58 protein-coding genes (1 of these 58 only partly in view) are annotated in these 55,845 nt (G+C 58.1%); 36 read left to right on the top strand and 22 right to left on the bottom strand.

Translation table 11 applies throughout. The features are described from left to right. The 3 genes from H2040_RS04410 to H2040_RS04400 form a co-directional block, all read left to right on the top strand. Positions 1 to 74, top strand: partial view of a hypothetical protein gene (locus H2040_RS04410; RefSeq protein ID WP_287154814.1) — the 3' portion only. The gene continues 169 nt to the left of window position 1, outside the view; the window shows 74 of its 243 coding nt (coding positions 170–243); its start codon lies beyond the left edge, outside the window; the stop codon is at positions 72 to 74. Between the two features lie 515 nt (positions 75 to 589). Further along, positions 590 to 1,000, top strand: a complete 411-nt coding sequence (locus tag H2040_RS04405; RefSeq protein ID WP_287154812.1) for a hypothetical protein — start codon at positions 590 to 592, stop codon at positions 998 to 1,000. Then, entirely contained in the window at positions 987 to 1,322 is a 336-nt protein-coding gene (locus tag H2040_RS04400) for a hypothetical protein (RefSeq protein ID WP_287154810.1), read from the top strand. Before H2040_RS04405 ends, H2040_RS04400 begins: the two co-directional genes overlap by 14 nt. A gap of 4 nt (positions 1,323 to 1,326) precedes the next feature. Here the strand turns inward: H2040_RS04400 and H2040_RS04395 are convergent, their stop codons facing one another. Beyond that, positions 1,327 to 1,776, bottom strand: a complete 450-nt coding sequence (locus tag H2040_RS04395; protein WP_287154808.1) for a recombinase family protein — start codon at positions 1,774 to 1,776, stop codon at positions 1,327 to 1,329. Positions 1,777 to 2,136: 360 nt separating this feature from the next. Between H2040_RS04395 and H2040_RS04390 the strand changes: the two genes are divergently transcribed. Both H2040_RS04390 and H2040_RS04385 read left to right on the top strand, forming a co-directional pair. Further along, positions 2,137 to 2,307, top strand: a complete 171-nt coding sequence (locus H2040_RS04390) for a hypothetical protein (RefSeq protein ID WP_287154806.1) — start codon at positions 2,137 to 2,139, stop codon at positions 2,305 to 2,307. Positions 2,308 to 2,347: 40 nt separating this feature from the next. Further along, entirely contained in the window at positions 2,348 to 3,652 is a 1,305-nt protein-coding gene (locus tag H2040_RS04385; RefSeq protein ID WP_287154804.1) for a hypothetical protein, read from the top strand. A 125-nt stretch (positions 3,653 to 3,777) separates the two neighbouring features. On the opposite strand, the gene H2040_RS04380 is transcribed toward H2040_RS04385, so the two are convergent. Continuing rightward, a complete protein-coding gene (locus H2040_RS04380; RefSeq protein WP_287154802.1) occupies positions 3,778 to 4,191 on the bottom strand; it encodes a Ros/MucR family transcriptional regulator in 414 nt (137 codons plus the stop codon). A gap of 212 nt (positions 4,192 to 4,403) precedes the next feature. Here H2040_RS04380 and H2040_RS04375 point away from each other — a divergent pair, with 212 nt between their 5' ends. From H2040_RS04375 to H2040_RS04305, 15 genes are all read left to right on the top strand, one after another. Next, a complete protein-coding gene (locus H2040_RS04375; RefSeq protein WP_287154800.1) occupies positions 4,404 to 5,531 on the top strand; it encodes an acyltransferase family protein in 1,128 nt (375 codons plus the stop codon). A 125-nt stretch (positions 5,532 to 5,656) separates the two neighbouring features. Next, positions 5,657 to 6,181 carry a DUF305 domain-containing protein gene (locus tag H2040_RS04370; RefSeq protein WP_287154798.1) on the top strand — a complete coding sequence of 175 codons (525 nt, stop codon included), beginning with the start codon at positions 5,657 to 5,659 and terminating at the stop codon, positions 6,179 to 6,181. A 102-nt stretch (positions 6,182 to 6,283) separates the two neighbouring features. Then, positions 6,284 to 6,556, top strand: a complete 273-nt coding sequence (locus tag H2040_RS04365; RefSeq protein WP_287154795.1) for a metal-sensitive transcriptional regulator — start codon at positions 6,284 to 6,286, stop codon at positions 6,554 to 6,556. A gap of 77 nt (positions 6,557 to 6,633) precedes the next feature. Continuing rightward, entirely contained in the window at positions 6,634 to 6,993 is a 360-nt protein-coding gene (locus tag H2040_RS04360; RefSeq protein ID WP_287154793.1) for an ion channel, read from the top strand. Positions 6,994 to 7,079: 86 nt separating this feature from the next. Beyond that, the gene (locus tag H2040_RS04355) at positions 7,080 to 7,457 is read left to right on the top strand and encodes a hypothetical protein (RefSeq protein WP_287154791.1); all 378 of its coding nucleotides are present in this window, start codon (positions 7,080 to 7,082) and stop codon (positions 7,455 to 7,457) included. Between the two features lie 93 nt (positions 7,458 to 7,550). Further along, positions 7,551 to 9,380 (top strand): copper resistance system multicopper oxidase, encoded by a 1,830-nt coding sequence (locus H2040_RS04350; protein WP_287154789.1) that lies wholly within the window; start codon positions 7,551 to 7,553, stop codon positions 9,378 to 9,380. Then, complete coding sequence (locus tag H2040_RS04345; RefSeq protein WP_287154787.1) at positions 9,377 to 10,123, top strand: copper resistance protein B; 747 nt, start codon at positions 9,377 to 9,379, stop codon at positions 10,121 to 10,123. The genes H2040_RS04350 and H2040_RS04345 overlap by 4 nt, the downstream gene beginning before the upstream one ends. A gap of 12 nt (positions 10,124 to 10,135) precedes the next feature. Further along, complete coding sequence (locus H2040_RS04340) at positions 10,136 to 10,564, top strand: DUF411 domain-containing protein (protein WP_287154785.1); 429 nt, start codon at positions 10,136 to 10,138, stop codon at positions 10,562 to 10,564. Between the two features lie 31 nt (positions 10,565 to 10,595). Next, positions 10,596 to 11,645: a nuclear transport factor 2 family protein gene (locus tag H2040_RS04335; RefSeq protein ID WP_287154783.1), complete on the top strand. Its 1,050-nt coding sequence runs from the start codon at positions 10,596 to 10,598 to the stop codon at positions 11,643 to 11,645. Positions 11,646 to 11,654: 9 nt separating this feature from the next. Continuing rightward, positions 11,655 to 12,380, top strand: coding sequence for a PepSY domain-containing protein (locus H2040_RS04330; protein WP_287154781.1), 726 nt, complete (start codon positions 11,655 to 11,657; stop codon positions 12,378 to 12,380). Positions 12,381 to 12,475: 95 nt separating this feature from the next. Beyond that, positions 12,476 to 12,739 carry a DUF5676 family membrane protein gene (locus H2040_RS04325; RefSeq protein ID WP_287154778.1) on the top strand — a complete coding sequence of 88 codons (264 nt, stop codon included), beginning with the start codon at positions 12,476 to 12,478 and terminating at the stop codon, positions 12,737 to 12,739. A gap of 3 nt (positions 12,740 to 12,742) precedes the next feature. Continuing rightward, positions 12,743 to 14,950 (top strand): copper-transporting P-type ATPase, encoded by a 2,208-nt coding sequence (locus H2040_RS04320; protein WP_287154773.1) that lies wholly within the window; start codon positions 12,743 to 12,745, stop codon positions 14,948 to 14,950. Between the two features lie 156 nt (positions 14,951 to 15,106). Next, positions 15,107 to 15,496: a DUF302 domain-containing protein gene (locus H2040_RS04315; RefSeq protein ID WP_287154771.1), complete on the top strand. Its 390-nt coding sequence runs from the start codon at positions 15,107 to 15,109 to the stop codon at positions 15,494 to 15,496. Positions 15,497 to 15,536: 40 nt separating this feature from the next. Further along, complete coding sequence (locus tag H2040_RS04310; protein WP_287154769.1) at positions 15,537 to 15,944, top strand: hypothetical protein; 408 nt, start codon at positions 15,537 to 15,539, stop codon at positions 15,942 to 15,944. Positions 15,945 to 16,043: 99 nt separating this feature from the next. Continuing rightward, positions 16,044 to 17,372, top strand: a complete 1,329-nt coding sequence (locus H2040_RS04305; protein WP_353844788.1) for an APC family permease — start codon at positions 16,044 to 16,046, stop codon at positions 17,370 to 17,372. A 39-nt stretch (positions 17,373 to 17,411) separates the two neighbouring features. On the opposite strand, the gene H2040_RS04300 is transcribed toward H2040_RS04305, so the two are convergent. After that, positions 17,412 to 19,304, bottom strand: a complete 1,893-nt coding sequence (locus H2040_RS04300; protein ID WP_287154765.1) for a type IV secretory system conjugative DNA transfer family protein — start codon at positions 19,302 to 19,304, stop codon at positions 17,412 to 17,414. 160 nt (positions 19,305 to 19,464) lie between these two features. Beyond that, positions 19,465 to 19,788 (bottom strand): hypothetical protein, encoded by a 324-nt coding sequence (locus tag H2040_RS04295; RefSeq protein ID WP_287154763.1) that lies wholly within the window; start codon positions 19,786 to 19,788, stop codon positions 19,465 to 19,467. A 176-nt stretch (positions 19,789 to 19,964) separates the two neighbouring features. Between H2040_RS04295 and mobQ the strand changes: the two genes are divergently transcribed. The 3 genes from mobQ to H2040_RS04280 all read left to right on the top strand — a co-directional run bounded on the left by mobQ (position 19,965) and on the right by H2040_RS04280 (position 25,756). Beyond that, a complete protein-coding gene (gene mobQ, locus H2040_RS04290; RefSeq protein WP_287154760.1) occupies positions 19,965 to 21,479 on the top strand; it encodes a MobQ family relaxase in 1,515 nt (504 codons plus the stop codon). A gap of 572 nt (positions 21,480 to 22,051) precedes the next feature. Next, complete coding sequence (locus H2040_RS04285) at positions 22,052 to 23,923, top strand: ATP-dependent nuclease (RefSeq protein ID WP_287154758.1); 1,872 nt, start codon at positions 22,052 to 22,054, stop codon at positions 23,921 to 23,923. Positions 23,924 to 23,935: 12 nt separating this feature from the next. Next, positions 23,936 to 25,756: a UvrD-helicase domain-containing protein gene (locus tag H2040_RS04280; protein ID WP_287154756.1), complete on the top strand. Its 1,821-nt coding sequence runs from the start codon at positions 23,936 to 23,938 to the stop codon at positions 25,754 to 25,756. A gap of 207 nt (positions 25,757 to 25,963) precedes the next feature. Here the strand turns inward: H2040_RS04280 and H2040_RS04275 are convergent, their stop codons facing one another. Then, positions 25,964 to 29,737 carry an anti-phage protein Upx-like protein gene (locus H2040_RS04275; RefSeq protein WP_287154754.1) on the bottom strand — a complete coding sequence of 1,258 codons (3,774 nt, stop codon included), beginning with the start codon at positions 29,735 to 29,737 and terminating at the stop codon, positions 25,964 to 25,966. Positions 29,738 to 30,124: 387 nt separating this feature from the next. Here H2040_RS04275 and H2040_RS04270 point away from each other — a divergent pair, with 387 nt between their 5' ends. The 4 genes from H2040_RS04270 to H2040_RS04255 all read left to right on the top strand — a co-directional run bounded on the left by H2040_RS04270 (position 30,125) and on the right by H2040_RS04255 (position 34,190). After that, positions 30,125 to 31,426 (top strand): ATP-binding protein, encoded by a 1,302-nt coding sequence (locus H2040_RS04270; protein WP_287154752.1) that lies wholly within the window; start codon positions 30,125 to 30,127, stop codon positions 31,424 to 31,426. Position 31,427: 1 nt separating this feature from the next. After that, on the top strand, positions 31,428 to 32,258 hold the full coding sequence (locus H2040_RS04265; protein ID WP_287154750.1) for a hypothetical protein: 831 nt from the start codon (positions 31,428 to 31,430) through the stop codon (positions 32,256 to 32,258). 277 nt (positions 32,259 to 32,535) lie between these two features. After that, positions 32,536 to 33,954, top strand: coding sequence for an MFS transporter (locus tag H2040_RS04260; protein ID WP_287154748.1), 1,419 nt, complete (start codon positions 32,536 to 32,538; stop codon positions 33,952 to 33,954). A gap of 68 nt (positions 33,955 to 34,022) precedes the next feature. Further along, on the top strand, positions 34,023 to 34,190 hold the full coding sequence (locus tag H2040_RS04255; protein WP_022698746.1) for a DUF1328 family protein: 168 nt from the start codon (positions 34,023 to 34,025) through the stop codon (positions 34,188 to 34,190). Positions 34,191 to 34,269: 79 nt separating this feature from the next. Here H2040_RS04255 and H2040_RS04250 read toward each other — a convergent pair whose 3' ends face one another. Then, the gene (locus H2040_RS04250; RefSeq protein ID WP_022698747.1) at positions 34,270 to 34,467 is read right to left on the bottom strand and encodes a CsbD family protein; all 198 of its coding nucleotides are present in this window, start codon (positions 34,465 to 34,467) and stop codon (positions 34,270 to 34,272) included. A gap of 73 nt (positions 34,468 to 34,540) precedes the next feature. Then, entirely contained in the window at positions 34,541 to 35,443 is a 903-nt protein-coding gene (locus tag H2040_RS04245; protein WP_287154744.1) for a LysR family transcriptional regulator, read from the bottom strand. A gap of 92 nt (positions 35,444 to 35,535) precedes the next feature. Here H2040_RS04245 and H2040_RS04240 point away from each other — a divergent pair, with 92 nt between their 5' ends. Then, entirely contained in the window at positions 35,536 to 36,003 is a 468-nt protein-coding gene (locus tag H2040_RS04240; protein ID WP_022698749.1) for a tetratricopeptide repeat protein, read from the top strand. A 5-nt stretch (positions 36,004 to 36,008) separates the two neighbouring features. Here the strand turns inward: H2040_RS04240 and H2040_RS04235 are convergent, their stop codons facing one another. Next, positions 36,009 to 37,733, bottom strand: coding sequence for a cation:proton antiporter domain-containing protein (locus H2040_RS04235; RefSeq protein WP_022698750.1), 1,725 nt, complete (start codon positions 37,731 to 37,733; stop codon positions 36,009 to 36,011). A gap of 102 nt (positions 37,734 to 37,835) precedes the next feature. Here H2040_RS04235 and queF point away from each other — a divergent pair, with 102 nt between their 5' ends. The 6 genes from queF (at position 37,836) to H2040_RS04205 (ending at position 41,560) form a co-directional block, all read left to right on the top strand. Beyond that, the gene (queF, locus tag H2040_RS04230) at positions 37,836 to 38,300 is read left to right on the top strand and encodes a preQ(1) synthase (RefSeq protein ID WP_022698751.1); all 465 of its coding nucleotides are present in this window, start codon (positions 37,836 to 37,838) and stop codon (positions 38,298 to 38,300) included. Positions 38,301 to 38,305: 5 nt separating this feature from the next. Continuing rightward, positions 38,306 to 38,914 (top strand): NUDIX domain-containing protein, encoded by a 609-nt coding sequence (locus H2040_RS04225; protein WP_287154740.1) that lies wholly within the window; start codon positions 38,306 to 38,308, stop codon positions 38,912 to 38,914. Further along, positions 38,911 to 39,711, top strand: a complete 801-nt coding sequence (gene cysE / locus H2040_RS04220) for a serine O-acetyltransferase (protein WP_022698753.1) — start codon at positions 38,911 to 38,913, stop codon at positions 39,709 to 39,711. Before H2040_RS04225 ends, cysE begins: the two co-directional genes overlap by 4 nt. Before the next feature lie 87 nt (positions 39,712 to 39,798). Continuing rightward, a complete protein-coding gene (locus H2040_RS04215) occupies positions 39,799 to 40,032 on the top strand; it encodes a DUF3126 family protein (RefSeq protein ID WP_022698754.1) in 234 nt (77 codons plus the stop codon). Positions 40,033 to 40,206: 174 nt separating this feature from the next. Further along, a complete protein-coding gene (rpsD, locus tag H2040_RS04210; protein ID WP_022698755.1) occupies positions 40,207 to 40,824 on the top strand; it encodes a 30S ribosomal protein S4 in 618 nt (205 codons plus the stop codon). A gap of 85 nt (positions 40,825 to 40,909) precedes the next feature. Next, positions 40,910 to 41,560, top strand: a complete 651-nt coding sequence (locus H2040_RS04205; protein WP_287154734.1) for a CatB-related O-acetyltransferase — start codon at positions 40,910 to 40,912, stop codon at positions 41,558 to 41,560. Here the strand turns inward: H2040_RS04205 and H2040_RS04200 are convergent. The 4 genes from H2040_RS04200 to H2040_RS04185 are packed head-to-tail and all read right to left on the bottom strand — an operon-like array spanning position 41,557 to position 43,369. Then, the gene (locus H2040_RS04200; RefSeq protein ID WP_287154732.1) at positions 41,557 to 41,913 is read right to left on the bottom strand and encodes a DUF427 domain-containing protein; all 357 of its coding nucleotides are present in this window, start codon (positions 41,911 to 41,913) and stop codon (positions 41,557 to 41,559) included. The genes H2040_RS04205 and H2040_RS04200 overlap by 4 nt on opposite strands. Positions 41,914 to 41,918: 5 nt before the next feature. Beyond that, the gene (grxD, locus tag H2040_RS04195) at positions 41,919 to 42,257 is read right to left on the bottom strand and encodes a Grx4 family monothiol glutaredoxin (RefSeq protein ID WP_022698758.1); all 339 of its coding nucleotides are present in this window, start codon (positions 42,255 to 42,257) and stop codon (positions 41,919 to 41,921) included. A 39-nt stretch (positions 42,258 to 42,296) separates the two neighbouring features. After that, entirely contained in the window at positions 42,297 to 43,142 is an 846-nt protein-coding gene (locus H2040_RS04190; RefSeq protein ID WP_287154728.1) for an aldo/keto reductase, read from the bottom strand. Beyond that, positions 43,139 to 43,369 (bottom strand): BolA family protein, encoded by a 231-nt coding sequence (locus H2040_RS04185; RefSeq protein WP_022698760.1) that lies wholly within the window; start codon positions 43,367 to 43,369, stop codon positions 43,139 to 43,141. The genes H2040_RS04190 and H2040_RS04185 overlap by 4 nt, the downstream gene beginning before the upstream one ends. A gap of 94 nt (positions 43,370 to 43,463) precedes the next feature. Here H2040_RS04185 and H2040_RS04180 point away from each other — a divergent pair, with 94 nt between their 5' ends. After that, positions 43,464 to 44,780, top strand: a complete 1,317-nt coding sequence (locus H2040_RS04180) for a PQQ-dependent sugar dehydrogenase (protein WP_287154726.1) — start codon at positions 43,464 to 43,466, stop codon at positions 44,778 to 44,780. Between the two features lie 194 nt (positions 44,781 to 44,974). On the opposite strand, the gene purL is transcribed toward H2040_RS04180, so the two are convergent. From purL to purC, 6 genes are all read right to left on the bottom strand, one after another. Continuing rightward, positions 44,975 to 47,212, bottom strand: a complete 2,238-nt coding sequence (gene purL / locus H2040_RS04175) for a phosphoribosylformylglycinamidine synthase subunit PurL (RefSeq protein ID WP_502709325.1) — start codon at positions 47,210 to 47,212, stop codon at positions 44,975 to 44,977. Beyond that, entirely contained in the window at positions 47,209 to 47,871 is a 663-nt protein-coding gene (purQ, locus tag H2040_RS04170; RefSeq protein WP_287154723.1) for a phosphoribosylformylglycinamidine synthase subunit PurQ, read from the bottom strand. Before purQ ends, purL begins: the two co-directional genes overlap by 4 nt. Before the next feature lie 134 nt (positions 47,872 to 48,005). Further along, on the bottom strand, positions 48,006 to 49,280 hold the full coding sequence (locus tag H2040_RS04165; protein ID WP_502709324.1) for a glutamate-5-semialdehyde dehydrogenase: 1,275 nt from the start codon (positions 49,278 to 49,280) through the stop codon (positions 48,006 to 48,008). Continuing rightward, positions 49,267 to 50,403: a glutamate 5-kinase gene (proB, locus tag H2040_RS04160; RefSeq protein ID WP_022699416.1), complete on the bottom strand. Its 1,137-nt coding sequence runs from the start codon at positions 50,401 to 50,403 to the stop codon at positions 49,267 to 49,269. Before proB ends, H2040_RS04165 begins: the two co-directional genes overlap by 14 nt. Before the next feature lie 221 nt (positions 50,404 to 50,624). Continuing rightward, entirely contained in the window at positions 50,625 to 50,867 is a 243-nt protein-coding gene (gene purS / locus H2040_RS04155; protein WP_022699415.1) for a phosphoribosylformylglycinamidine synthase subunit PurS, read from the bottom strand. Beyond that, the gene (gene purC / locus H2040_RS04150; RefSeq protein ID WP_022699414.1) at positions 50,864 to 51,631 is read right to left on the bottom strand and encodes a phosphoribosylaminoimidazolesuccinocarboxamide synthase; all 768 of its coding nucleotides are present in this window, start codon (positions 51,629 to 51,631) and stop codon (positions 50,864 to 50,866) included. The genes purS and purC overlap by 4 nt, the downstream gene beginning before the upstream one ends. A gap of 279 nt (positions 51,632 to 51,910) precedes the next feature. Between purC and H2040_RS04145 the strand changes: the two genes are divergently transcribed. Next, complete coding sequence (locus H2040_RS04145) at positions 51,911 to 52,231, top strand: DUF1476 domain-containing protein (protein WP_022699412.1); 321 nt, start codon at positions 51,911 to 51,913, stop codon at positions 52,229 to 52,231. Here the strand turns inward: H2040_RS04145 and H2040_RS04140 are convergent, their stop codons facing one another. The 4 genes from H2040_RS04140 to H2040_RS04125 all read right to left on the bottom strand — a co-directional run bounded on the left by H2040_RS04140 (position 52,232) and on the right by H2040_RS04125 (position 55,781). Further along, on the bottom strand, positions 52,232 to 52,714 hold the full coding sequence (locus tag H2040_RS04140; RefSeq protein WP_287154715.1) for an MgtC/SapB family protein: 483 nt from the start codon (positions 52,712 to 52,714) through the stop codon (positions 52,232 to 52,234). Positions 52,715 to 52,798: 84 nt separating this feature from the next. Next, on the bottom strand, positions 52,799 to 53,239 hold the full coding sequence (locus H2040_RS04135; protein ID WP_287154713.1) for a Cif family virulence factor: 441 nt from the start codon (positions 53,237 to 53,239) through the stop codon (positions 52,799 to 52,801). Next, positions 53,236 to 54,540 carry an adenylosuccinate lyase gene (gene purB, locus H2040_RS04130; protein WP_287154711.1) on the bottom strand — a complete coding sequence of 435 codons (1,305 nt, stop codon included), beginning with the start codon at positions 54,538 to 54,540 and terminating at the stop codon, positions 53,236 to 53,238. Before purB ends, H2040_RS04135 begins: the two co-directional genes overlap by 4 nt. Further along, complete coding sequence (locus H2040_RS04125; RefSeq protein WP_287154709.1) at positions 54,540 to 55,781, bottom strand: threonine synthase; 1,242 nt, start codon at positions 55,779 to 55,781, stop codon at positions 54,540 to 54,542. The genes purB and H2040_RS04125 overlap by 1 nt, the downstream gene beginning before the upstream one ends. Positions 55,782 to 55,845: the final 64 nt, after the last annotated feature.

The raw sequence follows: 55,845 nt of genomic DNA, 5'->3' as shown, positions 1-55,845 counted from the left end.
AACTGCACGCTCTGCCCTTCGATCCGGCCATGCCGCTGCTGATCGTTCCGCAAGAACTCGAGCAGGGCGATTAATCGTAGTGGCTATCAATGCTCGACTTCGGTCGAGCATTGATTCTTTTAGTTATTTGAGTGATAGGGGTAATAAAAAAATTATCCAAATATCAAATATAGGAAGTTAATTTTATGAATATAGTAAAATAATTAATTGACTCCAAAAAGTTAAGGGTTTAAAAATGCTCTATGCTTTCACGAATATTTAAAAAAGTAAGTTTACACGCGTTGCCTCCCGCCCTCGGCGCGGGAAGCTTTACAATGATGCTCGGGTTTGGTGCTGCTTTCAATTCGATAGCGTCCCCAGCAGGCGCACTCCTTGTTGGTCTGGGGGGAGGTGCCGCAGCAGCAATTCCCATATCATTGGGAGTGTACTTCGCGACTGACCGGGCAATCCAAAGGTTTGCTCAAGAGAGCCTTACAGATAAAGGCGTTGCTGAATCAAGCTCAAATTCAAATACATTTACTCTTTAACCTTGTCATTTTTCAAAAAATAATATTGACTGAACTCAGCTCCTTTAGAGTCGGGATAAATTATGCGTGATGAAGTTGAGGCGATTTACGAAGAGGCCCTTATTGAGCGCTCTTTAAACGGTCAGTTTGAGAGTCTGGTGGGAATAATTCGTGATGTGGCAGAAACCAACCGAGTGCGAATTCGTGCTGATGCGGTGCTGTTTTTGGCCCGGAATTTTGAAGAATTGATCATCACGCCTGCTAACATTGCTTCACAACGAAATATAATTCCCAGTGAAAATTTAAGCCGTTGGGTTATGCGTGACATAAGATTTATCATTCATAATATATCTGAAGAAAGCCGAGAGGGTTCCGATAAAGAAATATCCTCGACTCTAGTGCTAAAGTTTATTGGTCGAAATATAGAAAATTTGTGGATTATGCAAATGGCATTGTGGGGTGACGAAGAGGGGCCAAAATATGAGTCGCGATGAAAGAGCGGCCAGACAAGGCGAAATCACTCTTTCAGTAACGCTTATGACACTGGCGGGCGCCCTTTTGGGTGCAACTTTTCTTTCATTTGTAAATGTCATTAAGGATGTAACAGGAGCCCTTGTTTGGGTGGTCTTTATAGCTGTGGGTGCATCCTTATTACTTCTATTGACCAGCATCATTGTTGGCGGAAGAGGAATAGCCAGAGGGCCAAAATTTAAAGGCTGGCGTGGTAGGTTTAATATTCAGGCAGTATGTGGATTGGCGGGCTTCATTTTATTGGTTCTAGGTTACGCTTTAGCGCTGTTGTCAGCGCGTTTTTAGAAATTTAGATATCACTCGAATCTTTCCGCGGGCGCCCTAGTCGAACGCCCTTAGCTCTCGCTGACCGCATCCCTGCCTTCGTGCGTTCAGAAATCAGCTCCCACTCATATTCGGCGAAGGCCGCGATCATGGCGAATTGAAGCCGCCCCAGCGGCGTATCAGTATCAATCCCATCGGTGAGGGATCGAAAGCGGATTTGCTTTTCATAGATATCGTTCAGCACCTGAACGAGATGGAGGAAGCGCCGGCCGAGCCGGTCTAGCTTCCAGACGACAAGATGATCCCCACGCTGGAGTGATTGGAGCGCTTGGTCTAGCGCCGGTCGCTTTTTCAGGGAACCTGAGACGCCGATATCCGCGAAAATCTCATCGCAGCCAGCCTGTATCAGAGCGTCTCGTTGTAATTGTTCGCTTTGATCGTCAGTCGATATTCTTAAATAACCTACTTTTTTCAAAATTCACGCATTTCTCTATACAGTATAATCCCAAAAAGGAACCTTTTTTGTCAATGTAATATTATGAAATATTTGCGATTTCAGGGTAGAAACTGGCAGTGATTCCATAGGCTTGCGGGGCGGCTCAAAATCGGGGCGGCCCAACCCAAAAAGGTTCCTTTTTCTACGTTTTTCCCTGCGAAGGACGTCGTGACAGGTCAAGGAATCTCTCTCGTGTATCAACGGTCCATAGCCTTTTGCGCTGCCGCTCTACTCACTGCATGTGGCGATCAATTTCCGGCAGGCGCTTGGGTTCTGGACGCCGGCGCCGAGCAAGGCCCTGCCTGCTTCCAACAACAACTCATGATCAACGAACAAAGCATGACGCTCCCCGGCATGGGCGACATGCCTGTTCGCTATGAGCGGTCAGGAGAGGGATGGCGCATCATCGAGACCAGTCTCATGGGCGATGCCGTCGGCTCGTTTGAGCGCGATGGATCGCGCCTTTCCCTCACCTTTGCCGTAAGCCGCTGCGTCTATCGCCGTGCCTGATTCCTGAAAAATAGCCTTTGTCCCTATTGGAGATGTTTTGATGAAACCCCTTCTTCTCGCTGGAACCGCCTGTCTTCTGCTGGCCGCGTGTGACACCGCGCCCGTTGACTCGGGCGGCGGCGCAAACTCAGGCACGACCACACAGGAAACGAGGGCCGGCAGTGGCGGCCCACGCGCATCACGCGCGGACAGATTTGAAAACCGTGCGGCGCTGCATGCCGCTATCGCGGCGGCCTTTCCTTACAACACCCAGACGCTACAGGGCTGCGCCAGCTCGAATACGCTGCAAGTCTATGGTGAGTGCCAGACCCGTGCGGGCACGATCTATGTTCGCGGCGAGGGCGACCGGTTCTCCCATGTCGCGCTTCACACGGGCGACGTGATCGGCGAGGACACGGAGCTTGAGCGCTTCCTTGGCCTGTTCGGCATCACCGATCCAGCGGCAAGGGACTGGGCCATTGAAATCTGGCGCACCGGTTCAACCGGCAACCGCGATGCGGGTTCGTATCGCCTCAGCGCCGGAACCAACATGTATGAACAGCTTCAAATCACCGTCAGTGACAAAAGCGCGGAAGCGGCCAAAGAACGAGAAGAAGCGGCCATCGCCACCAGTACCGCTTTGATGAGCCCGGCCGAGGCCAATGCCGACCCACAGACCCGCGCGGCGCTCTTGATGTTCAAGCACCACCCAGCGCTTTTGAACTATGACGGCCCGCTCAGCTATTTTGCGGCGATCAATAATTTGGAGCGCTTTGAGCGTGTCAGAGACAGCGAATTTGATTGGCCCGCTATGGCCGACGAATTGAGAGATGGCGCGCCCGCGCTTTTGGACCAGATCAATCCGACGCTTGAGCTCCAATATCAAATCGGCCTTGGCCCCTATGATAGAAGCAGCGGGGCCTTCCCGGTCTATCTGACCGCCTCACAGGCCCGCGCCCGTGCCCGCTTTAATCGGGAGGGCGATCCCTTGGTGATCCGGGAAACAACTGTCCCGCTGGCGCGCCCTGACACACAGCTCATGAAATCCGGCCCCGCCATCGAACAGGAATTTCCGGACCTATCCATGTTCTTCGGGCGGCTCGAACAATCCCCGCTCGAACTGGATCAGGCCGTGCGGCTTGAACGGATCCCGCTAAGCGAGTCTCGGGCGCGCGCCTTCGCCGAACAGAATCCCGGACGCGACAGCTTTCGTGATGTAACCTTGAGCCTCACGGTCGAAATCACCAATGTCGCAATCGAGCAGCATGGGAATTCCATGGGCCGGGTGCCTGTCTATGATGGCACGCCGCAATCGCTGCGCGTGAACGCGTCCTCGGGCGAATTGCTCTATGAGGAAACCTTGTAGGGGCTCAGGCCAGCCCGCCGACAAAAGCTTCGGTGTCACCGGGATCAGCGCGGAATAGGCGCACTGGCGCGCCGCAGCGTTTGCGATGGCATCGCAAACGCTTCTCCACTGTAGTTGTGGTTAGCTTAGCTCTTTGATTTTGGTCGTTGCCCGGGTTTGCGGCCCAATCCCAGTTTCTTGGCTGTTGCGGAACGACGTTCGGAATATTCCGGCGCGACCATGGGAAAGTCTGACCCCAGATTCCATTTTTGCCGATACTCTTCCGGCGACAGGTCATGCACGGTGTTCAGATGGCGTTTGAGTGATTTGAACTTCTCGCCGCATTCCAGACAGGTCACATAAGAGGGCGTAACCGCCTTCTTGATCGGCACCGCCGGCTCTTGAGGTGTTTCTTGCGCACCATCCTGTGCATCGCTAAGGGCCTCATGGACATGGCTCAGCAAGGCTGACAAATCTGCGGCTTGAAGAGTGTTTCTCGACACATAGGCAGAAACAATCTCAGCCGTAATTTCAGTAAGTGGTGCCGCTTCGTTGTTCATGGGGTAGTTTTTATCCTTGAGACTTGTTGCCTGTGGCCATTAGTTGGCGAGAAGTTTGAACCACTTCGTCAGTTTGTCAATTTCATGAAGGGAACCCGCTGGCTTATTGCGAATGCCACAAAAGGGGGAGAAATTCTGGAACGCGGATTTGACCCATCAGATTTTACCAGCCTTACTGGAATCGTCGGCACATAACTTGCTGCGTTCTGTTCATGACACAGAAGACGATCGGCAATTCCGCGACCACACGCGACAATTTCTTTACGCCAATCCGCTTATGTCTGGCCGGGGCGGTTGCGCTTTCCCATTCATGGATTGTTTTTTCTGGGCGATCAGCACCAGACCCGTTCGCCTATAACGATCTGACGCTCAGCTATATGGCGGTGAACGGGTTTTTTATCCTGAGCGGCTTTTTCATCGCCAAGAGTCTCAATGATCGGCAAAATCTGATTTCATATTTTGTATCCCGCGCGCTGCGGATCATGCCCGCGCTTTTGGTGCTGGCCGCTGCCGCTGCTTTCATTATTGGTCCCGTTACCTCAGGCGTGCCGATCTGGGAGGCGCTGTTCCGAGCCGATACATACCGCTATCCGCTCAACGTAATCTCATTTTTGGACACGCGCGGCGGTCCGTCCGGTTTTGCGCCCACCAATCCCTATAGCGGAGAGTTTTCAGGATCGCTCTGGACCTTGCGTTATGAGGTTCTTGCCTATGCAGCGGCGGCCGGCGCTTTCGGGCTGGGCCTTTTGTTTCGACGCTGGGTCATTCTTGGATTTCTTTTTTGTAGCTGTGTCAGCTTTATCTATCTGACACGCGTCGGTGTTCCCGCATTCCTGCCCGACTCCGCTTGGGTTTTTAACAGGTTGGGTATCGCTTTTCTGATCGGGTGCGCCGCTTATGCTTGGCGGCATTGGATCCCCTTGCGGCTGGATCTAGCCCTGTTGATCACACTGCCGGCATTATTTGTCGATTACCGGGCCGAAAGTGAGTTGTTCGCCAATTTTGCGCTCGGTTACTGGCTGTTTCTGATCGGCACGGCGCATGCGCCCCGATTCAACGGGTTCAAACGCATCGACGATATCTCCTATGGCCTCTATATCTGGCACTGGCCAGTCATGCAGGTCCTTCTCTGGAAGGGCCTCATCGACCAACCGCTCCACATGGCGGCAACAGCCATTCCGGTGGCGATCCTGATCGGATTCGTGTCCTGGGTGCTTATTGAGAAACCTGCGCTCCATCAAAAAAGTCGCTTCTCAGACGCGATCGAACAGGCGGCGGCTGTCCTGCGTGCCCGGGTTTTCTTACCGGAAAGAAAATCTGCATATCAGCAGGTTCGCTGATTGGATGCCGCGTTTCCGTCTTTTGGAAAAAAACGGGAACCGTTTGAGATATCCCAGCGTTTGGGGGGAAATAGAACTGATGGATCAGTCGGTCTGGCACCCATCATAACCAAATGGGGGGACCTATGAATAAATATCTCAAATTCGCGGCGATGATCCTGACCGCGACACTGGTCATGTTCGGCCTCAAATATCTCAATACCTATAACTGGGGCCACGTCTTCTTTAGCGAAACGCGCTTTTATATGGCCTTCATGATGGGGGCTGCGATGGCCATCATCATGCTTGTCTTCATGCTGGACATGTACAAAGACAAGAAAATCAATATGGCGATTGTCGCGGGAAGCGTCGTCTTGTTCGGCCTCACTTTGTGGCTGGTCAGAAGCCAGCAAACGATTGAAGACGAAGCGTGGATGAAAGCGATGATCCCACACCATTCAATTGCCATTTTAACAAGTGAGCGGGCCAATATCAGCGACGTCCGCGTTCGCGAGCTGGCCAATGAGATTATCCTCGCCCAGCGCCGGGAAATCGAGGAGATGAAATTCCTCATCAAGGATATCGAGGACAATGGCGAAGCGAAAACAGAAGAAGATGCCGCAGCACGACCCGTTCCCGAGTTCAACGTGTCGCTCAATCCCGAGGAGTAAGAGCGGCACACCGCTTCCGGGCCGAGGCGGATCAGCCTCTTGAGCTGGCGGGTGTAGGCCAACCTCTTGCACAAAAAGATGATACCCCTTATGGGTATCATCATGACCGATCACAGCGCATTAAAGCCACGACTTGCCCGAATTGAGGGTCAAGTTCGGGGCGTGGCGAAGATGATTGAGGAGGGACGATATTGCATCGATATCGTCACCCAAATTCAGGCCATTCGCGCCGGATTAAGCCGGGTTGAGGACGTTGTTCTGCAAGATCATGTTGCCCACTGCGTGCAGGAAGCCATCGAGTCTGGCGATCTGGCGCAGCGCCAGGCCAAGATCGATGAACTCATGCGCGTCCTCCCCAAAAGCCGCCGGGAGTAACAACCATCGCGGCTTCTGTTTTTCTGTCGATCATTTTGGTGGGCCTCACTGCGCCGCTCCATCTCTGGGGTCTGGCCATGCTCACGCACAACTCCGTCTGGTTCGAAAAACGGGCCATGCTTTGGATCACCGTCTTGATGACCGGCATCATCGTGCTGCATGTGCTTGAATCCACTCTATATGCCGCCGGCTACTGGATCGGGCTGACTTATCTGGATATTGGTGGTTTTGAACGCATGGCGGACATCAATTTTATGAATGTTCTCTATTATTCGATTGTCACTTATTCATCTCTCGGGCTCGGCGATGCCTATCCGACAGGGCACCTCAAATTCATGACCGGGATTCAGGCGCTTAATGGCTTTCTGGCGATATCTTGTTCGGCCTCGGTCATGTTTGTCTGGATGAGAGACTATTTGCCGCAGATTCGCCGGTGACATTGTGCAATGAGCCAATTAAATCCTATAAGTCTCCCGTGAGCGTCTCGCAAACTCATATCGTTTCACGCCTGTGTGGGCGTCTGATGCTGGTCATGCTGGCGGTGCTATTGACACTACCGGCACCATCAGCCGGGGCAATGACCGTCTCGCAGATGGGTCACGAGCACGTCATGGGCGAGGCGATATCCATCGCAGCACAGAAATCCGACGCGCTGTGCGCGGCGGGCGGCACTGATCACAAGATGAGCCATTGCGACATGGACGCCAAAGCGGGCCATAATGAGGAATGCTGCGGCGATGATTGTGATGGATGCATTTGCACATCCTGCCTGACTCATCTCTCAGGTCTCATGATTGTCTCGGCAAGCGCCATGGATCATGACAGCGCTTCCAAGCTGAGTATCTTTGATCGCGCTGTCGAAACGCGCGTTACGCAAGTACCCAAATCACCACCTAAGTAACATTTTCATTGCTGCTCACGAATAATATTCGTGAAGTAATTCAATGTAATGAATGAATATGGTACAATCATATTCTAGAGGAAGGTGATATAAATGCAGTCAAGGCGAACATTTCTTAAGCAAACAGCGGTTGGCGTCGCTGCTTTCGGAGCGGCGCAACTCATGCCGGGTTGGGCGCGCGCTATGGTCCAGAGCCGGCCGGGCAACGCTTTTGACCTAACCATTGGTAAAACCCACTTTGATGTTGGCGGAAGACGCGGCACGGCCACAACTATCAATGGTACGGTCCCGGGGCCTTTGCTCCGTTTTCGAGAGGGCGAAGAGGTGACTCTGCGCGTTCATAACCAGTTGCGTGAAGACACATCGATTCACTGGCATGGCCTTTTATTGCCCAATGATCAGGACGGTGTGCCCGGCGTAACATTCAATGGCATACGACCAGACCAGACCTTCACTTATCAGTTCCCGATACGCCAAAGTGGCACCTACTGGTACCACTCCCATTCCGGGTTTCAGGAGCAGACCGGCATTTATGGGCCAATCATTATCGATCCCAAAGGCGCGGATCCTGTTCAATATGACCGTGAATATATCGTCATGTTGTCAGACTGGACCTTTGAGGACCCCAACCGTGTCTTCGCGAAACTGAAGAAACACTCCGATTATTATAATTTTCACAAGCGTACCTTTGGCGACTTTCTTGCCGATGTGCGCGAGAAGGGCCTTGGCCAAGCCGTCTCAGACCGCAAGATGTGGGCGGAGATGCGCATGATGCGCACCGACATCGCCGATGTGACCGGCGCCACCTACACCTACCTCATGAATGGACTTGACCCGGATGCCAACTGGACAGGCCTGTTCAAGCCGGGAGAACGGGTTCGCCTGCGCTTCATTAATGGCTCAGCCATGAGCTATTTTGATGTGCGCATTCCCAGCTTGCCGATGACCGTCGTCTCAACCGACGGCCAAAATATCGACCCGGTCGAAACGGACGAATTTCGCATTTCAGTTGCTGAAACCTACGATGTGGTCGTCGAGCCAAAAGCCGATCAGGCTTACACCATTTTCGCCGAATCCATGGACCGGTCCGGTTTTGCCCGAGGCACTCTGGCGCCGCGCGAAAATATGCGCGCCGCCGTGCCCGAAAGACGCAAGCCTTTCCTGCTGACCATGCAGGATATGGGCATGGGGGCCATGGCCGGTGCTGGTGCTGGAAAAGCCATGAGTTCTGACAAGAACGATATGTCGGCCGATGATCATTCTGGACATGACATGGCCGCGATGGGCGGCGCCGGTAGCGCTTCATCCGGTCATGGCGATATGGCCGGTATGGATATGGTGGATGCCGGGCATAATCACCCCAATGGACCGGGCGTGGCGATGGAGGCCATGAATCCGCAAGAGCGGCTGGATGATCCCGGCAACGGTCTGGGGGATGATGGATGGCGCGTACTGACCTATTCCCAACTCCGCAGCCTTGCTCCAAACCCGGATCCACGACCGCCTGAGCGCGAGGTGGAGCTCCATCTGACCAGCAATATGGAGCGCTATATGTGGTCCTTTGACGGATTGAAGTTCAACGAGGTCGACGGACCCATCCTGTTTACCTATGGCGAGCGTCTGCGCCTGACCTTGGTCAATGATACGATGATGGCGCATCCGATCCATTTGCACGGCATGTTTGTCGAGCTGGAAACCGGAGCCGATCAGCGCCCGCTCAAGCATGTCGTCAATGTCGAACCCGGCACCAAACGATCCATGCTGATCACAGCGAATGAGCGCGGCGACTGGGCCTTCCATTGCCATCTTCTCTATCACATGGCGGGCGGCATGTTCCGCGTTGTCCGAGTGGCTGACGCCGCTCACGCGCCGGCTCCCGCATCCCATTCCCGCCACGGCAATCATGGGGGGGCAATCAAATGAAATCCCTGACTCTAACTTTGATGGCCGGTTTCTTGGCGGCTAGCCCCGCGCTGGCTCAAGAAGGGGGACCGACATTCCCTGAATCCCGGCACGAAACCAAACATGAAATGGGCGGCCAGCTCCAATACATGATCATGGCGGATCGTCTGGAATGGCAGAGCAATAATGGCGATGAGATATTCGCTTGGGAAGGCTCTGCTTGGTATGGCGGGGATTACAACCGGCTTTGGCTGGATACCGAAGGTGAAGCCCTGATTGATGGCGAGACAGAGGCGGCAGAGGCCTCGCTTCTCTATGGGCGCGCCATCAGCCCGTATTTCGATATACGGGCCGGGCTGCGACAGGATTTCGAGCCTGATGCGAAGACCTATGCCCAGTTTGGCGTCATGGGTCTTGCGCCTTATTGGTTCGAAATCGACGCCAATGCCTATCTGAGTGAGGACGGGGATCTCACCGCCAGCTTTGAGGCGGAATACGAGCTTCTTTTGACACAAAGGCTGGTCCTCCAACCGCGTCTTGAAACCGGTTTCGCGTTTCAAGATGTCGAAGATCGCGAGCTTGGAGAGGGGTTTACCGACATCGAGGCAGGCGTGCGGCTTCGCTACGAAATCAAGCGCGAAATCGCACCCTATATCGGCGTGTCCTGGTCCCGGCCGCTTGGCGAGACCAGCTCAATCGCCTCCAGACTGGGGGAGAAAGAAAACAATATATCGGCGGTGATCGGACTCCGCCTTTGGTACTAGGAGGACCCGCTCATGATCCGTTCAATTTTAATCCTCGTCTTCACGCTCGTACTGCCAATGAGCGCAGCGGCGCAGACCACAGCCACCATGTTCAAAGGCCCATTTTGCGGATGCTGCGCCGGCCACGCCGATTATCTTCGTGAAAATGATTTTGAGGTGAGCGTTCGGGAAACCTCCGCCGAGAAATTGGCGGCGATTAAACAACGTCACCAAGTGCCTGCGCCCCTTCAAAGCTGTCACACTTTGCTGATTGAGGGGTATGTCGTCGAAGGCCATGTGCCCATTGAAGCTATCGACCATCTTCTGGCCGAAAGACCCGACATCATCGGTATTTCGCTGCCCGGCATGCCTGCCGGATCGCCCGGTATGGGAGGGCAGAAGACCGCGCCATTTACTGTCATGACCATCGGCGGTGACGGCGAACCGTTCGGGAAATTCTGAATAACCACACGAAAACAGGGGAGGCATCGCCATGTATGAACTTATCGGACCTTACTGGCATCCGATCGTAGTGCATTTCACGATCGGACTTCTGATCATCTCAGCGTTTCTTTACGCGGTCGCTTCAACGCGAAAACAGATTGCTTCGGCGCGCATCGTAGCGGATTGGACATTCGCCTTTGGCCTGTTGGCACTTCTGGCGACTGTCGGATTTGGCTTTATGGCTTACTACACAGTTGCCCATGATGATCCATCGCACGCCGCGATGACTGACCACCGTAACTGGGCATTGGTGACCACCCTCATCTTCATAGGGCTCGGCTTGTGTCGCTGGATATCAAAACGGGCTGACGCCCTTTTTACAGCAGGCATGATACTGGCAGCGCTCCTGCTGGGCATCACCGGCTTCAAAGGGGGGCATCTCGTCTTCCAATATGGGCTCGGTGTGCAGTCGATGCCCCAAGCCGAAGGACCGGGCCATGATCATGATCATGGGGATGGTGGCGACCACGCTGAAACAGCGGCCGAAACTTCTTCGCCAAGCATGCCAGATGGTCATGCTCACGAAGAAGGAGACTCTCATTCGGACGATGAGATAATGTCCGGGACGACTGCGGGTGAGACCGAGGCAATCCTGCCGGGGTCTCCGGAAGCCGCCGCACAGACCTTTCATGCAGCGCTTGTCGCGGGCGACGAAGCGGCCGTTCGCAATCTTCTCGCCGAAAACGTGTTGATCCTTGAAGGCGGCGGAGCTGAACAGTCGCTCGATCAATATGCCAGCGGGCATATGAAATCCGACATGGCCTTCCTCGGCGCAATCGAGACCGAAACGCTTTCCCGCCGAACCGGCGTACAGGGCGATAGCGCCTGGGTGGCGACCGAGACCCGTATGGAAGGCGAATTCCGCGATAGCGAAATTGCCATCAAAAGTCAGGAAACGCTGGTCATGGCGCGTCAGGACGGCGGCTGGCGCATCACCCATATCCATTGGTCCAACACGCCGCTGTATGGTGGTCATAGCGCCAGCAATGCGTCGGAGGAAGCGGGCGCCAACGACGATCACAGCGATCATGAACATTAGAGTCTTTCCGTGACTCCGATCGCCCGCCAACGCTGGTTTTCGAAGGTCCATAAGTGGCTGGCGCTTTTTGTCGGCGTACAGCTGGCCATCTGGACGGCCAGCGGCCTTGTCATGGTGCTCTATGATATCGAGATCGTTCGCGGCGAACATCTGGCCAAGCGCGGTGCAATGGCGGCGCCCCTCAACCTCGAAGCGGTGCTTTCGCTCAAACAAGTCGTTCATGCTGAACGAGAGCCCTTATCTGCTCTCTTGATTGGTAATACCGGCCGCCCGTATTGGGAAGTAACCTATCCGGATGGGGCAGAGCTCATTGATGCACGGACAGGCAGCCCGCTGACACCTCTACCTGCAGACCAAGTGCAAGCCATTGCCAAGCAGGCCTACACAGAAACCGCGAGCATAAAATCATCGCGATTGCTGGACCACGCCCCGATTGAGTGGCGCAGCTATACTCCCGTCTGGCAAGTCGAATTCTCCGACAAGGATGCTACCCGGCTATATATCCACCCCCTGACGGGCCGTATCGAAACTGTACGCACCCGGCTCTGGCGCATTTATGACATCGCTTGGATGCTCCACATCATGGATTACCGCACGCGCGATAATTTCAACAATCCACTCGTTAAGATCGCGGCTTCTCTGGGGCTGACAATCGCACTGACAGGTCTGGGTCTGGTATTTTATCGCGTCCTCCAGCCGCTTTGGCGGAAAAGACGTATCTCCAAAATCCGATAGCCTCGATGAAGCCAAAGAATTGATGAGCTGACAATGCTTGCCACATACCCCACTGGGGGTATATGGTTACCCCCATAGGGTATAGGAGGTTCGCCATGATCAAATCTGATAACCGTCTTCATATGGTGGCGCTCGGATGGGCTCTTTCCGCCACGCTCGCCAGCATCTTCATCCTGTGTGCGCTGCTCGCTCTCGCGCTGCCGGACATTACCGTTTCCCACCATTGGGTGGGTCTTTTCACATTACGGGCTGCCAGCTCCCCCATCGCATGGGTCGAGGGTGTTGCGGGAAGCGTGGCGTTTGGCTGGATTGCGGCGCTGGTTGCCGCACCTGTCTATAATCGCATCGCGGAGAAATAACCGATGGCTGACCACAATCACGATTGTTGCAAGACAGGCGATAAGGAAAGGCCGGCTGACGGTCGCTATGACCTTGTGCCGCCTGACTATGACGGCGAAGTCTATACCTGCCCGATGCATCCACAGGTCCGCCAGCCCGGACCCGGCTCGTGTCCGATTTGCGGTATGGCGCTGGAATCCGAAGGTGTGCCGCGAGGAAAGGCGAACACCACCGAACTCAATGACATGTCGCGGCGCTTCTGGATCAGCGCGCTGCTCACGATCCCGCTGGTGATTTATGCGATGGGCGACCTGATACCAGGCCGCCCTCTTGAAACTCTTCTGGACCCTGCAGTGGGACAATGGGTTCAGCTCGTGCTGGCCACCCCGGTCGTTCTTTGGGGTGCATGGCCATTCTTTGTCCGCGCCGTCGCTTCCGTACGCAGCATGAATTTGAACATGTTCACGCTCATCGGGCTGGGCGTGTCCGTAGCTTACGTCTTTTCGGTTATTGCCGTGTTCTTTCCGGATATTTTTCCGAACTCGTTTCGAGGCATGAACGGCCATGTCGCGGTCTATTTTGAGGCCGCCGCCGTCATCACGACATTGGTGCTTCTGGGACAGGTGCTCGAATTGCGCGCTCGCAACAACACCTCAAACGCCATACGCGCGCTCCTTGAGCTCGCACCACCCACTGCCGTGCGCATAACCGACAGTGGCGAGGACGCGGAAGTCGCTCTCGATGCGCTCGAGGAAGGTGATCGTCTGCGCGTGCGTCCGGGTGAAAAAGTACCCGTGGACGGGGTGATCGCCTCCGGGCGCACCGTCATTGATGAGTCAATGATCACCGGCGAAGCCATGCCGGTCAAAAAAGCCAAGGATGACCGCGTAACCGGCGGCACCCTCAACCAAACCGGCGGCTTTGTGATGATTGCCGACCGGGTTGGTAATGACACACTGCTTTCCCAGATTGTCAAAATGGTGGCCGAGGCTCAGCGCAGTCGAGCGCCCATTCAGCGTCTGGCCGATCTGGTCGCTGGTTATTTTGTGCCGGCGGTCGTTCTGATCGCTCTTGTCACCTTTGTCATCTGGGCGATTTTTGGACCGCAGCCGGCCATGGCCTACGCATTGGTCAATGCCGTCGCCGTGCTGATCATCGCCTGTCCTTGCGCGCTGGGGCTGGCCACGCCCATGTCGATCATGGTGGGGGCGGGCAAAGGCGCACAGTCCGGTGTTCTGATCCGTGACGCCGAAGCGCTGGAAACCCTGGAAAAAGTCGATCTCCTTCTTGTCGATAAAACCGGCACCCTCACCGAAGGCCATCCGGAACTGGTCGATGTACAGCCGGAAAACGGTATCGACGCAGACGCGCTTTTATCTCTTGCTGCGGCTCTGGAGCGAGGCAGTGAACATCCCTTGGCGGCGGCGATTGTGCGCGGCGCCGAGGCGCGCGGTCTTGATCCTTCCTCTCCTGATGATTTCGAGTCCATCACTGGCAAGGGCGTGAAAGGTCGTATCAACGGTCGGGAGGTTGCTCTTGGAAACCGCGCGATGATGGAAAGTGTCACGTCGGCCCCTTCGGCGTTTCTGGCCAAGGCGGAAGACGGACGCGCCAAAGGCCAGACGGTGATGTTTGTGGCGGTTGATGGCCAGCCGGCCGGATTGATTGCCGTTGCAGATCCCATCAAGGAATCCACGCCTGAAGCGCTTGATCTGCTTCATCAGGCGGGAGTCAGCGTCATCATGCTCACCGGAGACAGCAAGGGAACCGCTCAGGCTGTCGCTGATCAGCTCGGCATTGATGACGTTCGCGCCGAGGTGCTGCCCGAAGACAAGCACGCTATCGTCCGGGAGTTTCAGGAACAGGGCCATAAGGTCGCTATGGCCGGAGACGGCGTGAACGACGCCCCTGCGCTCGCCCAGGCCGATGTCGGCATCGCGATGGGAACCGGCACCGACATCGCCATGGAAAGCGCTGCGGTCACGCTGGTCAAAGGAGATCTGCGCGGCGTGGCGCGGGCCAAGCGGCTCAGTCATGCAACCATGCGCAATATCCGGCAAAATCTGTTTTTCGCTTTCATCTATAACGCGCTTGGCGTCCCGGTCGCGGCGGGTGTTCTCTACCCCCTTACCGGAATATTGCTCAGTCCGATGATTGCGGCGGCGGCGATGAGCTTTTCTTCCGTGTCGGTCATTGGCAATGCGCTTCGCCTCAACCGGTTGAAGCTCTAGTGCCATGACAAAGTCCCTTCAGAGACCCGCACTTTATTCGTTCGTCGAAGACAGGCCGAGCCGCACGCCAGCCGATGATGCATGCCCCTTCAACAGACGAAATTTCGATCTGGCACCCCGCCATGCGCCGTCGCAACTGAACAAGGAGAATGTTGCATGACCTATTATTTTTCAAAAATCATTCAGGAGTCTGACTTTAACGCCGCCGTTCAACGCACAACCAATGCACTTGAAGGCGAGGGCTTCGGCGTACTTGCCGACATTGATGTCGCTCAAACCCTCAAGAAAAAACTGGATGTAGATTTTCGGCCCTATCGGATCCTCGGCGCCTGTAATCCGGCCTTGGCGCATCAGGCGCTGCAAATGGAAGACAAGATCGGCGTGATGTTGCCTTGTAACGTCATTGTGCAGCGTAAGAACGATGAGGAGATCGAAATTGCAGCCGTTGATCCTGTCGCATCCATGTCTTCGGTGGATAACGCTGACCTGACGGAAATTGCGCAAAACGTAAGGACCAAATTGAGCGCCGTTATCAACGCGCTTTAACCCGGGCGGTCATTGCTGCCCAAATTGAAAGGAAAAAACCATGAAACATCAGATCACGGCCGTATTGGCGATGGTTCTCTTGGCGTCGGCACCCGCTTTGGCGCAAGAGGCTGAACATGCGCATGCCGCCGCTGTCGAAGCGCCGGAGGAGCATGCTTCCGATTCAATGATGGCGACCCATAAGGAAAAAATGGATCAGATGCGCGCGCTAATGGAGCAGGCGCGAGCCACGGACGATGCTGATGAAAAAGCGCGCCTGATGGCTCAACATCAGGAAATGATAGACGAACGCATGGCGATGATGATGGCGAATGACGACCACAAAGCCATGATGAAAAAATGCCATCAGCAAATGGCGATGATGCAGGACATGATAGAACAAATGTCCGCTCGTCATCAGATGATGCAAGAGAATAAAGCCGAAGCCTCGCCTGACAACCACGAGTAGGTTAGCGCTTCATTGCAACTACAAACCCACTGGTCCGGCGCGTCAGAAACCTGATGCGCCGGCCCAGGCATGAAAGCAATCAAGGCGGCTCTGACCGAAATGAAAACGGACTACAAAGAAAACAGCATCAGCCTGATGGGCGGCATCGCGATGGGAACCGGCGTCATGATTGGCGCTGGTATCTTTGCGCTCACCGGACAGATCGCTGAGCTGGCCGGGCCGTGGTTTCCGTTATCATTTATCGCCGGGGCGATTGTTACAGGATTTAGCGCCTATACCTACATTAAGATGTCAAACGCCTACCCATCGGCGGGCGGCATCGCCATGATTCTCAAGAAAGCATATGGCCCCGGCGCAATTGCTGCCGCAGCCTCTCTCCTGATGGCCTTGTCGATGGTCATCAATGAAAGTCTGGTGGCCCGTACATTCGGCACGTACGTCCTGCGCCCATTTGATCTGGGCGACAACACATTCTGGACGCCGGTGCTTGGCGTGGCACTTATTTTTTTCGCGTTCCTGATCAATGTATCAGGAAACCGGTCCGTCGGTTTGTTTTCCCTGATCACGGCCATGATCAAAATTGGGGGTATCGCTGTTTTCGGCGTCGCCGCCTTATGGGTAGGCGGATTGAGCTTTGAACCAGCCTCCTCTGCGCAGACTGCATCACCCATCGCCGGGTTTATCGCCTCGATCGCCCTTTCAATCCTTGCCTTCAAGGGATTTACGACGATCACCAATAGCGGCGCGGAAATGGTCAACCCGCATAAGAATGTCGGCCGAACCATCATCATATCGATCATAATTTGTGTGGCGGTCTATCTGCTGGTCGCCTTTGCTGTCGGCTCAAGCCTCACTCTCTCGCAAATCATCGAGGCGAAAGATTACTCCTTGGCTCGCGCTGCCGAACCGGCCTTGGGGGCTGCTGGCTTTTATTTTACTATTCTGTTGGCCGCAGTAGCGACGGCATCCGGTCTCTTGGCGAGCGTCTTCGCCGTCTCCCGTATGTTGGCGATGCTCACCGAGATGGAAATGATTCCCCATCGCCATTTTGGGATGCCGGGACCGATACAAAAACACACGCTGGTCTACACGGTCGTGGTCGCTGCATTCCTGACGGTGTTTTTCGACCTTAGTCGTATCGCTTCCCTAGGCGTTTTCTTCTATCTGGTGATGGATATTCTGATCCATTTTGGCGTATTTCGAGCACTGCGCCATGATATCAAGGCCAAAGGTTGGATCCTCATAACCGCAATGGGGTTGGATGGAATCGTACTCATGGTTTTTGCGGGAATGAAACTACGATCCGATCCGGGCATTGTTTTGATGGCAATTGCCGCTATTGCCGCGGTCTTCATCTATGAACGCTTTTTCCTTTCCCAATGGATTGTGAACGACGGCAATGGTGAGGCGTCCCATTCGTCGGGTTGATGAGACTCCCACATGACATTTTTCCCCGCGACATTTTGATTAAACCTGTTCCTTAAACCACCAATATTTGCGGGCCATGATCGGGTGCCGGTTTTCGATGAACAGCACTTGCTGATCGCGATCGAGCGTCATCATCTGATCGGCATAGGCAAGCGGGCGCTGAACATCATCATGATTAATCGTTTCTGATCCGCCGCTTGAGGATGAGCCGCCCCGGGCGCTCCTGCTGGAACCCCAGTTCTTCCCGAAGCTGATCGATCGCTTGGTCAGCGTCGTCATGCCGGTCAGATGTTCGGCATATTTCGCCGTCTCAAAATCCCGGCTGCCAAAATACTGAAACACCCCGGCATTGCTGATGAAGCTCTGCCAGCCCTTATCGCCGTAGAGGCGCATGAGCTGGGAAAGGTCCTGCGTGACCGCCCAGAGCTGCACCCCGAGCCCCGCCATGGTCGCATAGGCGCTTTCAATGAGCGTGAGTTTCTCAAGAGCGGCAAACTCATCCAAGATCACTCGCACTGGCGGACGCTCCGGATCGGCCGGCGTGCGCGTCAGATCAATGAGCGCGCTGGTAATGATCAGCCGCAGCCAGCGATTGAAGGTGGAAAGCCGATCAAGCGGCAAGACCAGATAGACCGTGACCGGGCGTTCCCCGGTCTTTAAATCCGCAAACCGAAAATCCGACGTCCCAAGGCTCTCGGTGATTTTCGGGCTTTCAAGGAAGTGCGTGTTCGACTGCGCCGTCGAAATCACGCCGGAACGTTCTTTCTCCGCCTTTTGAACAAAGCGGTAGGCGGCTGAGCGCACCAGAGGGTATTCGCTTGCGGCCATGCGGATCAGGATTTCATCGAGCGTCCCGGTAAGATCCTCGTCTTCATCGCTCTCCGATCCGGCCGGAAGCGAGAGGATTTCCCGGACCCGGCCCAAATGCCGGTGACCTTTCTCTTCCGGCGCGCTCACCACATAGAGGATGAAGCCATAGACCAACGCTTTGGCTTCATTGGTCCAAAACGGGTCTTTCTCCGCCTCGATGACCAGCGCGTCGGCGAGCATCATCGCGTCCGAGGCCAGATCGGGGTCATCCTTGTCCAGCGCGCCCAGTGGATTGAACCGGGCGATCAGCTCCCCCTTCACACCCTCGCCGTAGCGATCACTCTCACGCGAAACTTCCCACGGATCGACGATATAAACCTGCTGGCCCATCGCTTCGCGCTTGGCCGCCGTGCGCCGTGCATTTTCCCCCTTGGGATCAATCACCAGAATGGAGGAATGCGAGCGCAGCAGATTGGGAATGATGGCCGTCGCGCCCTTGCCGGTGCGTGTTGGAGCTACGGTGAGGGCGTGCATATCCCCCTCATAGACGATCGGCTCCCCGGACTCTGTTTCAAGGCCGAGAAAAAGCCCACTGCCTGATTCATGCGTGCCTAGAAGGCCCCAGCCGGTGAGGTCGTCCTTGGTCGCCCATCTTGAGGAGCCAAAAACATTCTCCAATGTTTTTGGCGGCCGAATTTTTAAGAACAATCCGGCGGCGATCCCGCCGCCGGTGACAAGGCCCAGCCCGAAGCCGAGCAAGGCGGTAATGCCGCTGATGCCCGGCTGGTCGCTGGTATCGCCGATGAACCATAAAAGAACGGCAAGCCCGGCCAAAACAGCCCAGCCATAGCGGCGGGTTAAAAACCGCCAGAAGGCGAACAGGCTGACAAGCCCGGCGCCAAGCACGGCGCCGATGATGATCATCATGCCGGTCATGCCGCGCCAAGGATTAGCGGCAGGACCAAAATCATAGGGATCATTGGGCGCGGTCTCTCCGCCAAGCATGAGACCGACCAGAATGAAGAGGGTGAACAGAGCGAGCAGGACAAGGAAGATCAGGCCAGCGATCTTGGCCGCTTTCACCCATACCGGGCGTTTGCCCTTTTGATCAGAAGCCCCCACAGCCTGTCCTGACCCTGTGGCCGATTAACGACTTATCTCATGACTGAGAAATAATTCGTCAGCGGCAAAAATATTTTCGACATCTTGAATACTATTAGATGTCTCTTCAGTCAATTTTAGGTTGTAATAACTTGCTTGATCATACCCGCGCATGACGCCTCTAGCCCTTGCGGGAGCGCTTTGGCGGAAGACGCGGGCGCGACGCATCCTCGAAACTCTCGTTCATTTCACTGTCGAGTCCAAACAGTGACCGGTCGCGTCTTGAGACCGACTCATCGAGTATCTCATAGAGGGTTCTGGCGAACTTGGGATCGCGGGATGCCTTGTTTAGCACGGTTTCGCCGGCCACGAATTTGCGTCTGGCGAGACGCTTTAATTCGCTTTTCATTTGTCGCGCGGTCAGCCGGTTAATGTCATTCTGGATCCGCGCTTTTTCCTGCATCAGCGATTTGAGTTTTTCATCTGAGGGGAGGCGTCTGGCCATAATCCGAATCCTTTCCCTTTCTCAAACGCAATCGCAGGGTGTATTATCCCCCAAATCTACTAATAGCGCACTTATACAAACTTGAAAAAGTTTGTGTGCGGTCTCAGTCGCCGACAGGCTTTCTCGGGCTTTGCCAAGAAGTCGTCTTGGCACCGCCCGACCCATCAGGAGGAGTGATGGCGATCTATTCATTCCGGGCCAGTATCGTGAAGCGCGCCGAAGGGCGCAGCTCCGTTGCGGCCGCCGCCTACCGAGCAGGCGAAGCACTGGTGGATGAGCGCACGGGCGTGACCCATGACTACAGCCGCAAACACGGCGTGTTTCACGCCGAGATACGGGCCCCGGAACAGGCTCCTGATTGGGTCTTCGACCGCGAGGCTTTGTGGAACGCGGTCGAAGCCTGCGAGACGCGGAAGAACTCTCAGCTCGCGAGGGAATTCACGCTCGCCCTGCCACACGAATTGTCCGACGAAGAGCGCCGGGGTTTGGTTACACAATTCGTGGATGAAGAGTGCGTCTCTAAGGGCATGGTGGCGGATATCGCCATTCATTTGCCAGACCGCGATGGCGATCAACGCAATCATCATGCCCATATTCTCCTGACGCTTCGAGAGATCACGCCGGAGGGCTTCACGCGAAAAGCCCGTGAATGGAATGATCGAAGCGGGCTTGATCATTGGCGTGAGGCGTGGGCTGAGACAATCAATCAAGCCTTGGAACGCGCCGGCAGGCCCGAGCGCGTCGATCATCGCACGCTGGACGCTCAGGGCGAGGACCGGGAGCCCACGATCCACGAAGGTAAGGACGCCACCGCCATGAAGCGTGAGGGCGAAATGCCGGATGTCTGTCAGGAGAATGAGAGTAAGCGGCTCAGGAACGACGAACGGGAGCAGGCAGAAATCGCCGCCGCCAAAGAAAGCCAGTCTGAGCGAAGCGTCAGGCTGCATAAAAAACCCGCGCCCGATCGGATGGAGCGCCTGCGATCGGCGATCACGGAATTGCGCAAACAGGACGCCGGCAATACCGATCTCAATTTGATCCGGGCGCAGACGGCCGAGATCCAGCGGCGTCTCTATCGCTATCAGGCGCGGACCCAATATCTTCGTGAGCTGAATCAGGTCGTCAAAGGGGGCTTTGAGAGCGTTTACCGCGACGGGGAGTCAGCCCGTCAGCGCTATAAGGCGCTTGGCCAACAAGACGGCTTCAATCCCAACAAAGCGGCGCGGCGCGTGAAAAACGCCCCGGAAAAGTTCGGTCGCCTGAAAGGCTGGTCGCTCGGCTTCCTCTATCGCTCACGTGCCCGCCGCGAGGCGCTCGCCACCTTGCCAATCTTGATGGAAAAGGCCGCGAAGGCGGAATATGTGCGGGCCAAGCTAACCAGAGAGGCCGATCAGATCGAGAAGGACCGTGCGCAGGCTGCGCAGCTGCGCACACTCACGGCCACGTTGAAAGAGAAAGGGTGCTCTGACCGCTTACCGATCCTACGACGCATCCAAAAGCGCGCGCGGGGCCTTACCGATAAAGAATGGGCTTCCCTCAAACCGTCCGACAAGCACCTCATCGGCGAAGCGCGACGAATGATGAAGAGCGCCCCGTGCCGTGACCATGCCGATCAGCTCCTCGCGGCATCAAAGGCCAAAGAGCGTGTTCGCGCTCGTCTCATCAACAATGATAACAGTCGGGAGAGATGATCAGTCAAGAAAGGAAACTAGGCCATTCGACAGCACCCGCACGGAGATCAACTCTCCAGTCTTGCCGAGGAACTATGGACAACATTTATAGAAGGAAATGGTGATCTTTATAACCGAAGAGCATTCTCGAATTTTAGGCAAAAGGTAGAAGCGCTAAACCCCAGTCGCGACTACCGTACAAGACTAGGTCACATCGAACGTGCTGTCAGTGTTCTAGCTTGGGGAGGGAAGGGAATGTCAAAAAGGGAGGCTAAGCGAGTCTTCGAACGCGACATTCCTCGTATGAAAACAAGCGCACATTGGCCGTCTTCTGAAAGTGGGGTTCGTTAAAAATAAAATAGTGTTCATCACTAAAGCAGAATATTTTAGACGAAGGTGGTATATTAGGAGTACACAAAAAATATAGAATATTATTAGAGTCAACAATTTACTGAATAGAATTGCCTATACATGGTATTATATTCAGTGATAAGCTCTCTTTATAATCGGCCATCGCTTGGGTGGAGAGGCGCTTTCAGCTAGCGAGAATACAGTCGTTGTGTCCCTCAACGTCCTTAGCAAGGGAGGTGATAATGCGCATCGCAGAAATAAGTATCGAAAATTTTCGAGGAATACGAACGGCCACCCTTAGGCTCCCGCAGCATGGTGTTCTAATCGGCGACAATAACACGGGAAAAACAACCGTGCTCGAAGCAATTGACCTTGCTTTAGGTCCTGACCGTCTCAATCGTTTTCCGCCTATTGATGAACATGATTTCTTTGAGGGGCGTTATCTCCCTAATTCAATTGAAGACATTGGGGCAGATGATGAGGAAATCGTCTTTCCTAGTGGTGATGTTGAAGCCCCGCCTATTGACGAGGAAGCAACTGAAAAAGATGCCGAAACTGAAGAGAGCCCGACCATCCGAATTGATGTAACGGTCGTCGATCTAAATGAAGAACAGAAGGCTCACTTTGGGGATGTTATCGAGTTCTGGGATAATGACGAGGGTAAATTTTATAACCAACCGGATCCTGCAGGCGTAGACCCTGAGCATATATCTGAGGCTATTCGAGTAACTTTTCTTGGCAGCTACGAACCAGAGGATGACGACTTCGAAGGGGAGACTTTCTTCACGCGCAGCCTAACAGAAGGCGATAGCGCTCAAAAGTTCAGAAAATCTGACAAACAACGATGTGGGTTTCTATACCTGCGTTCAGTTCGAACCGGCTCGCGTGCCCTCAGCCTCGAACGTGGCAGTTTGCTCGATATCATTCTGCGTTTGAAAGAGCTGCGTCCTCAAATGTGGGAGGCCACTCTTTCGCATCTTGCAGAGTATGATGTAGCTGGCGATCCAGCTCTTGGTATTACCGGGGTTCTTGAAAGCATCAATGCATCCCTTAAGAAATACGTTCCCAAAGAGTGGGGCCTTCACCCTCATTTGAAAGTATCCAATCTCACCCGGCAACACCTGCGAAAAGTCATCACCGCTTTCATTGCCACCGGGAAGGGCGATCACGCTGCCCCATTTTATCGGCAGGGTACGGGAACGCTGAATATGCTTGTGCTTGCGATGCTCTCTCAGATCGCTGAGGACAAGCAGAATGTGATCTTTGCTATGGAGGAGCCTGAAACGGCGATCCCACCCTATGCGCAGAAACGCATTGTCCATGAGGTGCGTGAGCTTTCAGCTCAATCGCTCTTTACTTCGCACTCCCCGTATGTGCTCGAAGAATTCCAGACTGACGAGACTCTCGTGCTTCGTCGAGAGGCGGACGGCGATCTCAGTCAAACTGATATTACTTTGCCGAAAAGCGTAAAACTGAAGAGGTATCGCCAAGAGTTTCGCACACGCTTCTGTGAGGGGCTGCTTGCTCGTCGCATATTGGTTGCCGAGGGCGCGACGGAGACTCAGTCATTTCCCATTATCTGCCGGCGATTGGCCGAGCTTGACCCGAAGAATTTTTCCTCACTCGAATCCCTTGGCGTATGCATCGTCGATGCTGGATCTGATTCACAGATAGCCGACCTTGCCAAGCTTTATACGAGTCTTGGTAAGCGGGTCTTCGCTCTATGTGACAAACAAGATGAAACTGCGAAAGCGGCCATCGATGCTGAGGTCGAAGTTTTATTCATGCACGAAGAGCACGGCTTTGAAGACTTGGTTCTAAAGAATACAACCGCTGACGCTCTCAAACGCTATGCTGCAGCTGTGTCATGGCCTCAACACCTCCAGCAGAAGCACCCGAATCCTGAGGGCAACATTCAAGCCGCAATGGCAGATTTATTCCTATGGGGGAAAGCAAACTGGATCGCTGCTGACTTTTTCAGTCAATGCTCTGCAGAAGAGATTCCAGAATGGCTTCAGCAAAAGGCCGCAGAATTGAAAGAACTCTGTGAGGAGCCTGTTTCTGATGGCGACACCATTGAAAATAACGATGAAGATATAGAATCACTTATGTAGCGGCTGCGGATAATGATGGAGCTGACTGATAAACAGCGCGAGATTCTAGCAGCGGATGGCCACCTTCTGGTTACCGGTGGACCCGGCTCAGGCAAAACCACAATCTCTATCTTGAAGGCGGCACAAGCTGTCGAGGAATCCTTATGTCCTGAGCAGCAGGTGCTGTTTCTCAGTTTTGCTCGGGCCACTGTTTCCCGTGTTGTCGAAGCCATTCAATATGAGCATCAACTCCCAGCTGAGCAGCGCCAACGGATCGAGGTTGAAACCTATCACTCTTTCTTTTGGCGTATAATCAAGACTCATGGCTATCTATTAGGCTTACCGCGTCGCCTGACACTTCTTCCTCCGCCGGCCGAGGCGATCGCTCTTTCCTCCATACGAAATGAAATGGGTCCTGACACGAAGCTCGATGATAACGAGATCTTCGAGAAACGACGGCGCGAGCGTGTTGAACAAGAGAAGCTAGCAAAAGAGGAAGGTCGTTTATGTTTTGACCTTTTTGCTTCTTATGCAGGGGCCATCCTTCATGCTAGCGATCGGATATGCCGGCTGGTGGCCAACATGTTTCCAGTCATCGTGCTTGACGAATTTCAAGATACGAATGCTGACCAATGGAATGTCGTTCAAGCATTGGGGCGTTATAGCCGATTAGTCGTATTGGCAGACCCGGAACAACGTATCTATGATTTTCAAGGAGCCGATCCAGAGCGATTGGATCATTTTCGTGATGCGTTCGATCTAACTGAAATTGACTTGAGCGATGATAATCATCGAAGCGCTGGAACCGAGATAGCGCTGTTCGGTAACGATATACTTCGCGGTGAATTTTCGCAGGAAAAATATATTGGCATCTACCGGCAAGGTTATCCGCCGAACGGTGACCAAGCTTTCACTACGCTTGCCACACAAGTCTACAAAGCGCGAGAACGTCTGGTTAAGACTGGAAAGAATGATTGGTCGGTAGCCATTCTCGTTCCAACAAAACTTATGACTCGTCTAGTAGCCGACAAGCTCCGTGAACCACCCGCCGGAATGACCCCTATTCCGCACTCCGCAGTTGTCGAGCTCGAAGGGGCCATTCTCGGGGCAGAGCTAATCGCATTTCTGATGCAGCCATCATCAGACAGTCAGGATCTTGCCCGATTTATTAAGCTGCTTTGTAACTATTTTGAGGGCAGAGGCGGAGGCAAGCCAACTAAGGGTGACCTCGACACAGCGCAAAAATTACGTGATGCGTATTCCGAATATGTGAAGCGCCTTGCGCAGGGGAAAGCGATCCGGGGCAATAGTATTCTGGTCAATACATTTGCCACTTATGATCAGGCTCGAAACTTAGGTTTGAAGGGCGATCCCGATGCGGATTGGCGCGCAATTCGCGCCTTACTTGAGAAAGGAAGCTGTACTCGTCTTCAGAAACTCGCTGAAGAAGTCAGAAATTTGAGATTGCTGGATCGGGGGACACAGCTCCGACAGGGGTTAGCGGAGAATTGGAGGACATATGGAGCCTACATCAACGCTTTAACTATCGTTCAACAGGCTTTTGTTCAGGAGCACTTCGCCACGAGTCATAAGCCTGAGACTGGAGTCATTGTAATGAATATGCATAAGGCGAAGGGGAAACAGTTCGATGAGGTAATCATTTTTGAAGGGTGGCCTCGAATTAAGAATAGACAAATTGTCGCTAATCTCGACCGCATCCTTCGTGGCAATGACAATCAGTATGATGACGATCAAGCGCGTCAAAATTTTAGGGTGAGTGTTACGCGCGGGAAATCGAGAGTCACGATTTTGACCCCTAAAAATGATCCTTGCCTGTTGTTGCTACATAAATGATGCGGCCCATTTCTCGTCTCTATGATGGGTGTCAATCTCGTAGCAACAGTTACACATTTTCTAACACATAATTCATATATCATAAGAAATATCTATTTACAGCAGTAAGTCATATATCAAAAAATATTAATAAAAATCATTAAAAATGGTTGGCTCATTGTAGAAGATGTAAGTGCTCCATAAAAAATACAAATTTCATTGAATTACTCATCTGGACTCTGGATTGAAATAGTCAGCGATTTCATCGAAACTAATAACTGTCCCATCATCACCAACCTTAAGCAGAGAGCTGTCCAAGGGTTGGGGGGCGCTTACGATCATTAAGCCCTTTACCGATGGAGCCTCTGGCAGTTTGAACCGTTTTTGAAGCGCCTCAGATCGTGCTTGCAGATAGGTCACGCGGTTTAGATGCTTCAACATATTATCGGCTTTTCCCGGCTTCTTCTCCTTACCGAGATAATCTGATAGCCGTCTCGAAGTTTCCGCTAGCGTTCTGCAGAGTTTAAGGTCTTTGGCTTCAATGACCCATACAGTGTTATTGGCTCGATCAATGGCAAGAACATCTACATCGCCCAGCTTCTTTAACTCAGCCGTCGATTGCTCGTTCAAGCACCATGGAATGGTTTTAGAAGAGTGAGCTTCAAGGCCCAATTCTTCGAGCTTTGAGGCAATTTGTTTGTCAAATTCCTTGCCGGTTTCGTCGCCTCGTTTGCTCGCGAAACGCTTCATCGCGTCACTCTGCCACAAATCATCTTGAACATCCCCGCTGTAGGCACTCCTGATGATAAAATGGGCGCTGCGCTCGATGACCGCCGGACAGATCACTAAGCGGGTTACATCATCATCAGAAATTTGAATGATTGGCCTAGAAATAGGCGAATAGCGACGGCCCAGCCTAGCCAGTTCAATGTCAGACTCTTTCCATTCACGCGGTAATTCATTCCAGCTTTCACGCTGTGGCATCGTCAGACGATCGACATAAGACTCAATATCATTTCGTGAGAGGTCCGAGAGGGACTGGATTTGATCGATGAAATCGGACCTTGTGATAACGAACACACCTTTACGAGTTTGAGCGGCGAGCTCAGCGCTGTATTGTGCAAAATCGAGCATAAAACCAACATCAATTCCAAACTCCGCAGTGATGGCCTTGATAAAGTCATCTCTGAGTTCATCTGAGTTGGTCTTTTGAGCGAACCGCCGATCATAGTCGTCCTCGGCTTTTTGCCGCTTGAGGCGATGCAGGCGTTCTCCGGTTGAACGCAGAGTTTTCTCCTCGAATTGATGATCGAACAAAAGCTCGCCGGTGGGAGAAATTTGTAGATCGCTTTCGACCTGCCCCAGTTTGTAAGCAAACCACAAATCGCCGATTTCAAAGACCATTAGTGAGAGCGCTTGCAGCTCCTCCAGATCCATTTGACCGACAGCACGCTTCTCGACCTTCCCGCCTTCTGTGTTGGCGATTTCGGCAATGATCGAACTTGCTCTGATCACGCCATAAGTGTGAGAGAGCTGGCGCATACTCATTTCATGATCGATCTCATCACCATGAATTGCGCGCATAGCGCTAGCCGTAGCCGTCCAATGACGAATTTCTCCCTCCGCTGATTGGAGGGATTTAAGTGCCGAGACGATCAGGGATTGCTTATCGTAATATCGAATAAATTCGATCAAGCCCTGTAGGAGAGCCTCTTTATAATCATCCAAAAATTCGAGAATTTCACCTCGATCTGTGAGCATGGAACCGGCCTCACGAGATCGGATCGACCACACCGATCCTGATTGAATTTTTGCGCCGGCGGAATCAGGAATCTTAGAAAAGTGTTCGATCAATCCGTGAGCCGCTAGATACTCGAGAGAGGTTTGGGTTTCAAAAACATGCCGCCATCGATAAAAATTTGAGCCGGCGGCTTGTAGAGCGACAGCGTGAAAATCTGTGGCCTCCGAAACAGGTTTTTCCGAAAGAGAATCTGCGCTCTCCAAAACTCTGGCTGCAATCTCAATTTCCGCAGAGTTATCGGGTGCTCTCAAAAATTGATGCCATGATGATTTGATTGCCAAATCAACCTGTCGCTCTTCTCTATTGATATCGACCGAAATCGTATCTTGCAGAGCCGTGTCATCGGTTACGAACTCACCCTCAACCGAGATTGAAAAGAGGATCGGGCTATTACCTTTGGACAATGTTTCCTGAAACTTAGGGAGCAGGCGTGTGCCCCACATCATAAGGGCTTCCCATGTTCTGAAAGCGAGTTCCCTATCTCCGCCAGCGGCTTCGTCCGTTATGGTGAACCACCAAACATCATCTCCATGACTCACCGCACCCAGCAACTGGCCGTCTTCGATCGTGTCGGTCGTAACAAAGGCAAGCTTATGGTCGTCAGTTTCCGTTTGCCTTCTGAATCTCTGGACGATCTTGTACGAACCCCAAGGCGTGGGTAGTGCGTGCCGGCTTTGTGCGTCTAAGGCCGCACGCCGTGTTTCAAGCAAAAGATTGGTGTCAAAGTTGATCATGAAAGGCGGACGCAAATCTTTTTGATCTGGCGGCACCAATTTGTATTCCGTGGCTTGCCACCACTGAAACAAGTTCAAAACCCCATTGGCGAAGTGGAGCTGAAAACCTTGATTGGTGACAGTGGAATGTTGCTCGATCAGTCGAGCAACATCATTCCAACCGCAATCGCCAGAGCATCCGATTACGGCGGCATCGAAAATTGGAATGGGGATAAGCGGCCACAGATCGGAAGCAGGCCGATTGGCCTCTATTGAGGCGCCACGCCCCCAGCCGCCAGGGAGCCACAATCTCAGCCCATGAACAAATCCGGATCTTTGCTGAGCGAATTCAGACGCTTTTTTTTCGGAGCTCGCGAAATATTCCATTACCTCTTTTGAATACTCAATCGTGGAACCGAACGACGCATTCGGCCACTGATCGAAGCCATCCATTGACTGGATGATGTGAACCCAACGTCCTTTTGAGTATTCCAGTAAACATTCTCGAATGAGCAGTCCGCCAATTTCTTTCACCGGAGAGGGCGGAATGTTGATGAATCCGCTAGCGTTAAGTGCCTGCCGAGCTTCCTCCAGCATGAGGTAATGGAGATTGTCCGATACCCCTCCTTCGATGGCGGTTTCGATCAAATGGCTGCGTATGGCGGTGCTGATGTTGGTCGGAGAAAGAATGGCGATGCCATTTTTTCTCGCTGTTAAAGGAAAGCACTCAAGGAGGGTGTTGCCCGGACGCTTTGCCAAGAGGCTCCCACTGGCATCCGGTGGAAGCAAAAATGGCCTCAATTTTTCCGCTTCAATGCCGAGAGCTTCCAGTTCCTCGAAGGTAAAGATCAGACGTCTGCGCAGAGATTTTAGCTTGGTTTCTGACGGTAACTTCAGTGCTCCATACTGGCTTGAACCATTTATGTTCGCCGTCAGATTTGCCCTCTGTATGAGCGCTTCACTGAGCGTAAGTAGCGCATAAATCGAGTCTAACGCGTCTTTCTTCTGAGGCGCGTCAGCGAGTTGCTCGAAAGCGGACATTACCAATTCTGTCTTGCGCCCGGCCGTCTCCCAGACACCGGGCAACAATCGAAAATTGCCACGGTTTGTGGGCAGGTTTTCAACGAAGACGCTTTCAGGCGGATCTTCTAATCGGGTTACGCCAGTATCTTCGGCGAACTGGTTCAATATGCGATTCAAATCGCGCTTTTTGGGGGTTTTCTTTCCGGCCGATAGCGCAAGAGCCCACCTAATCGCCCAATCAAGGCGGATTTCATTGCCTTGATAATCTGGCTCGGTCATGAGCCCGGCGATCGTCAAGCTAAGCTTTATCGGATCGAATTTAGCCAAAGTGACCCGAATTTGCTCATGATCGGCTAATGAGGCTGCCGGCGTTGATGGTGGCTTCATTGCCTCCCAGAAGGCTTCGAACTGCTCTTCAGTTAGTGGATGGCCTTGAGCATCTTGATGGTTCTCATGATCATTCATAATCAACAGTGTTTACGATATGTTCTCATGAGTCAAAACAAAAAAATAGAAACATAAGCCCAATAATTACATCAACTTAGGATGGCTCATGCCATCTATGTTTCATCACGCACCCCATACCAACGGCTGTTGTCCACGCTATATCCTATCTCTGTGTGCCAAAGGTCCCGTCGCCAAGGTGCGGGAGCGACCTTTCCGTTCAATACCCGATATCTCAATAATCAAATTTATAATTTCCCGGCTCGCTAATATGCAATTTCCCGGAATTTAAATTTGCAATTTCCCGGAATTTAAATTTGCAATTTCCCGGCTTTTAAATATATAATTTCCCGGATGGAAAATTATAAAATTCCTCAATAATTCATATTTTACGATTTAAGGCCCCAAATGCCGAATTCCTTTAAACGATGGCAAAAAAGACGAATTGATAAGGCTCTAACGGATCGCCGGGTAGTTCTCCTGAATGGTGCCCGTCAGTGTGGAAAAACCACGCTTGCACGATCCCTGGAGGAGGATGGCGTCACATATCGAACGCTTGATGACGAAACGCTTCGTCGCGCTGCTAGAAACGATCCGGCTGCTTTTGTGACTCATGAGGGTCGCACCCTCATTATCGACGAAATTCAGCACGTTCCTGAATTGCTCTCGGCTATTAAAATGATCGTCGATGAAGATACGCGGCCGGGGCAATATCTTTTGACGGGGTCCGCAAACCTAAACGCTATTCCAAGCGCCAAAGAATCACTGGCCGGCCGAATCGCGAAAGTGCGCTTACGTCCCTTAGCTATGGGGGAGATCGAGGGAGCAGAACCGGATTTTTTGAGTCACGCTTTAAACGGAAGCCTGAAAAATGACCGAAGCAAGCTAAGCCGGTCCGAATTGTTCGAACTGGCGTTTCGTGGCGGTTATCCGGAAGTCCTCACATTGAGTCCGGAAAGTCGGGAAGACTGGCATAAGGACTATGTTGAGGCGCTGCTGGATCGGGATCTTCGGGAAATCCGAAAAATCCATAATGTCCAATCAATGCGCGAGCTTGTGACGGTGCTCGCCGCATGGTCCTCGAAATTTCTCGATATCGCGAAGATCAACGACAAGCTTTCAATTAAGCGTCCGACCGTCGAGGCGTATATCAATGCCCTCGAAGCGCTGTTTTTGGTTGACCGTCTTCCGGCATGGACAAAAACGGATTACCAGCGTGTGGGCAAAGCCGATAAATTATTCATGTCCGATAGCGGCCTTATGGCCGCTATATTGGATTGGCGATTGGATCAGGTGGAACTTGATCCGGATCGATCTGGAAAACTGATAGAGACCTTTGCCTTCACACAGATTGCGGCCATGGTCGATAATGATCGGGATCTAAGCCTGTCTCACTACCGTGATTGGGAACAGCGCGAGATCGACTTCCTAGTCGAGCGCAAATCTGACGGTGCGATGCTTGGAATTGAGGTCAAAGCCTCGTCCACGATCGGCAAAGGTGATTTCAAACATCTGGCGTGGTTTCGGGACAATTTAGCAAAGGACCGGTCTTTTCAGGGAATCGTCCTTTATTCGGGACAGGAGCTGCTCTCTTTCGGTGATCGTCTCACAGCCGTGCCCTTTAATGTCATGTGGTCGGTAAAAACGAGTTCAAATTTTCAAGATCAAGAAAGCCCCCGAGAACAACCCCTTCAAAAGGAAGATCGTTAGATTGAGCAGTTTGACAGAAATCGAAAAACGATACCTCGAAAAGGTGCTTGAAATGGGCGGTGGATGGGTCTTGGACTATTCAGACGCAACTTATGCCGCTCTCTTTGAGCGTTTCGGTATTGATATTCATGGTAGCCGTTTTCAGAAATATGGAACCTCCAAAGCGAAGAAAATGCGAGCATTTTGGGAGCTCGAGAACGATCAAATCGTCGGACAGGTCCTAGATGAAATCTTGGATACTCTCGCCGTCGAGGGTGAACTCAATGATCGGGAATATGATCAATCGGTCTGGAATAAATCCAAAGAGATAGCGGCTCGGTTGCGGGGCGTGCGCGCACGGTCTGAACCGGCAACCACGATCGATAAATTTCTAGATCAAGAATTTGCGACGCCGAACCTCGATAAATTACCATTGGAAGGGGCAGTGGTAACGATAATCGAGACGCGAATTGAAGAGGCAAGGCGGAGTCTGAAAGGGGGCGCTTATCTGGCTACGATTTTCTTGTGTGGAAGCGTCCTTGAGGCCGTCCTGCTAGGGGCGGCCAGATCCGATCCAGAACAATTCAATCGCTCCAATGCCTGTCCTCGCTCAGAGGATGGCAAGCCCAAACCCTTTCAAAATTGGAAGCTCGCTGAGCTGATTGATGTTGCCTGTGCTGTTGGCGTCTTGAAGCCCGATATCCAAAAATTTGGGCACGGTCTCCGCGATTTCCGTAATTATATTCATCCATACGAACAAATGCTTTCGGGATTCACCCCAGACGAGCATACAGCGAAAGTGTCTATGCAGGTCCTTAAAGCGGCGTTGGCAAGCGTGGCGGGAGAAAGGTGACTGATCCAGCTTGGATCAAGGAATGGACGTATATAGCCTAACTCATGCTAATTTGTGTGAAAGGTGTTGGACGTTTGAGACTCATTTTTGTGAGTTCAAAGGGACAAAATTTACACAGATTAGTTACACACTATCGCTGATTTAAAAGGAAAATATATCTAAATCAGATAGATAGGCATTAACTGTGTAGGACTTAAAATCCCTCGGCCGAATGGCCTTGCGGGTTCGATCCCCGCCGTCCGCACCACATATCTGAAGCGACGCCGGGGAGCCGCCAATGTCCGGACCCTACCGCCAGCCCTGCGATGAAGGCGTGCTGCGCACGTCCGGCGATTGTGAGGGCTCGGCCCGGCGCAAACGCTATCTGATCCTGACAGCCTGCGTTCTGGGCTCCGCCCTGGTCTTCATTGACGGATCGGTGGTGGCCGTGGCCCTGCCGGTGATGCGGGCGCAGCTTCCGGCCGATGTCGTCCAGACCCAGTGGATCGTGAACATCTACATGCTGATGCTGGCGGCTTTTACCCTTCTGGGCGGGGCCGGGGCGGACCGGTTCGGACGCAAGCGCGCCTTCCTGGCGGGCGTGGCCGGGTTCGCCGCCGCCTCGATATTCTGCGGCCTTGCCCCCAGCGCCAATACGCTGATTGCGGCCCGCGCGCTGCAGGGACTGGCCGGCGCTGTGCTGGCCCCGGCCAGTCTGGCGCTGATCGCGGCGACTTTCCCGAAGGCAGAGCGTGGCGCGGCGATAGGGGTATGGGCGGGCGCCTCCGCCCTGACCACCGCGCTCGGCCCGGTGCTGGGCGGCTGGATCGTCGATGTGCTCAGCTGGCGCTATATTTTCTATCTCAATATTCCCATCGCGCTCGCCGCGCTGGCGGCGGGCGCGGTTTTCAGCGGCGAAAGCCGGGACGAGGCGGCGCGCCGTCTGGACTGGCAGGGCGCGGCGCTGGCCGTTCTGGCGCTGGGCGCGCTGGCCTTCTCGCTGACCCGGCTGGGGGAGCGGAGTATCGGCGATCTCCGGGCTTGGGCGGCCCTGGCGCTTTCACTGATCCTCGCCGCCGCCTTCCTGATGCGGGAGAAGAATGCCCCCAGTCCGATGATGTCGCTGGGGATTTTCTCGTCCTTGCAGTTCTCTGCCCTGAACGCCCTGACACTTTGCCTCTATGCGGCGCTGTCGTCTGCGTTCCTTTTATTGCCTTTTGAACTGACAGAAGCGCGGGGTCTGAGCGCGGCCGCCGTGGGCGCGGTCTTTCTGCCCTTCACCTTGCCGATGGGATTTCTGTCGTCGGTGTCTGGCGCATTGCAAGATCGCGTCGGCGCGCGGCTGTTGCTGGTCGCCGGTCCCGTACTGGCGGCGCTTGGGTTCGCCTTGCTGGCTGCGGGCCGCGACTGGCCGCTCTGGGCCGGAGTGCTGGCGCCGATGGGCGTGACGGGGTTCGGGTTCGCGCTGTTCGTCGCGCCTCTGACCGATGGCGTCATACGCGCCGCGCCGGAACGGCATGAGGGGCTGGCCTCCGGCGTCAATAACGCCGCCAGCCGCATCGCCGGGATGATCGGCGTGGCGCTGGCGGGCGCGCTGGCCGCCGCCCTTGGCGGGTTCACCGGCGCCTATCCCTGGATCATGGCGGGCGCCGCCGCGCTCACGCTGGTTGGCGCTGGCTTTGGCTGGGCGGGCGCCGGCGCGCGGCAAGGAAAATAAAAAATCTTCGGAACCGGTTTGGACGGTCAACCGTTCACTTTTCCGGAATTAAACTGGAGGACTCCATCATGCTCCGTTGGGCGCTAATCTTCTTCATCATTGCGATCATCGCCGCCGTGTTCGGTTTTGGCGGCATCGCGGGCGGCGCGGCTCAGATCGCCGTCATCCTGTTCTGGATCTTCGTGATCCTGTTCGTGCTGAGCATTCTGGCCGGACTTGTCAGGGGCCGACGCTGACGCCCCGGCTGATACAGCCAGACAATGAAAAGGCGCCGCAAACGCGGCGCCTTTTTTTATGCGTGATACAGGGAAGGGATCAGGCCTTGCGAAGCCAGGTGTCGACTTCCTCGCGCGCGGCCTCGCGATCCTTGCCGTAGCGTTCCTGGATCTTGCCGATCAGCTGTTCGCGCCGGCCTTCAACCCAGTCCAGATCGTCATCGGTCAGCTTGCCCCACTGGGCCTGCGCCGAGCCTTTGAGTTGTTTCCACTTTCCTTGAAGTTCGTCGGTATTCATGTCCGTCTTCCTTGTTGCCTGGCGGGCGGAAAATAGAACGAAATCCCCCGGCCGCCGTTCCCGCCAACGCTGCTCAAGCCTCGCCGCGCTCCAGATAGGCGGCGTCCCGCGCCAGAACCTCGACAAGGAAATCGAACAGGGCGCGCAGACGGGCGCTGGTGCGCAATTCCCGATGCGTGACCAGCCACAGATCCAGCGCCATGGCGGAGGTGTCGGGCAACAGGCGCGTCAGGTCTTCCCGGTTCGCCGCCCAGCGGTGGGACAGCACGCCGACGCCGAATCCGGCCACCACGGCCGACATGTGGGCGGCGGGGCTGTTGGTGTGGAAGGTGATCCGGCCCGGCGCGACGGGCTGGCCGCCGATTTCCGGAGGCCATATCACGCCGGTCCCGAAATTGGCCCAGACCGTGTCGTGACTGGCCAGGTCGTCCAGCGTACCGGGCTCGCCGCGCCGCTCCACATAGGATGTCGCGGCGTAGAACCCAAAGCCGACGCGCGCCGCGCGGCGGGCCAGCGTGGTCGCCTGTTCGCCGGGGCCGCCAAATCGCAGGGCGATATCGGCCTCCCGCCGCACCAGATTGGCCGTGCGCGCCTCCACCGTCACATGCGTGATGATGTCGGGATAGCGCTCATGGAATTCTCCCAGAACCCGGGGCAGCCATTCCGTGCCGATACCCTCGCCAACCGACAGCGTGATGTCGCCGGTCAGGCCGGTGCTCTGGCCCTCCGCGGCGGTTTCGGCGCTGAACCATTCGCGCTCCATGACGCGGGCGTGCTCCAGCACCGCCTCGCCGCTATCCGTCAGGGTCAGGCCGCGCGGCCCGCGTGAGAACAGGGTGGCGCCAAACCGCGCCTCCAGCGCCTCGACCCGCCGGCCCACGGTGGGCTGACTCATCTTCAGCTTGCGGCCCGCCGCGGACAGGCTGCCCGCGTCGGCAACCGCCAGGAAGATACGGACATCATCCCAATTATTCATAATTGTATATCAACTAGCCAAAAACTAACATTCTCATTCAATAATAGACGATCCATCTCTGGAGCGCCAACAGCGATCAGGAGAATGCGATCATGTCTGGAATTATCGAAACCGCCGCGGCCGCTCTGGCCCTGTCTTTCGCCGGATCGGTCGGCGCCGATCATTTTGAAGTGAAGACGTTTGGCCCGTCTCTTGTTCAGGTCGGCGCGCGCGCCGCGCTGGACGGCGATTATGACAAGGCGGAACGCTTCACGCGCCGCGCGCTGGAAGAACCCGTCAGCTACAAGTCGAAGGCCATCGCCTGGGCCAATCTGTGCGCCATCGCCGCCCGGCAGGGCGATATGGCGGGCGCCGAGGCGGCCTGCGACGCCGCCCTGCAGGAAAACCCGGCCAGCGATATCGCCCGCCGCAACCGCGCGGCCCTGCGTTACCAGCAAGGCGAATACGCGCTGGCGCAGCGGGATCTTGATATCCTGTTCGAGGACGGCGCGGACGCCGGGGCCGAAAGATTGCGGGCCGCGGTGAACAGCGCCCGGACACAGCTGGCGACAGCGCGCTAGACGCGTCAGGCGGCTTCCGCCTCAGCACGGCCGGCGGGGGCGTCCGCGTCCCCGCCGCTCTGCTTTTCACGCACATCGGCCAGCCATGCGGCGATCGTCTCATTGTCCACCTGGATGGCGCGCAGCATGTCCACCACCAGCTCCACCCCCTTGGGTTTTCCCTTCACGATCACGGCGTGAATGCCCAGCGCGGCGTGACGCTCCTGATCATGGCGGGTCTCCACGGCCACGAAACGCTCCAGATCGGGATATTGCTGCTTCAGGAAGGGCGTCAGCTCCTCCGACAGCTCGAACCGCGGACGGGAAATGACCAGCGCGCAGGCGTTCGTCATGCCGATTGTCTCCATCAGGCGCATGTCGGCGGCGTCCCCGAACGTGACGTGATAGCCGTCGGCGATGGCGGAGATGAACGCGTCCGGATCGATTTCCATGGCCAGATGATCCCGCTTTGCGAAGGTCAGCGCATCGACGGCCAGCCGCCCGGTCTGGTTCATGCCGAACACCACGACGGGCCGCGCGTCGGGCGAGGCGGAGGCGGGCGCTTCTTCCCCCGGCTTGCGGCGCGCCTCGACGATCTTGCGGGCCAGCTTCATGCCGGTTTGCGACCACACCGGCGTCACCGCCAGCGTCAGCGCCACCACGGCGATCAGCACGCCCGCCATATCGCCTTCCAGCGCGCCCGCCACCGCCGGCATGGCGATGATGACAAGCGCGAATTCGGAGGACTGGGAGAGCAGAAAGCCCAGCTGCGTCGCCCCCGGCGCGGTCCAGCGATTGGCCAGCGCCGCCCCGATGATCAGCGCGGTCTTGAGCGCCAGCACGAACAGCGCGCCGCCAATGATCCAGGGCAGGTAGCCGAACAGCACGTTCAGCTCCACCGCCATACCGGCATTGATGAAGAACAGGCCCAGCAGAAGGTTGCGGAACGGTTTGGCCTCGGTCTGGATGACGTGGCGATAGGGGGTGTCGGCCACGATCATCCCGGCCAGGAACGCCCCCAGCGTCAGCGACAGGTGCAGCGCCCCGGTGGACCATGCCGCGGCCACGACCAGCAGCAGGGCGAAGGCGGTGAACACCTCGTCATTGCGGGTGCGGGCGAGGGCCTTGAACACCGGGGTGATGACCAGCCGCCCCAGCGTCAGCGCCACTACGAAGGCCGCCGCGCCCTTCAACGCCGCCATGCCGGCGTCCGCCGCCACGCTGTGCTCGCCGTCCCCGGCCAGCGACGCGACGAAGACCAGCAGGAAGATCGCCACGATGTCCTGGAAAATCAGCACCGCCGTTCCGCTGCGCCCCAGCGGGCAGGTCTGCAAATTCCGCTCGGCCAGCACGCGCGCCACAACGGCGGTGGAGGACAGCGCCAGCGCCCCGCCCACGGCGATCGCGATGGGCCAGTCCAGTCCGGCGAACCGGGCAAGGGCGATAAAGGCCGCCCCGCACAGGGCCATCTGCGCGGGGGCCAGGCCCAGCATGTCCGCCTTGCGCTCCACCAGGTCGCGCGCCGAAAAATGCAGCCCGATATCGAACAGCAGGAACACCACGCCCAGCTCCGCCAGGAAGGCCGTTGTCTCGTTATCCTCCAGCACGCCCAGCGCGCCGGGACCCAGCAGCACCCCGGCGGCGAGGAATCCGACAATGGGGGAAATGCGCAGCGGCCGGGCGATCAGGATCGCCCCCACGCCGGCGGCCAGAAAGATCAGGGCGGGCAACAGAAAATCGGCGCCGTGCATGGGCGGCTCCCTTAAAAGCGCGGGACGTTGCGCCCAATATAGGGACAAAACGCGCAAGCGCGATTGTATTCCCGCGCGCCTCCGGTTTAGGACACGCCTATTATGACAGACGAACGCTATTCAGGCCTGGAACAGCTGGGCTCCACGTCGGACGCCCCGGCTTCCCCGGATGAGGCGGTGCTGGAGCGGGTGGAGAACCCCGCCACTGACGCCCCTTACGTCATCCGTTTCACGGCCCCCGAATTCACCTCCATCTGCCCGGTGACCGGGCAGCCGGACTTTGCCCATATCGTGATCGATTACGTGCCGAAGGACTGGATCGTCGAATCCAAGAGCCTGAAACTGTTCCTGACCAGTTTCCGTAATCACGGCGCCTTTCACGAGGCCTGCACCATGACCATCGCTCGGCGCCTGATTGACCGGCTGGACCCGGTCTGGCTGCGCATTGGCGGCTACTGGTATCCGCGCGGCGGCATTCCGATCGACATCTTCTTCCAGACGGGCGAGGCGCCGAAAGGCGTCTGGGTCCCCGATCAGGGCGTGGCGCCGTATCGCGGCCGGGGGTAGGGGGCGTGAGCCGGAAAAACCCCTGGACCCGCCTGAAACGCCGCATCGTCTATGAGAACCCGTGGATCCGGGTGTTCGAGGACGACGTGATCACGCCGGGCGGCACGCCCAGCATCTATGGCCTGCTGTCGGCGCGGCACACCGCCATCGGAGTCCTGCCCATAGAGGCGGACGGGACGATCTGGCTGGTCGGCCAGTGGCGCTATGCGCTGGACCGCTTCAGCTGGGAATGCCCGGAAGGCGGCGGGCGTCTGGACGCCGACCCGCTGGACGAGGCCAGGCGAGAGCTGCTGGAGGAAACCGGGCTGGAGGCGGAAAACTGGGACGAGATGATCCGCTTCCATCTTTCCAACTCCACCTCTGACGAACTGTCCATTTGCTATATCGCGACAGGCTTGAAGCGCGTGGCCGAGCCGGACCCGGAGGACGCCGAAGCGGACATGGAAATCGACCGTGTTCCTTTCATGGAGGCTCTCAATCGCGTGCTGTCGGGCGAAATAACTGACTCGTTGACGGTGGCGATGCTGCTGCGGGCGCACCATATGGCCGTGACGGGCGAAATCGGCGCGCCGCTGGCCCGTGCTATGCTTGGCGAGCAAGGGACGAAGCCATGACAGAACTTCACGCGGTATCGACGGACGCCAGCCACGAATCCCCGTGGCCGACGCTGAGGCTGGAAGCCGCCGCAGCGGCGGCGGAGGAGCCGGTGCTGTCCGGCTTCATGAACGCCTCGGTTCTCAACCACAGGACGCTGGGCGCGGCGCTGGCCTATACGCTGGCGCGCAAGCTGGGCGACGGGGATCTGAACGCCCTGCAGGCCCGCACCGTGTTCGAGGAGGCGCTGGCCGCCGATTCCGGCATCGCGGAAGCCGCCACCGAAGACCTGCTGGCCGTTTATGAGCGCGACCCGGCCTGCCGCACCTATCTTCAGCCCTTTCTCTACTACAAGGGCTATCACGCGCTTCAGTCCTATCGCGTCGCCCACTGGCTGTGGGGCGAGGGGCGGGAGACGATGGCCTTGCACATCCAGTCCATTGTCTCGGAGACATTCGGCGTGGACGCCCACCCCGCCGCGACCATCGGCAAGGGCGTGATGATCGACCATGCGACCTCGGTTGTAATCGGCGAAACGGCGCAGGTCGGCGATGGCTGCTCCCTGCTGCACGAGGTGACGCTGGGCGGCACCGGCGCGCGCGGCATCGACCGCCACCCCAAGCTTGGCAAGGGCGTGCTGGTCGGCGCGGGCGCCAAGGTGCTAGGCCCCATCAATATCGGGGACGAGGCGCGCATTGCCGCCAACTCCGTCGTGCTAAAGGACGTGCCCGCCCGCTGCACCGTCGCCGGCGTTCCGGCCAAGGCCGTGGGCCGCTGTGGCGACCGCCCGGCGGAGAGCATGGATCACAGCCTTTAAAGCGGCGATCCGGTGGACGGAAGGGCGCGCGCTCTATAGTTAGAGCGGCAATTCAAACCATTCATACTCAATGCGAAGGGAGCCGCCGTGCCGACTGTCAGAGACGACGAAATCCGCCGCCTGGAAGCCTATCTCCAGACCAAGCTCAATCCGAACCTGGACGTGCGCAAGCGCTCCCAGACGGACGACTCGCTGGAAGTCTACAAGGGCGATGAATTCCTCGGGATTATCTTCAAGGACGACGAAGACCCGAAAGACATCTCCTATAATTTCGACATGGCGATCCTGGAGATCGACCTGCCGAAAATGGGCGAGGCCTGAGCGGCCCGCCGCACTTACAGCCCTGTCATTGACTTGCCAGGGCTGACGCGGCATATGCCGCGCTTCCCGCAAACGCGCGGGATACATTGAAAAGCAACGGGTGACGTGAGCGCCGCCGTTTCAATCGCAGGGCCCATGGGGGGCGCTGCCGGACCACGTCTTTGTGAGGAATACATGTCGAAGCGCGAATCCGCGAAGTACAAGATTGACCGCCGCATGGGCGAAAACATCTGGGGCCGTCCGAAGTCCCCGGTGAACAAGCGCCAGTACGGCCCGGGCGAGCACGGCCAGCGCCGCAAGTCCAAACTGTCCGATTTCGGCCTGCAGCTGCGCGCCAAGCAGAAGCTGAAAGGCTATTACGGCAACATCACCGAGAAGCAGTTCCGCAACACCTACAAGGAAGCGTCCCGCCAGAAAGGCAACGCCGCGGAAAACCTGATCGGCCTGCTGGAATCCCGCCTCGACGCGCTGGTCTATCGCGCCAAGTTCGTGCCGACCGTCTTCGCCGCGCGCCAGTTCGTGAACCACGGCCACGTGACCGTGAACGGCAAGAAGGCCAAGACGCCGTCCATGCGCCTGCGCGCCGGCGACGTCATTCAGATCCGCGAGAAGTCCCGCAACATGGCCCTGGTGCTGGAAGCCCTGGAAAGCCAGGAGCGCGACATCCCCGATTATATCGAGGTCGAAGCCAAGGGCATGACCGCCACCTATATCCGTCAGCCGGAATTTGCGGACGTGCCGTATCCGGTCCAGATGGAGCCGAACCTGGTTATCGAATTCTACTCCTCGTAAAACGCGGGGAATTTCGAAAAACGGATCAGGGGGCGCTCTCCAAAGCGCCCCCTTTTCTCTGTCAACTTATGGTATGACGCGCCTCATGACCGGCCCTGATCCGAATAACCCGCAACCGCTGCCGGACCATCCGCGCGTCTGTTTCCTGAAGCCGGTTGTCAAAAATCCGCTGATCGAGATCGGCGACTACACCTATTATGACGACCCGGTCTCGCCCGAGACGTTCGAGGACAAGTGCGTCCATTACCACTATGATTTCATCGGCGATAAGCTGGTGATCGGTAAGTTCTGCGCCATCGCGGCGGGCGTCAGCTTCATCATGAACGGGGCCAACCATCCGATGGCCGGCTTCTCAACCTTCCCGTTCGAGATTTTCGATCATGGCTGGGAAGACTTCGCCAAAGACGCCGACCCCAAGGAAGGTTTCCGGGGCGATACGGTCATCGGCCATGATGTCTGGATCGGCCGCGACGCCTCCTTCATGCCGGGCGTGGAGGTCGGGCATGGCGCGATTATAGCCGCCAAGAGCGTCGTCGCCTCCGACGTGCCGCCCTTCGGCGTCGTCGCCGGTAATCCGGCGCGCCTGATCCGCATGCGTTTCGACGATCACATCATCGATGATCTGCTGGATATCGCTTGGTGGGACTGGCCGCTGGAGACCATCAGCGCGCATCTTAAAGAAATCCGCGGCGCCGACATGGCGGCGCTGAAGAAGGCCGCGCCGAAGCGGGGCTAGTGCTCGGTCATGTCCAGTTTGGACGGATAGACCGCCAGATGATCCTTGATCTCTGACACGCCGTCCCTGGGGTTCTCATAGGACCAGACGGCATTCTCGATCAGACCGTCCGGCGTGCGGACGTGATAATGCGTGGCGTCGCCCTTATAGGGGCAATGCGTGACGTGATCCGACTTTTCCAGAAGCGCCATCGCGGCGGCGTCGCGGGCGAAATAGAAGACCGGTTTATAACCCGCTTCTTTCAGCACCAGAACGACATTGGCCCCGATAATCGTCCGCCCGCCGGCTTCGACCGTCACCCGGCGGGGTTCGGTCTCAATCGTGATCGGATGGTCGCCGGCGGATTTGCTCATGGCTGTCAGGCCGCCTCTTCCAGAACGCCCTTGTCGGCGAGATAGGTTTTCAGCTCGCCCTGTTCGAACATCTCGCGGACGATGTCGGCGCCGCCGACAAACTCGCCCTTCACATAGAGCTGCGGAATGGTCGGCCAGTCGGTGAACGCTTTCACGCCCTCGCGGATTTCCTGACGCTCCAGCACGTTCACGCCCTGATATTTCACGCCCAGATAATCCAGAACCTGCGCGACGACAGAGGAAAACCCGCATTGCGGGAAGGTCGGAGTGCCCTTCATGAACACAACAACATCGTTGGATTCCACGATGGACTTGATTTCGTCGAGGACGGCCTGGTCGGTCATAATCGGTTACTCGCTTCGCGTTGGGCGTTGGTCAAACAGCTAGGAAGGCGATTGGTTCAAATCAAGCGTCCTGGCAGCGTCGGCGTTAGCCTCCAGATGCTTCAGGCGGGTGGTGGAGAATAGCGCACAATCGCATGCGCCGCTCGCCACGGCGTATTTCAGGCACTCATCGGGCTTCAGATAGCTGCGCATCCGCCTGTCGCCGCGCGCCCATTTGGCCAGAACGCGCAAATCGGCGGGCCGGGTGGGAATGCGCGGCCCGCCCATGGAGGGCGAAAATATCTCGATCCCGAACAGCCCCAGCCCGGCATCCCGCGCCGCGCTGATCCGCTTCGCCTCGGGCGGGGTCAGGCGCACATGCACCGGGGCCATCAGAAGGTCGAACGCCCTGGTGTCCAGCGCGGCATAGATCTCGTCGCCGCGCCCGCACATGCCCAGATAGCGATACTTGCCCTCTGCCTTCATGTCGGACAGCGCCGTCATCAGGCCGTCCGTCATCTGGTCCGCGCTCGGCCCGTGCAGGAAGAACGCATCCACCGCGCCCACGCCCAGCCGCGCCAGGGAGGCCTCCAGAGAGGCGCGCACGCCCTCCGCAGAGAAGTCTTTCTTCCATGTGCCGCCCTCGCGATACGTGCCGGCCTTGGTGCTGAGAAACAGCGTATCCCGGTCCAGTTCCTCTATCGCCCGGCCCAGCCGCGTCTCGGCCTCGCCCGCGCCATAAAAGGGGGCGGTGTCGAACGCGGTGACGCCCAGCGCGGCCGCGCGCCGGATCAGTTTTTCCGTATGGCCGGCGCGCGTCCATGCCGCGGCGTGCGGGCCGGATATTCCAAGGCCCAGAACCGGGATTTCAGCGCCGGTCGCGCCCAGGGGGCGGCGCGGGATCAAGGCGCGCTGGTTTCCAGCGCCAGGGCGTGCAGCTCCCCGCCCATCTTGCCCTTCAGGGCGGCATAGACGGTCTGGTGCTGTTTAACGCGCGTCATGCCGGCGAAGTCCGCGGAGACCACTTTCGCCTTGTAGTGGTCGCCATCCCCGGCAAGGTCGGTAATCTCGATCTCGGCGCCGGGAAACGCCTCGCGCAGCATCGATTCCAGCTGGTCGGCGGGAAGGGCCATGACTTAAGTCTCCTCGTTGAACTCGCGTGGCGGGCCGCGCCGCCTTGCGCTAGACTTAATGAAGGCACGCCCCGCGCGCAAAGGAGAGACGGTAATGTTGCTGCGAATGGTACTGACCGGCGCCGGAGCGGCGCTCATCCTGGCGGCCTGCGGCGGCGGCGATCCGGATCCGATCGGCAAGACGACAGGGCCGGAGCCGCAACTGGAAGCGCCCAGGGTCCAGACCCTGCCCACCATCAAGACCGCTGACCCGATCGGCTGGGCGGAGGGCGAGGCCCCGGCCGCGCCGGAAGGTTTCACCGTCAACGCCTTCGCCCGCGATCTCAATCATCCGCGCCAGGTCTTCGTGATGGACAACGGCGATGTCCTGATCGCTGAATCCTCCAGCGAGCCCAGCGAGGGCGGCGGCCTGCGAGGCTTTTTCGAGCGCCGCATCATGGGCAATGCCGGCGCGCTGGAAGACGAAAGCCCCGACAATCTGATCCTACTGCGCGACACGAACGGCGACGGCGCGGCAGACATGCGCCATGTCCTGCTGGACGATCTGAACCAGCCCTTCGGGATCGAATATCTGGACGGCTTCCTCTATGTCGCCAATACCGACGCCCTGATCCGCGTTTCGTATCAGCCGGGCCAGACGGAAATTCTGGAAACCCCGGAAAGGGTCGCCGACCTGCCCTTCAACGCGGGTAATAACGGCCACTGGACGCGCAATGTTATCGCCTCGCCGGACGGCCGGACCCTGTTTGTCGCCGTCGGCTCGGTCAGCAATGTCGGCGATAGCGGTATGGGCGTGGAGCAGAACCGCGCCGCCATCCACGCCTATGACCCCGACGGATCGAACATGCGCCTGTATGCGACCGGCCTGCGCAACCCGGTCGGGCTGGCGATCAATCCCCAAAACGGGGCCTTGTGGACCGCCGTGAACGAGCGCGACATGCTGGGCGACGATCTGGTGCCCGACTACATGACCAGCGTTCGCGAGGGCGGTTTCTATGGCTGGCCGTGGTCCTATTTCGGCCAGAACATGGATCCGCGCTTCGAGCGCGAGGCCGTGCCGATGGAAACAGTCAACGGCGCCATGAAACCGGACTATGCTCTGGGCGCGCACACCGCTTCTCTGGGCCTGACCTTTTATGAAGGATCAGGGTTCCCGGCCCGCTATCAGGGTGGCGCGTTTGTCGGCCAGCACGGCTCATGGAACCGCTCGGACTTCGCCGGCTACAAGGTGGTCTTCGTGCCGTTCGCGAACGGCGAACCCGCGGGCGAGGCGGAAGATTTCCTCACCGGCTTCCTGACCGAAGACGACGAAGCGCATGGCCGCCCGGTGGGCGTCGCCGTGGCGCAGGACGGCGCGTTGCTGGTCACCGACGATGTCGGCGACGTCCTCTGGCGCGTCGCGCCGGAGTAGGGGCAAGGGCCGGTGCATAAAGTCCCTTCTCCCCTATGGAGGGGAGAAGGTGGCCGAAGGCTAAGATGAGGGGAGGCGTTGAAGGGCGCGCTCTATCCTGAGAGCCGCCCCCTCACCCTTTCGGCTTTCCAAATCTTTTAGATTTGGAGCCTCAAAACCCTCTCCCCCTCTAAGGGGGCGAGGGGACTTATTGGCTAAGCCGCTTTGGTCTGGAGCGTGGGAGCCGCCATGTAGCCGGGCAGCCAGTCTTCGTGCGCCTTGCGCAGATCGTCCAGCGATACGTCGATCAGCTCGCCCATCTGGAATCGCTGACCGCCGAACGTTCCGATTTGCAGGACGGGCACGCTGTGCTCCTCGGCCTTTTCCAGCAGCAGCTTCAGCGCCTCGCCCTGGGCTGCGATCAGGTATCGGCCCTGATCCTCGCCGAACAGCCAGCCATGGGTGGCGGCGCCCTTGGGCGACGCGCCAAGCTTGAGGCCCAGCTTCGCGCCCAGCGCCATTTCCGCCGCGCCGATGGCGAGGCCCCCATCGGACAGGTCATGCACCGCGGTCGCCACGCCCCGCTCGATGGCCTTGCGCACCCACGTGCCCAGCCAGCGTTCGACGCTGAGGTCCACCGGCGGCGGGGCGCCGTCCGTATTGCCGTGCAGGATTCGCATATATTGCGACTGGCCCAGATGGCCGACCGTTTCGCCGACCAGCAGCAGCGTGTCGCCGTCCTTCGCATTGCCGATGCCGGCGTGCTTCGTCACATCGCCGATCAGGCCGACGCCGCCAACGGCCGGGGTGGGCGGGATGCCGGCGCCGCGCGTCTCGTTATAGAGGCTGACATTGCCGCTCACGACCGGGAAGTCGAGGTCCTTGCACGCCTCGGCCATGCCTTCCACGCAACCCACGAACTGGCCCATGATCTCGGGCCGCTCCGGGTTGCCGAAATTCAGGCAGTCGGTGATGGCGATAGGGATCGCGCCGACGGCGGAGAGATTGCGATAGGCTTCCGCCACCGCCTGCTTGCCGCCCTCATACGGGTCGGCCTTGCAATAGCGCGGCGTGCAGTCGGTCGTGATGGCCAGCGCCTTGTCCGTGCCGTGCACGCGCACGATGGCCGCGTCGCCGCCTGACTGTGAGCTGTCGACCGTGTCAGCCATGACGTGACGGTCATACTGTTCCCAAATCCAGCGCTTGGAGGCGAGGTCGGGAGAGCCGACCAGCTTCAGCAGCGCCTCGCTGTAATCCGCCGGCTCAGGCGCATCGCCTGCGTCCACCACCTTGCCGCGCGGGGTGGGTGTGTGCGGGCGGTCATATTTCGGCGCGTCCTCGGAAAGCGGGTCCAGCGGGATGTCGCAGACCGTCTCGCCGTGATGCTTGAGGACCATGCGGCCGGTGTCGGTGGTGTGGCCGATCACCTCGGCGTCCAGCTCCCATTTCTCGAAGATGGCCTTGGCCTCGGCTTCCTTGCCGGGCTTGAGGATGACCAGCATCCGTTCCTGGCTTTCGGAGAGCATCATTTCATAGGCCGTCATGGCGTCTTCGCGCTGGGGCACGTCATCCATGTTCAGCTCGATCCCGACGCCGCCCTTGCCCGCCATCTCGACGGAGGAGGATGTCAGGCCCGCCGCGCCCATGTCCTGAATGGCGACGATCACGTCAGTCGCCATCAGCTCCAGGCACGCCTCGATCAGCAGTTTCTCGGTGAACGGATCGCCCACCTGAACGGTCGGGCGTTTCTCGTCGGAATCATCGTCGAACTCGGCGGAGGCCATGGTCGCGCCGTGGATGCCGTCGCGCCCGGTCTTGGAGCCGACATAGAGGATCGGATCGCCCGCGCCGCGTGCGGCGGAGTAGAAGATCTTGTCCTGATCGGCGAGGCCCACGCACATCGCGTTGACCAGGATATTGCCGTCATAGCCGGTGTCGAAATTGGTCTCGCCGCCAACCGTCGGCACGCCGACGCAGTTTCCGTAGCCGCCAATCCCGGCCACCACGCCGGAGACGAGGCTGCGCGTCTTGTGATGGTCGGGCGAACCGAAGCGCAGCGCGTTCATCAGCGCCACGGGCCGCGCGCCCATGGTGAAGACATCGCGCAGAATGCCGCCCACGCCCGTCGCCGCGCCCTGATAGGGCTCGATATAGGACGGGTGGTTGTGGCTCTCCATCTTGAAGATGGCGGCCTGTCCGTCGCCGATATCAATGACGCCCGCATTCTCGCCCGGCCCGCAGATCACCCGGTCATTCTTGGTCGGGAATTTCGACAGGTGGATGCGGGAGGATTTGTAGGAGCAATGCTCCGACCACATCACCGAAAAGATGCCCAGCTCCACCAGGTTCGGCGCCCGGCCCATGCGGTCCAGGATGATGCCGTATTCCTCGTCCGTCAGGCCATGCTCGGCGACGATTTCGGGGGTAATGTCGGGGGCGTATTCAGTCATCAAACCGATCCCAGAAGGCTTTCAAAGACGGCGCGGCCGCCGGTTCCGCCGTGGGTTTCGTCCACGGCGCGCTCGGGGTGGGGCATCAGGCCCATGACATTGCCGGCCTCGTTCGTGACGCCGGCGATGTCGCGGGCCGAGCCGTTGGGATTGCCCTGGTAACGGAACACCACGCAGCCCTCGCCCTCCAGCCGGTCCAGCGTCGCCTCGTCGGCGAAATAATTGCCGTCGTGATGGGCGACCGGGATGACCGTGTCGCGCGTCCCCGAATAGGCGGAGGTGAAGCGCGTGTTGGAGTTTGCGATCTCCAGGGGCTGTTCCTTGCACACGAAATGCAGGTTGGCGTTGCGCAGCAGCGCGCCCGGGAGCAGGCCCGTCTCGGTCAGGGTCTGGAAGCCGTTGCAGACGCCCATGACCGCCACGCCCTTGTCGGCGGCGCTGACCACTTCGCGCATGATGGGAGAGCGGCCGGCGATGGCGCCGGAGCGGAGATAGTCGCCATAGGAAAACCCGCCGGGCACCAGGATGAAGTCGACCCCGTCCGGCAGTTCGGTTTCCCGGTGCCAGACCATGGCCGGCGCTTCGCCGGTGATCAGCTTGATGGCTTCGAAGGCGTCCCGGTCGCAGTTGGAGCCCGGGAATACGATGACGGCAGATTTCATGGCGCGGGGTTTAGCAGCTTGGGTTGCGAGTCGCGAGCCTGCTATGTGCGCTTTCTGGCGCTCTGAAACAAGTAAACGCCGCTCCACGCAGGAGCGGCGTTTTGAAACAGGATCAAGGCGGGGGGGCGGGCGGCCTAGGGCCGCGTCTGGCCGTCGCCGCGCACGACGTAGCGGAAGGTCGTCAGCTGTTCCGCGCCGACCGGGCCGCGGGCGTGCAGGCGGCCTGTGGCGATGCCGATTTCCGCGCCCATGCCGAACTCGCCGCCATCGGCGAATTGCGTGGCCGCGTTCCAGAAGACGATCGCGCTGTCGATCTGCGCCATGAAGTCCTCGGCGGCGTCCTTGTCCTCGGCGATGATCGCCTCGGTATGCTGGGAGCCGTATTCGGCGATGTGTTCAACCGCGGCGTCGAGATCGTCGACGATCTTCACCGCCAGGATTGCGTCCAGATATTCGGTGCGCCAGTCTTCCTCGCTCGCTTCCTTCATGGAGGGGACGATCTTGCGGGCTTCAGCATCGCCCCGCAGCTCACAGCCCTTCTCCTCCAGCGCGGCCGCCACTTTCGGCAGCAGGTCTTCGGCCACCTTGCGGTCAACCAGAAGCGTTTCCAGCGCGCCGCAGACGCCGGTCCGGCGCAGCTTGGAATTGACCACGATTTCCGTGGCCTTCCGCGGATCGGCGGAGGGGTGGAGATACATGTGGCAGAGGCCTTCAAGGTGGCCCAGAACCGGCACGCGCGCCTCGTTCTGAACGCGCTCGACAAGACTGGCCCCGCCGCGCGGGATAATCAGGTCGATGGCGCCGTTCAGGCCGCCCAGCATCTCGCCCACCAGGGCGCGGTCCTGCGGCGGCACCAGCTGCACCACTTCCTTGGGCAGCCCGGCGGCCTCCAGACCCTTCTGGACGGCGCCGTGAATCGCGGCGCTGGAATGTTGCGCATCGCGTCCGCCGCGCAGCATCACTGCATTGCCGGACCGCACGCAGAGCGAGGCGGCGTCGGCGGTGACGTTCGGGCGGCTTTCGTAGATCATGCCGATGACGCCGATGGGGCCGCGAACGCGGGCGATGTCCAGCCCGTTCGGGCGCTTCCAGCGGGCCAGCTCCTCGCCGGCCGGATCGTCCTGTCCGGCGATGGCCTCCACAGAGGAGACAAGGCCGTCGATCCGCTCGTCATTGAGGATCAGGCGGTCGACTTTCGCCTTGGACAGGCCGGCCTCCCTGGCGGCGGCCACGTCCTCTTCATTGGCTTTCAGGATATCCGCGCGGGCCGCTTCAATCGCCCTGGCGATTTCCTTCAGCGCCTTCGTGCGGGTTTCCGGGCCGGCGCCGCGCAGCTTTGCAAAAGCGCGCTTGGCGTCCAGGCCCATCTTGTTCATGTCGGGGGTCAAATTCGTTTCAGCTTTGGTCATCTGTGACTAACACCAGATCGTTGCGATGGATCAGCGCGACCGGGCCGATAAAGCCGAGCCGCTCCTCGATTTCCTCGCTCTGCGCCCCGATCAGCCGGTAGGCGTCGGAAGCGCGATAGGCCACAAGGCCGCGGGCGAGGACCGCGCCCTCTTCATTTTCGATACGCACCGTGTCGCCCTTGTCGAAATCACCCTTCACGTCGGTGATGCCGACAGGCAGCAGGCTCTTGCCTTCCTTCAGCGCCGTTTCCGCGCCTTCATCGATAATGATGGCGCCGTCGTCGCGGATGGCGTGGGCGATCCATTGCCGCCGCGCCGTCTCCGGCTTCACGTGCGGCAGGAACCAGGTGCAGTTGCCGCCATTGCGCAGGGCGGTCACCGGATGTTCCGGCTTGCCCGGCGCGATGGCCACGGCGCACCCGGCCGCGGTGGCGATGCGCGCGGCGTCCACCTTGGACTTCATGCCGCCCGTGCCGACGCTGGAGCCGGGACCGCCGGCCATGGCGTAAATCTCCGGCGTGATCTCCTCGATCACCTGCATGCGGCGGGCGTCGGGATCGTCGGCCGGGTTCGCGGTATACATGCCGTCGATATCCGACAGCAGAAGCAGCGAATCCGCGCTGACCAGCTGCGCCACGCGGGCCGCCAAGCGGTCATTGTCGCCATAGCGGATTTCGTCGGTCGCCACGGTGTCGTGTTCATTGACGATGGGGATGGCGCCGTAACGGATCAAGCGGTTGAACGTGTTTCGCGCGTTCACCCAGCGGCGGCGGTTTTCCGTGTCGTCCAGCGTCAGAAGGCCCTGCGCGACGCGAAGATTGATCTTCGCGAAGGTTTCCGACCAGGCGCGCATCAAATGCGGCTGGCCCAGCGCGGCGAGGGCCTGTTTCTCCTCCAGCCGCTTGGGGCGCTTCTTGGAGCCCATCAGACTGCGGCCCGCGGCCACGGCGCCGGAAGAGACCAGCACGACAGCGGTGCCGGCCTTGCGCAGGGCGGCGATATCCTCGGCGATGCCGCGCAGCGTATCCATGTCCGGACCTTCGCCGTCCGGGTAGATAAGGGCGGAGCCGACCTTCACCACGCAGCGCCTGCCGCGCAGATATTCTTCGGCCACGGCGGTCATCGGCGAAATCTCGCCGGCTAGCGTTTCAGTATCAGTCATTCACCTATAGTCGGGCGGCGACAATCAATGGGCGAAAACGCGACCAGGCGCGTCCCTTGGATAAAGGGATAAAGCCGCGCACGGTTCCAAAACAAGAACCGCTGTGTCCGCAAATTCCTGCGGACCTGTTTTTCGCCGCCGCGCATCGGCGCGCGCGGGGCGGATGCGAGACAGTTAGGAAGCTAGTCCTGAATGTCTATGTCGAAGCGTTCGATCACCGTGTTGGCAAGCAGTTTCTCGCACATTTCGGTGACCCGGGCTTCGGCCTTTGCCTTGTCGGTTTCGGCCAGCTCCAGCGTGATTTCCTTGCCGACGCGGGCGCCGGACACTTCGTCATAGCCCAGAGAATTGAGGGCGTGCGCGATGGCCTTGCCCTGGGGGTCCAGAACGCCGGCTTTCAGCTTGACGTGTACGGTGGCTTTCATGCGTCTTCTTCTTCTTCCTCGACAAGGCGGAGATTGGGCTGGTCCTTCATGACGCCCAGACGGCGCGCGACATCGGCATAGGCCTCGGTCACGCCGCCCAGATCCCGGCGGAAGCGGTCCTTGTCCATCTTTTCGCCGGTGTCCATGTCCCAGAGGCGGCAGGAATCGGGGCTGATTTCGTCGGCCAGGATGATGCGCATCATGTCGCCGTCATACTGGCGGCCGTATTCCAGCTTGAAATCGACCAGGCGGATGCCGACCGCGGCGAACATGCCCGACAGGAAGTCGTTCACGCGCAGGGTCAGCGCCATCAGGTCGTCGATCTCCTGGGTGGTGGCCCAGTTGAACGCGGTGATGTGCTCCTCGGCGACCATCGGATCGCCCAGCTCGTCATTCTTGTAATAGAATTCGACGATGGAGCGGGGCAGGGGCTCGCCCTCTTCAAGGCCCAGCCGCTTGGACAGCGAGCCGGCGGCCACGTTGCGGCAGACCACCTCGATCGGGATGATCTCCACCTCGCGGATCAGCTGCTCGCGCATGTTCAGGCGGCGGATGAAATGAGTCGGGATTCCGGCGCGCTCCAGATGCGTGAACACGAACTCCGAAATCCGGTTATTGAGGACGCCCTTGCCCTCCAGCGTGCCGCGCTTCTGGTTATTGAAGGCGGTCGCGTCGTCCTTGAAGTGCTGGACCAGCGTGCCGGGTTCGGGACCCTCATAGAGGATCTTGGCCTTGCCCTCGTAGATCTTCTTGCGGCGTGACATGACGGGCGCTCCTAAACAAGAAACGCTTGGAAGCATCAAGGGTTCGCGGACATCAGCCGCGCCGTTCGATGGCCCCAGGCGCCCTTTGCGGTAAGGCGGTCCGGCGCGCGTTTAAAGGGCGCTTCCAGACCATGGTCGATTCAGGGCGGAACCTAGCGGAGGCGGTGCTGCGCCGCAACGCTGCGCAGCGCACGATTGATTCCGGTTTCCAGCGGGGCTAACCAGAGAGAAATTTCCATGCCCCTTGCGGGTCAGCGCCAGCGAGACGAATTAAGAAACATGTCTATCTTCGACGAACGCAAGAAGGGCCGCGACGCCCAGTACGCCCACGATCAGGAAATGGAATTCAAGGCGCAGGCCCGCCGCAACAAGCTGCTGGGCCTGTGGGCCGCGAAGCTGATGGGCAAGTCCGAGGCCGAGGCCGAAGCCTATGCCAAGGAAGTCATCGTTTCCGACTTTGAGGAAGCGGGCGACCACGATGTTTTCCGCAAGATCCGCCGCGATTTCGACGCCGCGAACGTCGAACAGTCCGATCACCAGATCGAGCGGAAAATGGAAGAACTTCTGGCCGAGGCGCGGGCGCAGGTCGCCGCCAGCTGATCAGTCGATCTTCGGCTCTTTCTTCAGGGTCTTGCGGGCGCGTTTTTCGACAATGCGCACGACGCTGAGGATGACGAAGCCGATGGCCGTCGTGACCGCCGCGATTCCGAAATAGCCGGCCCCGGCGGCCACGCCGATTCCCCCGCACAGCCACATCGAGGCGCCGGTCGTCAGGCCGCGCACGTCGCCGCTGGAATGAATGATCGCGCCGGCGCCGAGGAAAGCGACGCCGGCGGTCACCGCCTCGATAATGCGCAGCGTGTCGGCGCGGCTGGCCTCGCCCAGCGCATTTGAATCCGCCGCCAGTTGCAGCGTGATCACCGCGAAGGCCGCGGCGGCCAGCGACACCAGCATATGGGTGCGCAGCCCGGCCTCGTGATCGCGGAATTCCCGGTCGATTCCGATCACCATGCCCAGCCCCGCCGCGATCAGAAGGCGGGTGGCCGGTTCGATCAGAGGGTATTGGGCGAAAGTCTCGAACATCCTGGTCCGCAAATCTCCATGACAGTTCTGTCTCGATTATATGTCAGAACCGGAAGGCGGGGATGGATGTTCCTGAAAAGCTGACTAGTCCCCAATCGCGGGAAGGCTCAGCCCCTCCCGCTCATTGTCCCAGATCATGGAAATGATGCGCCATTTGCCGTCCGGGTCTTTCAGGAGCTGGATGGAGTTTATGCCGCGGCGCTCGGGCGTTTCGTCGTCCAGCGCGGTGCGCGCCTCATAGGCGCTCCAGACATGGGCGATATTGCCGAAGATGCGGACCTCGGAGCCCAGCTCGATCTCGTAGAAAGCGGTCTTCTCGAAGAAGGGCTCGACATTCTCGCGGTAGGCGTCGCGGTCGAAGGCCTGCGCCCACATGCGGCCGTCTTCGCCGATCCCGGTGCGGATCTGGCGGGAGTCCGGGTGGAAGACTTCGTTCTGTTTCGACCAGTCGCGCGGACCCGCAGGGCCGGAGACCATGGCGTACATCTCCGTCACCGCCGCGCGGATTTGCTCCTCGTCGGTCATGCCTCTCCGAACACCCTTTGGAAGATGACGTCCACGTTCTTGAAGTGGAAGTCGAGATTGGTGAGGGCGCGGAGCTGGTCCTCGTCCAGATGCTTTCGGACATCGTCGTCAGCCAGCAGGTGGTCCAAGAGATCGCCTTCGCCGGCCCAGGTCTTCATCGCGTTGCGCTGGACCAGACGATAGGAATCTTCGCGGCTCGCCCCGGCCTGGGTCAGCGCCAGCAGGACGCGCTGGGAGTTATGCAGCCCTCCCATCCTGTCCATGTTGGCCTGCATCCGCTCCGGATAGACGACCAGATTCTCGATCACGCCGGCCAGCCGTTGCAGGGCGAAATCCAGATGCGTGGTGGCGTCCGGGCCGATGCCGCGCTCGACGGAGGAGTGGGAGATGTCGCGCTCATGCCAGAGGGCGACGTTTTCCATGGCCGGGGCCACGGCGGAGCGGACCAGGCGGGCAAGGCCCGTGAGGTTCTCGGTCAGGACCGGATTGCGCTTGTGCGGCATGGCCGACGAGCCCTTCTGGCCCTTGGAGAAAAACTCCTCCGCCTCCAGAACCTCGGTGCGCTGCAGGTGGCGGACCTCGGTCGCCAGACGTTCGATGGAGGAGGCGACGACGCCCAGCGCCGCAAAATAGGCGGCGTGGCGGTCGCGCGGGATGACCTGGGTGGAGACCGGCTCGGGCTTCAGGCCCAGCGCGTTGGCGACATGCTCTTCAACGGACGGGTCGATATTGGCGAAGGTGCCGACAGCGCCGGATATGGCGCAGACGGCGATTTCCTCGCGCGCGGTCTCGAGGCGGGTCCTGGCGCGGCTGAACTCGGCGTAATAGCCGGCGAGCTTCAGGCCGAACGTTACCGGCTCGGCGTGGATGCCGTGGCTGCGGCCGATGGTCGGCGTCATCTTGTGCTCGAAGGCGCGCGTCTTCAGCGCGGCCAGGATGCGGTCGACGCCGGAGAGCAGGATGTCCGTGGCGCGGACCAGTTGCACCGATAGCGTGGTGTCCAGAACGTCGGAGGAGGTCAGGCCCTGGTGCACGAAGCGGGCGTCCTCGCCCACGATCTCGGCCAGATGCGTCAGGAAGGCGATGACGTCATGCTTCACCTCGCGCTCGATCTCGTCGATGCGGGCGATGTCGAACTCGGCGTCCTTCGCGGTCCAGACCTGTCTGGCGGCGCTTTCCGGGATCACGCCCAGCTCGGCCAGCTTGTCGCAGGCATGGGCCTCGATCTCGAACCAGATGCGGTATTTCGATTCCGGGGACCAGATTTCTACAAGTTCGGGACGGGCATAGCGTTCGATCATCAGGCGCGCTCCAGTTCTTCGGCCAGCGCGGCGTAGTCAATCGGGGCGTCCTTGTCGAGCGAGCCGCTCTGATCGGGCATCTCGTATTTCAGTCCCGAGCCGCAATTAAAGAGGACGGCGGAGGCGTCGGCGTCGACCCGGCCCTCCGCGATCGCCTTCTTCTGGGCGGCGAGGGTGGCCGCGCCTTCCGGGCAGAGGAGAAGGCCGTCGCGGCGGCCGCATTCGCGGCGCGCGGTCTCGATCTCGTCCTCATTCACCGCAATCGCGAAGCCGCCGGATTGGCGCACCGCGCGCAGGATCAGGAAGTCGCCGATGGCGGCGGGCACGCGGATGCCCATGGCCTTTGTCCGGGCGCCGTTCCAGAACTCGGCGTGTTCCTCGCCGTTCTCATAGGCGCGGACAATGGGGGCGCAGCCCTCGGCCTGAACGGCGATCATCTTGGGGCGCTCCGGGCCGATCCAGCCGAGCTTTTCCATCTCGTCGAACGCCTTCCACATCCCGATCAGGCCGGTGCCCCCGCCCGTGGGATAGAAGATCGCGCCGGGCAGCTTCCAGCCCATCTGGGCGGCCAGCTCGTATCCCATCGTCTTCTTGCCCTCGATCCGGTAGGGCTCCTTCAGGGTGGAGACATCGAACCAGCCGAAGCGGTCCTTCATCTCGCCGACCAGCTTGCCGCAATCGGTGATGTAGCCGTTCACGCGCCAGACCTTCGCGCCCTGCAGCGCGATCTCCCGCACATTCACCTCCGGCGTGTCGGCCGGGCAGAAACAGGCCGAGGTCAGCCCGGCGCGGGAGGCATAGGCGGCCAGCGCCGCGCCGGCGTTTCCGTTGGTCGGCATGGCCAGCGATTTCGCGCCCAGCTCCTTCGCCCGCGCCACGGCCAGCGCCAGGCCGCGCGCCTTGAACGATCCGGTGGGCAGGCGCCCTTCATCCTTCGCCCAGACCGGGGCTTTCGCACCCGCCCACGCGGCGGTGTCGCGGAGCGCGATGTTCGGCGTGTCGATCTCGCCCAGCCGCACGATGCTGGCTTCATCGCGGACCGGCAGCAGCTCCCGCCACTTCCAGAAGCCGCCATGGCGGGCGGCGATGGCGTCGCGGTCCAGCGCGCCTTTCGCCTTGTCGAGGTCATAGCGGGCGAGCAGCGGCTTGCCGGCCTCCGAGAGGTTTTTCAGGCCGGCGTCTTCGTAAGTCTCGCCGGTCATGGAGCATTCGAGATGGGTGAAGTGCGTGTTCGTCGTCATGGGCGGAGGCGTTCACCCCAACGAGTCCCCGGAAATCGCAAAGCGATTATCCGGGGTCCAGAGA

Origin of the sequence: Euryhalocaulis sp. (genome assembly GCF_013911995.1) — a bacterium.
GTDB lineage: Bacteria > Pseudomonadota > Alphaproteobacteria > Caulobacterales > Maricaulaceae > Euryhalocaulis > Euryhalocaulis caribicus.
The sequence above is the reverse complement of the archived record's forward strand: the minus strand, read 5'-3'. Positions and strand labels throughout refer to the sequence as shown.

What these genes read in the sequence shown, in the direction of transcription:
- H2040_RS04340 (WP_287154785.1), top strand. Translation starts at nt 10,136, where the DNA reads ATGATCCGTTCAATTTTAATCCTCGTCTTCACGCTCGTACTGCCAATG.
- H2040_RS04390 (WP_287154806.1), top strand. Translation starts at nt 2,137, where the DNA reads ATGACGCTCCCCGGCATGGGCGACATGCCTGTTCGCTATGAGCGGTCA.
- H2040_RS04365 (WP_287154795.1), top strand. Translation starts at nt 6,284, where the DNA reads ATGACCGATCACAGCGCATTAAAGCCACGACTTGCCCGAATTGAGGGT.
- cysE (WP_022698753.1), top strand. Translation starts at nt 38,911, where the DNA reads ATGACAGAACTTCACGCGGTATCGACGGACGCCAGCCACGAATCCCCG.
- purQ (WP_287154723.1), bottom strand. Translation starts at nt 47,871, where the DNA reads ATGAAATCTGCCGTCATCGTATTCCCGGGCTCCAACTGCGACCGGGAC.
- H2040_RS04275 (WP_287154754.1), bottom strand. Translation starts at nt 29,737, where the DNA reads ATGAATGATCATGAGAACCATCAAGATGCTCAAGGCCATCCACTAACT.
- H2040_RS04345 (WP_287154787.1), top strand. Translation starts at nt 9,377, where the DNA reads ATGAAATCCCTGACTCTAACTTTGATGGCCGGTTTCTTGGCGGCTAGC.
- H2040_RS04380 (WP_287154802.1), bottom strand. Translation starts at nt 4,191, where the DNA reads ATGAACAACGAAGCGGCACCACTTACTGAAATTACGGCTGAGATTGTT.
- H2040_RS04240 (WP_022698749.1), top strand. Translation starts at nt 35,536, where the DNA reads ATGTCTGGAATTATCGAAACCGCCGCGGCCGCTCTGGCCCTGTCTTTC.
- H2040_RS04335 (WP_287154783.1), top strand. Translation starts at nt 10,596, where the DNA reads ATGTATGAACTTATCGGACCTTACTGGCATCCGATCGTAGTGCATTTC.
- H2040_RS04375 (WP_287154800.1), top strand. Translation starts at nt 4,404, where the DNA reads ATGACACAGAAGACGATCGGCAATTCCGCGACCACACGCGACAATTTC.
- rpsD (WP_022698755.1), top strand. Translation starts at nt 40,207, where the DNA reads ATGTCGAAGCGCGAATCCGCGAAGTACAAGATTGACCGCCGCATGGGC.
- H2040_RS04320 (WP_287154773.1), top strand. Translation starts at nt 12,743, where the DNA reads ATGGCTGACCACAATCACGATTGTTGCAAGACAGGCGATAAGGAAAGG.
- H2040_RS04370 (WP_287154798.1), top strand. Translation starts at nt 5,657, where the DNA reads ATGAATAAATATCTCAAATTCGCGGCGATGATCCTGACCGCGACACTG.
- mobQ (WP_287154760.1), top strand. Translation starts at nt 19,965, where the DNA reads ATGGCGATCTATTCATTCCGGGCCAGTATCGTGAAGCGCGCCGAAGGG.
- queF (WP_022698751.1), top strand. Translation starts at nt 37,836, where the DNA reads ATGACAGACGAACGCTATTCAGGCCTGGAACAGCTGGGCTCCACGTCG.
- H2040_RS04285 (WP_287154758.1), top strand. Translation starts at nt 22,052, where the DNA reads ATGCGCATCGCAGAAATAAGTATCGAAAATTTTCGAGGAATACGAACG.
- purS (WP_022699415.1), bottom strand. Translation starts at nt 50,867, where the DNA reads ATGAAAGCCACCGTACACGTCAAGCTGAAAGCCGGCGTTCTGGACCCC.
- H2040_RS04205 (WP_287154734.1), top strand. Translation starts at nt 40,910, where the DNA reads ATGACCGGCCCTGATCCGAATAACCCGCAACCGCTGCCGGACCATCCG.
- purB (WP_287154711.1), bottom strand. Translation starts at nt 54,540, where the DNA reads ATGATCGAACGCTATGCCCGTCCCGAACTTGTAGAAATCTGGTCCCCG.
- H2040_RS04325 (WP_287154778.1), top strand. Translation starts at nt 12,476, where the DNA reads ATGATCAAATCTGATAACCGTCTTCATATGGTGGCGCTCGGATGGGCT.
- H2040_RS04270 (WP_287154752.1), top strand. Translation starts at nt 30,125, where the DNA reads ATGCCGAATTCCTTTAAACGATGGCAAAAAAGACGAATTGATAAGGCT.
- H2040_RS04255 (WP_022698746.1), top strand. Translation starts at nt 34,023, where the DNA reads ATGCTCCGTTGGGCGCTAATCTTCTTCATCATTGCGATCATCGCCGCC.
- H2040_RS04135 (WP_287154713.1), bottom strand. Translation starts at nt 53,239, where the DNA reads ATGACCGACGAGGAGCAAATCCGCGCGGCGGTGACGGAGATGTACGCC.
- H2040_RS04145 (WP_022699412.1), top strand. Translation starts at nt 51,911, where the DNA reads ATGTCTATCTTCGACGAACGCAAGAAGGGCCGCGACGCCCAGTACGCC.
- H2040_RS04405 (WP_287154812.1), top strand. Translation starts at nt 590, where the DNA reads ATGCGTGATGAAGTTGAGGCGATTTACGAAGAGGCCCTTATTGAGCGC.
- H2040_RS04180 (WP_287154726.1), top strand. Translation starts at nt 43,464, where the DNA reads ATGTTGCTGCGAATGGTACTGACCGGCGCCGGAGCGGCGCTCATCCTG.
- H2040_RS04260 (WP_287154748.1), top strand. Translation starts at nt 32,536, where the DNA reads ATGTCCGGACCCTACCGCCAGCCCTGCGATGAAGGCGTGCTGCGCACG.
- H2040_RS04400 (WP_287154810.1), top strand. Translation starts at nt 987, where the DNA reads ATGAGTCGCGATGAAAGAGCGGCCAGACAAGGCGAAATCACTCTTTCA.
- H2040_RS04385 (WP_287154804.1), top strand. Translation starts at nt 2,348, where the DNA reads ATGAAACCCCTTCTTCTCGCTGGAACCGCCTGTCTTCTGCTGGCCGCG.
- H2040_RS04165 (WP_502709324.1), bottom strand. Translation starts at nt 49,280, where the DNA reads ATGACCAAAGCTGAAACGAATTTGACCCCCGACATGAACAAGATGGGC.
- H2040_RS04310 (WP_287154769.1), top strand. Translation starts at nt 15,537, where the DNA reads ATGAAACATCAGATCACGGCCGTATTGGCGATGGTTCTCTTGGCGTCG.
- H2040_RS04250 (WP_022698747.1), bottom strand. Translation starts at nt 34,467, where the DNA reads ATGAATACCGACGAACTTCAAGGAAAGTGGAAACAACTCAAAGGCTCG.
- H2040_RS04295 (WP_287154763.1), bottom strand. Translation starts at nt 19,788, where the DNA reads ATGGCCAGACGCCTCCCCTCAGATGAAAAACTCAAATCGCTGATGCAG.
- H2040_RS04245 (WP_287154744.1), bottom strand. Translation starts at nt 35,443, where the DNA reads ATGAATAATTGGGATGATGTCCGTATCTTCCTGGCGGTTGCCGACGCG.
- H2040_RS04305 (WP_353844788.1), top strand. Translation starts at nt 16,044, where the DNA reads ATGAAAACGGACTACAAAGAAAACAGCATCAGCCTGATGGGCGGCATC.
- H2040_RS04125 (WP_287154709.1), bottom strand. Translation starts at nt 55,781, where the DNA reads ATGACGACGAACACGCACTTCACCCATCTCGAATGCTCCATGACCGGC.
- H2040_RS04140 (WP_287154715.1), bottom strand. Translation starts at nt 52,714, where the DNA reads ATGTTCGAGACTTTCGCCCAATACCCTCTGATCGAACCGGCCACCCGC.
- H2040_RS04280 (WP_287154756.1), top strand. Translation starts at nt 23,936, where the DNA reads ATGATGGAGCTGACTGATAAACAGCGCGAGATTCTAGCAGCGGATGGC.
- purC (WP_022699414.1), bottom strand. Translation starts at nt 51,631, where the DNA reads ATGTCACGCCGCAAGAAGATCTACGAGGGCAAGGCCAAGATCCTCTAT.
- H2040_RS04185 (WP_022698760.1), bottom strand. Translation starts at nt 43,369, where the DNA reads ATGGCCCTTCCCGCCGACCAGCTGGAATCGATGCTGCGCGAGGCGTTT.
- H2040_RS04350 (WP_287154789.1), top strand. Translation starts at nt 7,551, where the DNA reads ATGCAGTCAAGGCGAACATTTCTTAAGCAAACAGCGGTTGGCGTCGCT.
- H2040_RS04200 (WP_287154732.1), bottom strand. Translation starts at nt 41,913, where the DNA reads ATGAGCAAATCCGCCGGCGACCATCCGATCACGATTGAGACCGAACCC.
- H2040_RS04315 (WP_287154771.1), top strand. Translation starts at nt 15,107, where the DNA reads ATGACCTATTATTTTTCAAAAATCATTCAGGAGTCTGACTTTAACGCC.
- grxD (WP_022698758.1), bottom strand. Translation starts at nt 42,257, where the DNA reads ATGACCGACCAGGCCGTCCTCGACGAAATCAAGTCCATCGTGGAATCC.
- H2040_RS04235 (WP_022698750.1), bottom strand. Translation starts at nt 37,733, where the DNA reads ATGCACGGCGCCGATTTTCTGTTGCCCGCCCTGATCTTTCTGGCCGCC.
- H2040_RS04360 (WP_287154793.1), top strand. Translation starts at nt 6,634, where the DNA reads ATGCTCACGCACAACTCCGTCTGGTTCGAAAAACGGGCCATGCTTTGG.
- H2040_RS04355 (WP_287154791.1), top strand. Translation starts at nt 7,080, where the DNA reads ATGCTGGTCATGCTGGCGGTGCTATTGACACTACCGGCACCATCAGCC.
- proB (WP_022699416.1), bottom strand. Translation starts at nt 50,403, where the DNA reads ATGACCGCCGTGGCCGAAGAATATCTGCGCGGCAGGCGCTGCGTGGTG.